General features: G+C 46.4%; 57 protein-coding genes (2 of these 57 running past the window's edge). 32 read left to right on the top strand and 25 right to left on the bottom strand.

Annotated features, from left to right (window positions below):
* Both QTP81_RS02480 and QTP81_RS02485 read right to left on the bottom strand, forming a co-directional pair.
* Window positions 1-234 carry the 5' portion of a YraN family protein gene (locus QTP81_RS02480; protein WP_289363486.1) on the bottom strand. It extends 129 nt beyond the left edge of the window, so the window shows 234 of its 363 coding nt (coding positions 1-234); it begins with the start codon at window positions 232-234; its stop codon lies off the left edge, out of view.
* Entirely contained in the window at window positions 221-2,185 is a 1,965-nt protein-coding gene (locus QTP81_RS02485; protein WP_289363487.1) for a penicillin-binding protein activator, read from the bottom strand. Before QTP81_RS02485 ends, QTP81_RS02480 begins: the two co-directional genes overlap by 14 nt.
* Window positions 2,186-2,363: 178 nt before the next feature.
* Here QTP81_RS02485 and rsmI point away from each other — a divergent pair, with 178 nt between their 5' ends.
* Window positions 2,364-3,242: a 16S rRNA (cytidine(1402)-2'-O)-methyltransferase gene (gene rsmI / locus QTP81_RS02490; protein WP_289363488.1), complete on the top strand. Its 879-nt coding sequence runs from the start codon at window positions 2,364-2,366 to the stop codon at window positions 3,240-3,242.
* Between the two features lie 202 nt (window positions 3,243-3,444).
* The gene (locus QTP81_RS02495; RefSeq protein ID WP_289363489.1) at window positions 3,445-5,517 is read left to right on the top strand and encodes a TonB-dependent receptor; all 2,073 of its coding nucleotides are present in this window, start codon (window positions 3,445-3,447) and stop codon (window positions 5,515-5,517) included.
* A 10-nt stretch (window positions 5,518-5,527) separates the two neighbouring features.
* Here QTP81_RS02495 and nspC read toward each other — a convergent pair whose 3' ends face one another.
* The 5 genes from nspC to QTP81_RS02520 all read right to left on the bottom strand — a co-directional run bounded on the left by nspC (window position 5,528) and on the right by QTP81_RS02520 (window position 10,041).
* Entirely contained in the window at window positions 5,528-6,664 is a 1,137-nt protein-coding gene (gene nspC / locus QTP81_RS02500; RefSeq protein ID WP_289363490.1) for a carboxynorspermidine decarboxylase, read from the bottom strand.
* 12 nt (window positions 6,665-6,676) lie between these two features.
* Window positions 6,677-7,876 (bottom strand): saccharopine dehydrogenase family protein, encoded by a 1,200-nt coding sequence (locus tag QTP81_RS02505; protein WP_289363491.1) that lies wholly within the window; start codon window positions 7,874-7,876, stop codon window positions 6,677-6,679.
* Between the two features lie 105 nt (window positions 7,877-7,981).
* Window positions 7,982-8,383 carry a hypothetical protein gene (locus tag QTP81_RS02510; protein ID WP_289363492.1) on the bottom strand — a complete coding sequence of 134 codons (402 nt, stop codon included), beginning with the start codon at window positions 8,381-8,383 and terminating at the stop codon, window positions 7,982-7,984.
* Between the two features lie 89 nt (window positions 8,384-8,472).
* A complete protein-coding gene (locus QTP81_RS02515; RefSeq protein ID WP_289363493.1) occupies window positions 8,473-9,351 on the bottom strand; it encodes a 1-aminocyclopropane-1-carboxylate deaminase/D-cysteine desulfhydrase in 879 nt (292 codons plus the stop codon).
* Window positions 9,352-9,360: 9 nt separating this feature from the next.
* Window positions 9,361-10,041, bottom strand: a complete 681-nt coding sequence (locus QTP81_RS02520; protein WP_289363494.1) for an outer membrane beta-barrel protein — start codon at window positions 10,039-10,041, stop codon at window positions 9,361-9,363.
* A gap of 222 nt (window positions 10,042-10,263) precedes the next feature.
* Here QTP81_RS02520 and QTP81_RS02525 point away from each other — a divergent pair, with 222 nt between their 5' ends.
* Window positions 10,264-10,779, top strand: a complete 516-nt coding sequence (locus QTP81_RS02525) for a chalcone isomerase family protein (RefSeq protein WP_289363495.1) — start codon at window positions 10,264-10,266, stop codon at window positions 10,777-10,779.
* Window positions 10,780-10,789: 10 nt separating this feature from the next.
* A complete protein-coding gene (locus QTP81_RS02530) occupies window positions 10,790-11,344 on the top strand; it encodes a DUF3833 domain-containing protein (RefSeq protein ID WP_289363496.1) in 555 nt (184 codons plus the stop codon).
* Window positions 11,345-11,351: 7 nt separating this feature from the next.
* On the opposite strand, the gene QTP81_RS02535 is transcribed toward QTP81_RS02530, so the two are convergent.
* Together QTP81_RS02535 and QTP81_RS02540 are read right to left on the bottom strand one after the other, a co-directional pair.
* Window positions 11,352-12,743: a sensor histidine kinase gene (locus QTP81_RS02535; protein WP_289363498.1), complete on the bottom strand. Its 1,392-nt coding sequence runs from the start codon at window positions 12,741-12,743 to the stop codon at window positions 11,352-11,354.
* Window positions 12,740-13,447, bottom strand: coding sequence for a response regulator transcription factor (locus tag QTP81_RS02540; protein WP_289363499.1), 708 nt, complete (start codon window positions 13,445-13,447; stop codon window positions 12,740-12,742). The genes QTP81_RS02535 and QTP81_RS02540 overlap by 4 nt, the downstream gene beginning before the upstream one ends.
* A gap of 155 nt (window positions 13,448-13,602) precedes the next feature.
* Between QTP81_RS02540 and QTP81_RS02545 the strand changes: the two genes are divergently transcribed.
* The gene (locus QTP81_RS02545; RefSeq protein WP_289363500.1) at window positions 13,603-13,986 is read left to right on the top strand and encodes an MAPEG family protein; all 384 of its coding nucleotides are present in this window, start codon (window positions 13,603-13,605) and stop codon (window positions 13,984-13,986) included.
* A gap of 16 nt (window positions 13,987-14,002) precedes the next feature.
* On the opposite strand, the gene aceK is transcribed toward QTP81_RS02545, so the two are convergent.
* Complete coding sequence (gene aceK / locus QTP81_RS02550) at window positions 14,003-15,715, bottom strand: bifunctional isocitrate dehydrogenase kinase/phosphatase (RefSeq protein WP_289363501.1); 1,713 nt, start codon at window positions 15,713-15,715, stop codon at window positions 14,003-14,005.
* 203 nt (window positions 15,716-15,918) lie between these two features.
* Between aceK and QTP81_RS02555 the strand changes: the two genes are divergently transcribed.
* From QTP81_RS02555 to ung, 5 genes are all read left to right on the top strand, one after another.
* On the top strand, window positions 15,919-16,284 hold the full coding sequence (locus QTP81_RS02555) for a response regulator (protein WP_289363503.1): 366 nt from the start codon (window positions 15,919-15,921) through the stop codon (window positions 16,282-16,284).
* Window positions 16,285-16,522: 238 nt separating this feature from the next.
* Window positions 16,523-18,985: a bifunctional aspartate kinase/homoserine dehydrogenase I gene (gene thrA / locus QTP81_RS02560; RefSeq protein ID WP_289363504.1), complete on the top strand. Its 2,463-nt coding sequence runs from the start codon at window positions 16,523-16,525 to the stop codon at window positions 18,983-18,985.
* 1 nt (window position 18,986) lies between these two features.
* Window positions 18,987-19,946 (top strand): homoserine kinase, encoded by a 960-nt coding sequence (gene thrB / locus QTP81_RS02565; RefSeq protein WP_289363915.1) that lies wholly within the window; start codon window positions 18,987-18,989, stop codon window positions 19,944-19,946.
* Window positions 19,947-19,951: 5 nt separating this feature from the next.
* Complete coding sequence (gene thrC, locus QTP81_RS02570; protein ID WP_289363505.1) at window positions 19,952-21,238, top strand: threonine synthase; 1,287 nt, start codon at window positions 19,952-19,954, stop codon at window positions 21,236-21,238.
* Window positions 21,238-21,897 (top strand): uracil-DNA glycosylase, encoded by a 660-nt coding sequence (gene ung / locus QTP81_RS02575; protein WP_289363506.1) that lies wholly within the window; start codon window positions 21,238-21,240, stop codon window positions 21,895-21,897. The genes thrC and ung overlap by 1 nt, the downstream gene beginning before the upstream one ends.
* A 51-nt stretch (window positions 21,898-21,948) precedes the next feature.
* Here ung and QTP81_RS02580 read toward each other — a convergent pair whose 3' ends face one another.
* Window positions 21,949-22,119: a DUF3545 family protein gene (locus QTP81_RS02580; RefSeq protein WP_289363507.1), complete on the bottom strand. Its 171-nt coding sequence runs from the start codon at window positions 22,117-22,119 to the stop codon at window positions 21,949-21,951.
* A gap of 258 nt (window positions 22,120-22,377) precedes the next feature.
* On the opposite strand from QTP81_RS02580, the gene QTP81_RS02585 reads away from it, so the two are divergent.
* Complete coding sequence (locus tag QTP81_RS02585; RefSeq protein WP_289363508.1) at window positions 22,378-23,157, top strand: hypothetical protein; 780 nt, start codon at window positions 22,378-22,380, stop codon at window positions 23,155-23,157.
* A 32-nt stretch (window positions 23,158-23,189) separates the two neighbouring features.
* Here QTP81_RS02585 and pgi read toward each other — a convergent pair whose 3' ends face one another.
* Window positions 23,190-24,845 carry a glucose-6-phosphate isomerase gene (pgi, locus tag QTP81_RS02590; protein ID WP_289363509.1) on the bottom strand — a complete coding sequence of 552 codons (1,656 nt, stop codon included), beginning with the start codon at window positions 24,843-24,845 and terminating at the stop codon, window positions 23,190-23,192.
* Between the two features lie 29 nt (window positions 24,846-24,874).
* On the bottom strand, window positions 24,875-25,828 hold the full coding sequence (gene tal / locus QTP81_RS02595; RefSeq protein ID WP_289363511.1) for a transaldolase: 954 nt from the start codon (window positions 25,826-25,828) through the stop codon (window positions 24,875-24,877).
* A gap of 171 nt (window positions 25,829-25,999) precedes the next feature.
* Between tal and yaaA the strand changes: the two genes are divergently transcribed.
* On the top strand, window positions 26,000-26,761 hold the full coding sequence (gene yaaA, locus QTP81_RS02600; protein WP_289363513.1) for a peroxide stress protein YaaA: 762 nt from the start codon (window positions 26,000-26,002) through the stop codon (window positions 26,759-26,761).
* A gap of 72 nt (window positions 26,762-26,833) precedes the next feature.
* Window positions 26,834-27,169, top strand: coding sequence for a VOC family protein (locus QTP81_RS02605; protein ID WP_289363514.1), 336 nt, complete (start codon window positions 26,834-26,836; stop codon window positions 27,167-27,169).
* Window positions 27,170-27,172: 3 nt separating this feature from the next.
* Here the strand turns inward: QTP81_RS02605 and QTP81_RS02610 are convergent, their stop codons facing one another.
* Genes QTP81_RS02610 through QTP81_RS02625 form a run of 4 tightly spaced genes read right to left on the bottom strand, consistent with a single transcriptional unit; the run spans window position 27,173 to window position 29,705 of the window.
* Window positions 27,173-27,601, bottom strand: a complete 429-nt coding sequence (locus QTP81_RS02610; RefSeq protein ID WP_289363515.1) for a DUF4426 domain-containing protein — start codon at window positions 27,599-27,601, stop codon at window positions 27,173-27,175.
* Between the two features lie 20 nt (window positions 27,602-27,621).
* Window positions 27,622-28,161, bottom strand: a complete 540-nt coding sequence (locus tag QTP81_RS02615; protein ID WP_289363516.1) for a YggT family protein — start codon at window positions 28,159-28,161, stop codon at window positions 27,622-27,624.
* 14 nt (window positions 28,162-28,175) lie between these two features.
* A complete protein-coding gene (gene proC / locus QTP81_RS02620; protein ID WP_289363517.1) occupies window positions 28,176-28,997 on the bottom strand; it encodes a pyrroline-5-carboxylate reductase in 822 nt (273 codons plus the stop codon).
* Window positions 28,998-29,018: 21 nt separating this feature from the next.
* Window positions 29,019-29,705: a YggS family pyridoxal phosphate-dependent enzyme gene (locus QTP81_RS02625; protein ID WP_289363518.1), complete on the bottom strand. Its 687-nt coding sequence runs from the start codon at window positions 29,703-29,705 to the stop codon at window positions 29,019-29,021.
* Between the two features lie 31 nt (window positions 29,706-29,736).
* Between QTP81_RS02625 and QTP81_RS02630 the strand changes: the two genes are divergently transcribed.
* The 3 genes from QTP81_RS02630 to QTP81_RS02640 are packed head-to-tail and all read left to right on the top strand — an operon-like array spanning window position 29,737 to window position 32,227.
* Complete coding sequence (locus QTP81_RS02630) at window positions 29,737-30,780, top strand: type IV pilus twitching motility protein PilT (protein WP_289363519.1); 1,044 nt, start codon at window positions 29,737-29,739, stop codon at window positions 30,778-30,780.
* Between the two features lie 12 nt (window positions 30,781-30,792).
* Window positions 30,793-31,902, top strand: a complete 1,110-nt coding sequence (locus QTP81_RS02635; RefSeq protein ID WP_289363916.1) for a PilT/PilU family type 4a pilus ATPase — start codon at window positions 30,793-30,795, stop codon at window positions 31,900-31,902.
* A gap of 4 nt (window positions 31,903-31,906) precedes the next feature.
* A complete protein-coding gene (locus QTP81_RS02640) occupies window positions 31,907-32,227 on the top strand; it encodes a putative signal transducing protein (protein ID WP_289363521.1) in 321 nt (106 codons plus the stop codon).
* Here the strand turns inward: QTP81_RS02640 and ruvX are convergent.
* From ruvX to QTP81_RS02670, 6 genes are all read right to left on the bottom strand, one after another.
* The gene (gene ruvX, locus QTP81_RS02645; RefSeq protein ID WP_289363522.1) at window positions 32,224-32,640 is read right to left on the bottom strand and encodes a Holliday junction resolvase RuvX; all 417 of its coding nucleotides are present in this window, start codon (window positions 32,638-32,640) and stop codon (window positions 32,224-32,226) included. The two genes, QTP81_RS02640 and ruvX, sit on opposite strands and share 4 nt — an antisense overlap.
* Window positions 32,641-32,642: 2 nt before the next feature.
* Entirely contained in the window at window positions 32,643-33,209 is a 567-nt protein-coding gene (locus tag QTP81_RS02650) for a YqgE/AlgH family protein (protein ID WP_289363525.1), read from the bottom strand.
* Complete coding sequence (gshB, locus tag QTP81_RS02655; protein WP_289363528.1) at window positions 33,206-34,162, bottom strand: glutathione synthase; 957 nt, start codon at window positions 34,160-34,162, stop codon at window positions 33,206-33,208. The genes QTP81_RS02650 and gshB overlap by 4 nt, the downstream gene beginning before the upstream one ends.
* 146 nt (window positions 34,163-34,308) lie before the next feature.
* Window positions 34,309-35,748: a GAF domain-containing sensor histidine kinase gene (locus tag QTP81_RS02660; RefSeq protein ID WP_289363529.1), complete on the bottom strand. Its 1,440-nt coding sequence runs from the start codon at window positions 35,746-35,748 to the stop codon at window positions 34,309-34,311.
* 103 nt (window positions 35,749-35,851) lie between these two features.
* Complete coding sequence (locus QTP81_RS02665; RefSeq protein ID WP_289363531.1) at window positions 35,852-36,580, bottom strand: 16S rRNA (uracil(1498)-N(3))-methyltransferase; 729 nt, start codon at window positions 36,578-36,580, stop codon at window positions 35,852-35,854.
* A gap of 104 nt (window positions 36,581-36,684) precedes the next feature.
* Window positions 36,685-36,867 carry a hypothetical protein gene (locus QTP81_RS02670; protein WP_289363533.1) on the bottom strand — a complete coding sequence of 61 codons (183 nt, stop codon included), beginning with the start codon at window positions 36,865-36,867 and terminating at the stop codon, window positions 36,685-36,687.
* Between the two features lie 346 nt (window positions 36,868-37,213).
* Between QTP81_RS02670 and QTP81_RS02675 the strand changes: the two genes are divergently transcribed.
* Window positions 37,214-38,032: a mechanosensitive ion channel family protein gene (locus tag QTP81_RS02675; RefSeq protein ID WP_289363535.1), complete on the top strand. Its 819-nt coding sequence runs from the start codon at window positions 37,214-37,216 to the stop codon at window positions 38,030-38,032.
* Between the two features lie 40 nt (window positions 38,033-38,072).
* Here QTP81_RS02675 and QTP81_RS02680 read toward each other — a convergent pair whose 3' ends face one another.
* Window positions 38,073-38,864 (bottom strand): M48 family metallopeptidase, encoded by a 792-nt coding sequence (locus QTP81_RS02680; RefSeq protein ID WP_289363538.1) that lies wholly within the window; start codon window positions 38,862-38,864, stop codon window positions 38,073-38,075.
* A 137-nt stretch (window positions 38,865-39,001) separates the two neighbouring features.
* On the opposite strand from QTP81_RS02680, the gene QTP81_RS02685 reads away from it, so the two are divergent.
* The 5 genes from QTP81_RS02685 to prsR all read left to right on the top strand — a co-directional run bounded on the left by QTP81_RS02685 (window position 39,002) and on the right by prsR (window position 46,072).
* Entirely contained in the window at window positions 39,002-39,463 is a 462-nt protein-coding gene (locus QTP81_RS02685) for a hypothetical protein (RefSeq protein ID WP_289363539.1), read from the top strand.
* 130 nt (window positions 39,464-39,593) lie between these two features.
* Window positions 39,594-41,423 carry a choice-of-anchor I family protein gene (locus QTP81_RS02690; protein ID WP_289363542.1) on the top strand — a complete coding sequence of 610 codons (1,830 nt, stop codon included), beginning with the start codon at window positions 39,594-39,596 and terminating at the stop codon, window positions 41,421-41,423.
* Between the two features lie 128 nt (window positions 41,424-41,551).
* Window positions 41,552-42,676 carry a beta-ketoacyl-ACP synthase III gene (locus QTP81_RS02695; protein WP_289363543.1) on the top strand — a complete coding sequence of 375 codons (1,125 nt, stop codon included), beginning with the start codon at window positions 41,552-41,554 and terminating at the stop codon, window positions 42,674-42,676.
* On the top strand, window positions 42,673-44,694 hold the full coding sequence (gene prsK, locus QTP81_RS02700) for an XrtA/PEP-CTERM system histidine kinase PrsK (protein ID WP_289363545.1): 2,022 nt from the start codon (window positions 42,673-42,675) through the stop codon (window positions 44,692-44,694). Before QTP81_RS02695 ends, prsK begins: the two co-directional genes overlap by 4 nt.
* A gap of 19 nt (window positions 44,695-44,713) precedes the next feature.
* Window positions 44,714-46,072 (top strand): PEP-CTERM-box response regulator transcription factor, encoded by a 1,359-nt coding sequence (gene prsR / locus QTP81_RS02705; protein WP_289363547.1) that lies wholly within the window; start codon window positions 44,714-44,716, stop codon window positions 46,070-46,072.
* A gap of 17 nt (window positions 46,073-46,089) precedes the next feature.
* On the opposite strand, the gene QTP81_RS02710 is transcribed toward prsR, so the two are convergent.
* The gene (locus QTP81_RS02710; RefSeq protein WP_289363548.1) at window positions 46,090-48,267 is read right to left on the bottom strand and encodes a tetratricopeptide repeat-containing diguanylate cyclase; all 2,178 of its coding nucleotides are present in this window, start codon (window positions 48,265-48,267) and stop codon (window positions 46,090-46,092) included.
* Between the two features lie 285 nt (window positions 48,268-48,552).
* On the opposite strand from QTP81_RS02710, the gene QTP81_RS02715 reads away from it, so the two are divergent.
* From QTP81_RS02715 to murF, 10 genes are all read left to right on the top strand, one after another.
* A complete protein-coding gene (locus QTP81_RS02715) occupies window positions 48,553-49,293 on the top strand; it encodes a glutathione peroxidase (protein ID WP_289363550.1) in 741 nt (246 codons plus the stop codon).
* A complete protein-coding gene (locus tag QTP81_RS02720) occupies window positions 49,290-50,345 on the top strand; it encodes an alpha/beta hydrolase (protein WP_289363552.1) in 1,056 nt (351 codons plus the stop codon). Before QTP81_RS02715 ends, QTP81_RS02720 begins: the two co-directional genes overlap by 4 nt.
* A 5-nt stretch (window positions 50,346-50,350) precedes the next feature.
* On the top strand, window positions 50,351-50,644 hold the full coding sequence (locus tag QTP81_RS02725) for a hypothetical protein (RefSeq protein ID WP_289363554.1): 294 nt from the start codon (window positions 50,351-50,353) through the stop codon (window positions 50,642-50,644).
* A 204-nt stretch (window positions 50,645-50,848) separates the two neighbouring features.
* Entirely contained in the window at window positions 50,849-51,607 is a 759-nt protein-coding gene (locus QTP81_RS02730; RefSeq protein ID WP_289363555.1) for a SapC family protein, read from the top strand.
* Window positions 51,608-51,903: 296 nt separating this feature from the next.
* A complete protein-coding gene (mraZ, locus tag QTP81_RS02735) occupies window positions 51,904-52,362 on the top strand; it encodes a division/cell wall cluster transcriptional repressor MraZ (RefSeq protein WP_289363557.1) in 459 nt (152 codons plus the stop codon).
* Complete coding sequence (gene rsmH, locus QTP81_RS02740; RefSeq protein ID WP_289363558.1) at window positions 52,359-53,297, top strand: 16S rRNA (cytosine(1402)-N(4))-methyltransferase RsmH; 939 nt, start codon at window positions 52,359-52,361, stop codon at window positions 53,295-53,297. The genes mraZ and rsmH overlap by 4 nt, the downstream gene beginning before the upstream one ends.
* Window positions 53,294-53,614: a cell division protein FtsL gene (ftsL, locus tag QTP81_RS02745; protein WP_289363560.1), complete on the top strand. Its 321-nt coding sequence runs from the start codon at window positions 53,294-53,296 to the stop codon at window positions 53,612-53,614. The genes rsmH and ftsL overlap by 4 nt, the downstream gene beginning before the upstream one ends.
* A complete protein-coding gene (locus QTP81_RS02750) occupies window positions 53,611-55,422 on the top strand; it encodes a peptidoglycan D,D-transpeptidase FtsI family protein (RefSeq protein ID WP_289363561.1) in 1,812 nt (603 codons plus the stop codon). Before ftsL ends, QTP81_RS02750 begins: the two co-directional genes overlap by 4 nt.
* Complete coding sequence (locus tag QTP81_RS02755; protein ID WP_353059712.1) at window positions 55,385-56,944, top strand: UDP-N-acetylmuramoyl-L-alanyl-D-glutamate--2,6-diaminopimelate ligase; 1,560 nt, start codon at window positions 55,385-55,387, stop codon at window positions 56,942-56,944. The genes QTP81_RS02750 and QTP81_RS02755 overlap by 38 nt, the downstream gene beginning before the upstream one ends.
* A protein-coding gene (gene murF / locus QTP81_RS02760; RefSeq protein WP_289363563.1) for a UDP-N-acetylmuramoyl-tripeptide--D-alanyl-D-alanine ligase crosses the window boundary here: on the top strand, window positions 56,941-57,671 show its 5' portion. Its footprint extends 673 nt past the window's final position; the window shows 731 of its 1,404 coding nt (coding positions 1-731); it begins with the start codon at window positions 56,941-56,943; the stop codon falls past the right edge of the window. Before QTP81_RS02755 ends, murF begins: the two co-directional genes overlap by 4 nt.

The raw sequence follows: 57,671 nt of genomic DNA on the forward strand, positions 1-57,671 counted from the left end.
ACGTTGTTTGTGATATGAGAGTTGTTCAACTGCATTACCAAACATTTGTTTGGAACGATATTTGACTTCAACAAATACCCAAGTGTTTAGTTGCTTAAAAATCATATCTATTTCACCGCACTTACAGCGATAGTTACGGCTAATAAACGTTAGCCCTTGTTCCTCCAAATAGCGTTGTGCTCGCGTTTCGGCAGCTGCACCAATTCTGCTAGAAGTCGGTTTAGGGTTGTGCAATCACGCGTACCTGCTCAGCATCAATTACAGCCAGCGGCAATTGTCGCTCAACTTCATTGTTCGAGTTAATACTCAGTTGACCGCTCATTGCTGATACTGATAATTGCGGTATTGCGGCCATGTGGGGAAATTGCTCGAACTGTGAAAAAGCATCATATCCCAACGCAAACAAACGAAGGAGAGAATCGCGTTGATTCGGATAAAGAGTTTTGAGTTCTAGTGCTAGGTTTTGCCATTGGTGCTCTGGCATCATCCACGGTAAATCAATGAAATGCACATTCTGTAAGTCGCGCAATTGGTTTTTACTGACATCAAAACGAATACTGCGCGACGTTACATAGACTGGCACATCCTTGTTGTTAAACGGGCTTAAACTGGCTTCAATAACCGGATTGAGAAGCTCTGTTTGTTCTGGGCTAGCAAAAGCAACAATAGCATCAATATCCCGACGATTGCGCGGAACATTGTACAACTCAGGTACTAACATACGCTCTAGCTGGCGAATGCGATCGCGACTTTGGGCTACATCCAAAGCTTCGCCAACACCTTCACGCATACTGTCTGTGCTATCAAAGCTTACAACCGTAATGCCTTGATTATCCGTTTGACCATTTAACGCTCGCCACTGGGCTAAAAAGGCGGCGGCCAATCGCTGGTTAATGGCATCATTGCCATGCACCATGATCGGTGCGCGATAACCCGAGTTATAGACATGCCTTGCTAGCTGTTTAGCTTCGTCTTCGGGCGCGAGGGCAAAATATAAGCGCGGACCAATGGTTGCGACATATTCAGTTGTACTGGTTGTTTCGACCTGCTCGGTATCGAGGGCAGGAATCACTGCTACGTTTTGTGAATCTCGCGCTGCAATCGGTTGGTCTATGCGGTTTAACGCTAGCATAACGGTACTTGGGTTTACCATTGCGCTAACGCGTTCAATATTTTCTTTTAATAACGGACCCACAACCAAATCCACTGTTTGTAAATCCGCTTGAATAACCTCGTCAGTTAGGGTTTCTGTATCGTAAAACGCAAGTTCGATTGGCTCAGTTGATATAAGACTGGATTGGTCAAAGTAAGCAGTCAGAATGCCTTGTTTTATGGCGTTACCTTGTGCGGCTAAGCGACCGCTCAGCGGCAACAGCACCGCAACTTTTTGTGGGGGGGCAACCCTAACCTCAAGACCCGCGAGCAATTCCGCCGGCGGGGTGACTGCTAGTGGATGAGCAGGATACTGAGTAACAAAATTACGGTACGCCTGCTGAAGTGCTGCAGGGGAGGCACCGTATTGATTTAACATAGCAATTACTGCTGTCCATGGTCGCAACTGTGCACTAGTGCGCGCCGCTTGGCGCAGGGTATTTTGGTCGAGCTGGTTTAGCCATTGCCATACATCACTGACCTGACTTTCATTAAGCTCCGGTAGGCGTGTTACCGATTTGGCTGCTTCTAACCATTGGCGTTTATCTACGAATAATTGCGTTTGTAAGTTAATCCGGCGCTCTTCTAGCTCGGCATCAGCAAACGATTGTGCAAGTAATTCAATGCGATGCTCGGGAGAAATGGCGTGAGCGGGGGCACACTCGGCTAATAACAGATCACTCAATTGTTGATTTTGTCGATTAGCTAGCGTGTCTTTAACCGCGTTAAGGACCACGAGCGCTTGGTAACATTGTTGTTCTTGACGGTAGGTATTTGCGGCCTCTAGTAAGTAGCGGTTGCGTAACGCTAGATTTTGTTCCTCTGCTCCAAGGCTTTGTGCATCGCTTAGCCATTCTTCTGCGGTTTTTACCGTTGTTACTTGCTCTACCTGTTCGCTGGGAATGCGATCGGTTGGACTAGATTGCACTACCGGTTGCGGCGTCGAACCACAGCCTGATAACACCGCTGTACCTAGCAAAACAGTGGCAGCTAAAGTGCGTCGAGGCGACAAATTACGTGCAAATCCGACCATGAAAACGAAAAACTCTATTAATCTAAACGCGATGTTGTCAGTTTAACACTAGGCAGAAGCGATACTCTAGCGTAAGAGCAATAAAACCGCCAAATGTTCAGGTTGGGTTCATGTGTACAGTCAACTCCATGCTACACTTGCCGCGAAGTAGTTAATTGGGCGCATAGGCTATACAACCATGACTGATATGGATCTACAATCTTCAAACTATGAATCACACGCTGTAGAGAGCGGAACTTTATATATTGTACCCACGCCTATTGGTAATTTGGGGGATATAAGTCAACGTGCGATTGATGTGCTAGCTAACGTTGATTGGGTAGCGGCTGAAGATACGCGCCATAGCAAGCGTTTGTTTGACCATTTGGGCCTGCGTGTGCGCAGCCTATCGTTGCATCAACACAATGAATCTCAACGCAGTGAATTATTGTGTAATCATTTGCGCAATGGGCAGAGTGTGGCCTTGGTTAGCGATGCTGGGACACCGCTCATCAGTGACCCAGGCTATGTGTTAGTCCAGCATTGTCGTGAACAGGGGGTTCCTGTGACTGCACTACCCGGGCCTTGCGCCGCAATTACTGCGCTGAGTGCCTCAGGGCTACCCACCGATAAATTCCAATTTGTTGGCTTTTTGCCAGTCAAACAACAAGCGCTGAATGAAGCAGTTAAAGCGCTCGCGGCAGCACCTTTAACCTCGGTATGTTACGAATCTCCACGACGCGTAACAGCGACTTTAAATGCGTTGGCCGAGCACTGTGCCAAAGGGCAACAGATTGTATTGGCTAAGGAGCTAACCAAAGCGTTTGAGTCCTATGTAAGCGGCGATGCTGAAACGATACTGACATGGTTTGAAGAAGACGAACGCCGGCTGAAAGGGGAATTTGTTTTAATGATTGCGCCTGCGCCTGATACCGACCAAGCAATCTCGCCAGAGGCTCTTGCTTTATTACAGGCACTTGGCGGCCTACTTCCCCCGAAAAAAGCAGCTGCGGTTGTTGCTCAGCACTATGGATTAAAGAAAAATAGCTTGTATAAGCTACTCATTACAGACAACTAGTATCTTAACTCTGACTACCTAAGGCATCCGGCAAGAGAAACAGCACTGATAGCTGTAACCCATAATGGTCGAATCTGCGTATAGGTTGTTCTTCTAGTAAAAGCGATGAGTATGAGTAGCTTCGCGGTAAATACAGCAAAGCATGTTTACAGCTCTGGTACACTCAGTCGCTTTGTTACATTAGCGATTTACAAGGTACTTGGTGTTGAACAAAACAATTATTGGCGCAGCAGCGCTGGCAGTTCAGTCAATGGCTGCGGAGCAAACCACTGAACTCGACAATATAGAACGCATAACCACAACGACTTCGCGGTTTGAAACAGTAGCGTTGAGTTATCCGCGCGCGCTAAATTGGGTATCAGCAGAAACCTTGGCGACAGTCGAGCCACAACATATTCAACAAGTACTTAACCGCATCGCTGGCGTTAACTTACAGCGTGGTAATGGTCAAGAATATCTTCCCGCTATCCGCTCGCCGGTTTTTACTGGTGCTGGCGCGTGCGGTGAACTATTAACTACTGAAGATGGGATTGCGCTGCGCTCTGCTGGTTTTTGTAATATCAATGAGCTCTTTGAGGCCGGTACTGAGTACGCGCAATCTATCGAAGTACTCAAAGGCCCAGGTACGGTTATTTATGGCTCAAATGCCATGCATGGTGTGGTCAATGTGGTCACGCGCAATCCGATTGATGCGCCAGAGTTTGTCGGTTTGGAGTTGGGCTCTTATGGGTTTAAACGCCTCACAACCAGTGCTGGCAATAATGCCGATGAGCATGGTTTGGGGATTAACCTAGCAATCACCGACGATACCGGCTATCGCGATGAAGAAGGGTTTGAACAAGCTAAAGTACATGTACGGTATCGCACCCGACTCGATAATGTCGATGTTAGCGCGGGGTTGAGCCTAAGTAGCCTAGATCAGGAAACCGCAACATTTATTACTGGCCTTGATAGTTATCGCGATGCCGAAATCGCTCAGTCTAACGTTAATCCGGAAGCCTACCGCAAGGCGGATTCTGCCCGTTTGTGGATCCGCTTTTCCGGTATCCAGCAATCGGCTGACAACGCTTATGAGTGGCAAGTAACCCCTTATGTTCGCTATCAAGATATGGACTTTTTGATGCATTTTTTGCCAGGTCAGCCGAATGAACTTAACGATCAAACCAGTCTTGGTGTGTTATCAAGTGCACAGTGGCAGTTAGCGCCAGATGTAAGTGTAACGGTAGGTGCTGATGCAGAAATTACCGATGCGAGCTTGCAGCAAATCCAAGCTAATCCAACCCAAGGCTCCCCATTTTTACAAGCGACAATCCCCGCTGGTCGCCAGTATGACTATGCGGTAGATGCGACTATGGTGGCCGCTTACGGTGAACTCAATTGGGATTTGACCGATGCGTGGCAGCTGTCAGCCGGTGCCCGCTGGGAACGGATTGAATACGACTACGATAACCTGATGGTCAGTGGTCGTGTGGATGAAAATGGCAATACCTGTGGTTTTGGTGGGTGTCGTTATTCGCGCCCGGACGATCGCACCGATAGCTTCAGTGAGTTTTCGCCGCAAGTGTCGATGTCCTATCAACTCGACCCACAACAAATGCTATTTGTGGTGCTAGCCCAAGGCTATCGTGCTCCGCAAGCAACTGAACTCTACCGTTTGCAGCGCGCACAAACGGTCGCTGAGCTAGATAGCGTTAAAGCGCAAAACCTGGAAGTAGGTTACAAGTGGATAAGTTCGGCACTGGAGGTACAAGTTGCGCTTTATCACATGGATAAAGACAATGTGATATTCCGCGATTCGGATTTCTTTAACCGTTCAGATGCTGAAACGCGTCACCAAGGTGTTGAATTAACAATTGGCTTCCAAATCAACGAGCAATGGCGTTTATCAACGGCTATGACGTATGGCCGTCATCAGTATCGCAATGATTTGGGCAATCTATTGCTGGCGGGCAACGATATGGATACCGCACCGCGCCGTTTGGCGACTGCACAATTGCAGTGGACCCCTACGGATAGCTTAACCGGTGAGATTGATTGGCGTTATACCAGCGAGTATTTCTTGGAGCCAGAAAATGAGCGCCTGTACAACGGTCACAATATTGTGGATTTACGTATGCGCTGGCAGCTCAATGACAACTGGCAGCTCACAGGACAGGTTTTGAATGCGTTAGACAGAGCCTATGCAGAGCGCGCTGACTATACAGTATTCTCTGGGCCTCGCTATTTCCCGGGACGCCCTCGCTCGGTGCAAATGGGCGTCGAATACCAGTTTTAATGTTTTAGTCTTATGACAAACGGCTACGGAAATCTTCGTAGCCGAATTGACGCACGATGTCTAACGCCCCGTCTTTACGCAAAATAGCGATAGCAGGATGCTCGACGCCATTGAAGAAGGTGGTTTTCACCATGGTGTAATGCATCATATCCTCGAACTGGATACGGTCACCGGTCTGTAGCGGCTGGTCAAAACTAAATACATCAATCACATCGCCAGCCAAACAAGAGTTGCCACCAATGCGATATTCGTGTGGTTTATCACCCGGCATGCCAGCACCTAAAATACGCGGTCGGTAAGGCATCTCAAGCACATCTGGCATATGCGCAGTGACTGAGATATCCAATATTGCAATTTTGCCTTCATTCTCGACGATATCGACGACTTCGGCAATCAATGGTCCGGTATCCCACGCGACTGCTGAGCCCGGCTCCATAATGATTTCTAAGTGTGGATATTTCGCTTTGAATTCACGTAGGGCAGCAATAAGGTGTTCAACGTTATATCCCTCGCGGGTCATTAAGTGACCACCACCGAGATTGAGCCATTTTAACTGTGGTAACCATGCGGCAAACTTGGCGTCTATTGCTTTCAACGTCCGTTCGGTCGCAAACGAATCACACTCACACAAGTTGTGCACATGAAAACCGTCAATCCCAGTAAGGTCGACATGACGCAGCTCGTCTGCTCGGATCCCTAAACGCGAACCTGGCGCGCACGGATCGTACAGCGGCGTCTCCGCTTCTTGATTCTCTGGGTTAACCCGCAGGCCAAGCGACACACCTGCGCTGGTAAGTACATCGCGGTGCTGATGCCACTGAGCGATACTGTTAAACGACAGGTGGTCAACTAAGGTACTGAGCACTTTAATATCTGCGGTTTTATACGCCGGAGAATAAGCGTGTACCTCACCGCCCATTTCACCACGCGCCAATTGCGCTTCCCATACCGAACTAGCGGTAGCGCCATGCAAATATTGTTTGACTAAATCAAAGGTTGACCACATGGAAAAACCTTTGAGCGCGAGAATGATTTTAACCCCGGCGGCTTTTTGAACATGTGCCATTAGCTTGAGGTTTTGCTCTAAGCGCTCTTCGATCATCACATAACAGGGTGATGGAATATCTTTGCGGTCAACCAGATTCATTGTAGTTCGGCCTTATCGTTTAAATGGGCTATCACACTCAATCACATGCCAAGGTAGGCCGTGTTCGTTGAGCATTGCCATAAACGGATCAGGATCGAATTGTTCCATATTCCATACACCAGGCTTTTTCCACGTACCGTTGAGCATCAAAGCAGAGCCAATCATAGCTGGCACACCTGTAGTGTAAGAAACGGCTTGTGCTCCCACCTCTTCGTAACATGCAGCGTGATCACAGTTGTTGTAGATGAAGATGGTTTTTTCTTGGCCATCTTTAACACCCGTTATGTAGGTACCGATACAGGTTTTTCCGGTGTAACCTTCCGCCAGAGAGCCTGGGTTAGGTAATACGGCTTTGAGGAATTCAAGCGGCACGATTTGCTGACCTTGGTACTCAATCGGTTCGATGCTCGTCATGCCAATTCCCTCGAGCACGCGCAGGTGAGTAAGATAGGCTTCACCAAATGTCATCCAAAAACGCGCGCGTTTCAACGTTGGAAAGTGCTTCACTAATGACTCTAGTTCTTCATGGAACATCAAGTATGAAGCGCGTACACCAATGTTTTGGTAATCGAGATCTTCGCGTACGCTTAGTGGGTCCGTTTCTTTCCACTCACCGTCTTCCCAGAAGCGACCGCGCTGGGTAATTTCACGGATGTTGATTTCTGGGTTGAAGTTGGTCGCAAAGGCTTGACCGTGATCACCGCCATTACAATCAACGATGTCAAGGTAGTGAATTTCATCAAAATAATGCTTGGCAGCATATGCGGTGTAAACATTTGTTACGCCCGGGTCAAAACCTGAGCCCAATAACGCCATGATGCCAGCATCTTGGAATTTTTGTTGATACGCCCATTGCCAAGAATACTCAAATTTGGCCTCGTCTTTCGGCTCGTAATTAGCAGTATCAAGATAATCGGTTTTAGTCGCTAAACACGCATCCATGATCGGCAGATCTTGGTAGGGCAGAGCTAAGTTAATCACCAAATCGGGTTGCACTTCATTGATGACAGCCTCAACTTCTGCAGCAATATCGGCGTTTAACGCATAAACACCCTTAACGCGGTCTTTACCGACTTCTTCTTGCAACGCCACACATTTCGATACGGTGCGGCTAGCCAAATAAATCTCGTCAAAATGCTCGGTTAAACGTGCACATTTTTTCACAGTTACCGCTGCGACACCGCCAGCGCCGATGATTAATACTCTTGCCATAATAGGTTCCAAAAGAGAGTTTTTGATTTGCGCTGAATGCTAGCAGTTAATTCCAATCTTGCAAGTGTTGGACAAACATAAACATCAGCGAGTTTTTAGTGCAGGCTAAAACGTACTGGGGGCACCAATGGCAACCCCTTGTGATGTTACTGCATATGGATAAAGTCGAGTGATTTCGGCGCCGCTGGCATCATTAATTTGTACTACGATAACGTCGCTTTCGCCGTGTTTAGGATCAACCACATTGGCTAAGTACGCCACAACGCTATTAGTACGTTGAGTTTGAAAACTGCGCTCAACAATCAACCATTCGAGCATTTCAATCATATTGCCATTTTCCGCTTGCTCTTCGTCGCAGCATACGCACTGTACGTCACCGTCTATGGACAATACCGCAAAGGGGTAGATTGAGTCAGTGTACTTCAGCAATGCAGCCGCGAATTGCACCGCGCGGTCGATCAGCGGTTCGCATTCGGTTAAGGCATGAAGTGCTGTGGAATGTCGCATGCAGTCCTCGCCAGTTTTAGGTAGCAGAAAAAGAGTAAGGTTACTGCCTTAAACGTATGGTTCAACCATTCGGTTCAATTGCTGGCGCGTCAACGAGCGCCTTGTAAACCACCAGTATGTAGAAAAACGAGCGTTGCCCCCGTTGCAAATTGACCGCGACTAACCAATTGCTGCATGGCATGTAAGGCTTTACCTGAATAAACTGGCTCTAGTGGGAGATTGAGTTGCGCGCTATGCCGTTGGCAAAAGTGAGCTAATTCATCTGTGACTTTTGCATAACCACCGTGATGAAAATCGTGCCAGATAGTGTAATCGCTGTGCTTGCGCTTATCGATAAGGTCTGCGACGAGCTTATCTACGTAATCCGCACCCTTTAACATGGCAATACCGTGCAGTTGGTCAATAGTAGAGTGTTTGGCGACACTTAACCCTGCGAGAGTACCACCACTGGCCACCGGCAGAATCAGTGCATCTATAGGCCTGTTAAATTCGTCTGCTAGTGATTGCATTCCTGCAAAGCACTGTTGTTGGCTGCCACCTTCAGGGATCACAACGTCAATGTCGTACTGTGCGGAGAGCTGGTTGATAAACTCCGTTTCGGTGCGCCGCTGATAATCTACTTTGTTGAGGTAAACAATCTCAGCCTGCCACGTAACAATGTCCTTCAGCATAGGTGTTTCGTTGCCGGTGTAATCGCCGCGTATAAATACCGTTAGGGGTATTTGTAGTTGCCAGCAACAGTATGCAAGGGCGTGGATGTGATTGGAGTAACCACCCCCAAAACTCGCCACGCGTGAAGGTCTGTGTTGCGCAAATTGCAGTATAGGTGCTGCCAGTTTGCGCCACTTGTTACCGGAGATCACTGGGTGGATCAAGTCATCCCGTTTGACATAAAGCTGATAGCGCTCAGCATTGGGCCAATCGGGATAAAACCGCTGTAGTGGCGATGGTACTTGAATAGAAAACAACCGGATCCTTTAAAAGCGATAGCTTAAGTTAACGCCCAATGATACCGGATTGTAATCTAGATTATCCAAAGCACCTACGGCATTTTCTTCAGCGTCAAGACTTACTCTGCTTAGGTCTTGCCAGCGAGCTTCAGTCGCTAGTGACCAATTTTGATTTAGCCTGTAGTCGGCCTGAAACATTAACTGCCATGTAATGTCGCCATCACCTGAATAGGAGCGCTCGACACTGCCTTGTTCTAAATCCAAGTCAATTTCTTGTACCCAGCCAAGGCCAGCGCCCAAGCTGACGTGCCATGGGCCGTTGGTGTACGCATGGTAATAGCCATTCAGATAAAAAATACTGGAAGCAAAATTGCCAGAAAAGCTATCGCCATTGGCATTCACTTGGGTATCAGAATCATTGGTGCGGTATTCCCAGTAAAGCTCAGTTGAGAAATCTTCAGAAATCTGTTTGCCTAACCCCGCACCAGCATAAAAGCCACTATCGATATTTGCATCCCAGCGATTGTTATCTGTGGCCGTTATTGCAGTGTTTGTTGCATCGGAGGACGTATCGGAGAGCTGGCTCAATCCAACGCTCGCCTTGGTGTACCAGGTTGAGTCGCTGGCAAGTGCGCTCGAGCTAAAAGTGATGGCGATTAACGCTGCGGTTAGCATGGGTTTATTAAGGTTGTTGTGAAAGTTGTACATTGCTATTCCTCGTGGTTTTAATGGTTGCGTTTAAGTCTACGAAAATGCGCATTACCACAAGGTTACGAGGGTATTAAATAACTGTAATTAAGCACCGTTATGCAGTTAAGTGTATGTTTTTAAATATTATTGTCTGTTTGTGAATGAGTTTTAATACTGGGGGAATTGATCAGGATCACAGGCTTTGCGTACTAATTATCAATTTAACAATGGAGTCTGGATATGAAACGCAGGTTTGCGACTCTGTACTTAATTCTCTCAATGGCAGGACCGGTAATGGCAGATCGAGCAACGATCGAACAATATATTGATGACCCACAAATTGTCGGTGAGGCCAAGTTTGAATATATCTTTTGGGATGTGTATACAGCGAAGCTATATGCGAGCGCCGGCGATTATGTCAGTGATAAGCCCTTCGCCTTGTCATTGACATACTTGCGCAACTTCGATGGCGACGACATTGCTAAGCGGTCGGTGAAAGAAATGAAATCACAAGGATTTAATGACGAGGAACAATTAGACCAGTGGCTAACGACAATGAATGAATTATTCCCGGATGTGAAAAAGGGCGAGACCATTACCGGCATTGCTGATGCACAAGGCGTTGCACATTTCTATCTCGATCAAAACAAGTTAGGCGAAGTAGATGATCCTGCTTTTACCCAATGGTTCTTTGCGATTTGGCTCAGTGACAAAACGTCTGAGCCAGGTCTGCGCAAAAAATTACTGAATTTATAAGGAGTTAGCAATGAGTAAACTTTCACAATGGGCGCCGCGCTTACTGGTAGTGCTGGGCGCTACATTTGGGCTAGCGGCGTGTAGTGTATCTATTGACGGCAATGACTATAAGTCAATTGAGCCGACGTTTGATATTAACCAATTTTTCAATGGTCAAGTGCGCGCCTGGGGGATAGTGCAAAATCGCAGCGGTGAAGTGGTTCAGCGCTTTATTGTTGATATTGATGGTCGTATTGAAACTGGTGAACTGATCCTCGATGAAACCTTTACCTACGGTGTTGGCGATGGCCCCAAAACCCGTATTTGGCGAATTGAGCAGCAAGCGCCTGGCAGTTTTATTGGCAACGCTGGCGATATTGCCGGCCCCGCAACTGGCACCGCATTCGGCAATGCGTTTAATTTTCGCTATGAGATGGATTTACCCGTCGACGATACTGAGTATCGCGTTGCATTTGACGACTGGTTTTGGGCATTCGATGAGCAAACCATGATGAACCGCAGTTATATTAAAAAGTTTGGCTTAGTCATGGCGGAAGTCACTATCTTTATGCAACGTCAAGAGTAACTCTAGATTACAACCCGGTGGGGAAGTAAAGGCTTACGCCAAGTCCGCTGCCAGTATGCAAGGGATTACTGGCAAAACGCAATTTGCCGCGATGTAACTTAACAATTGCGGCGACCATTGCCATTCCCAAGCCATTGCCTTTCGTCGTACGACTGCTTTCATCGCGGAAGAAGCGCTGGGTAATTTCATTGTGTTTATCCGCATCGATACCAATGCCACTGTCATTAATGCGAATAATCACTTCCCCGTTAGCGTAGCCGCAATACAATTGAATAAGGCCGTCTTCAGGCGTGAATTTAATCGCATTATCGAGAATATTGGCAACGCTCTGGAAAATGAGATCTTTGTCGCAAGTGGCAGAGGTAGGCTTTATCTCAGCGGCAATTCTAATGTTTTTGTCATCCGCTAAGGGTTGATACATCTCGACTACGTCGTGCACGATGTCATCAACGGCGTTAGTTTTGAATGCACAGCGCTTTTTGTCAGCTTCAATGTCGGCAATGCGCAATAAGCCGTTAAACATATCGAGGAGGTTGTCGGCTTCGTTTAACAGCGGCCTGGCGGTTTCTTCGTCAAATTGATTTTCAATGCGTTGACGCAGTCGGGTTAATGGCGTGCGTAAGTCATGCGCGATATTGTCTGATACTGACTTTATATTGTTTACCGAGTATTCGATTTCGCTGAGCATGCGATTTAGCGAAACAGCTAGCGAGCTCAAGTCATCCCAAGTACTCTCAACGGGCAAGCGCGCCGATAAATCGCCGGTGTTCATGATCCGGTCTGCGGTTTCAGAGATGTCGTTGATCCGTGAAACCACGTAGTAACCCACCCATAAACTGATACCCGCGATAAGACAAAGAACGAAAACGATTAACCAGCCAAAGGTGCGCCCAACCCATTGGGCGATCTCTAAATCATCAATTTTGCGGCCGATAAACAATTGATATTGCCCATCGAACACCATTGTGCGGCCCAACACATTGTAACTTTGTGCATCTTTTTCAATAGCACTTGGGATGTTGGCAACAAAGGAGCGGTCGATATTAAACACAGCAAGTCGATCGGTACGAAGTTCTTTGATATCCGTAGGCCAATCACTTAAGTTGCCCACGAGCATTTGCCCATCTTGATCTTGGATTGCATAGAACGAGCTATTGGTGGAGTCTTGCACCCGCATGCGCAATGTTTGAGTAACACCATCGATGCCTGCGAGATAATAGATTTCCTGGATCCCTTTGGCGTCAACATCGATGGCGGCTTCTGATTCGCGGATCAGTGTTTGATCAGAGCTTATTACAATAAAGTAGGCGATAAAAAACACACCGAGCATTAATAATGCGGTGAACAAAGCGCTCAGTGAAAAACTTGAGCTGCGCGAGAAATCGCGGATCGCCTTCACGAGAGCATTCGATCCTCAATATTGTCGCGCATGCGATAACCCGCACCGCGGACTGTCTCAATTAAGGGGACAGCAAAACCTTTGTCTATTTTTTGACGTAAGCGACTGATGTGTACATCGATGATGTTGGTTTGCGGGTCAAAGTTATAATCCCATACTTTTTCCAACAACATCGTACGTGTGATAACCCGCTCTTTATTGCGCATCAGGTATTCAAGTAGACGGAACTCACGACCTTGAAGCTCAATGCTCTGGTTAGCGCGATGTACTTTTCGGGTAAGCAGGTTGAGGGTCAGGTCAGCCGCGGTCAGAGTAACCTCAACATTTGACTGCTCGGGTGTCGCAGCTGAACGCTGTACCATGAGCTCTAAACGCGCCATTAATTCTTCGAATGCGAAAGGTTTGGTGAGGTAATCATCAGCACCCGAGCGCAAGCCGACAACTTTATCTTCAACTTTGCTTTTGGCGCTTAGGATTAGGACTGGGGTTTCCGAACGTTTGCTCCGCAAGTGTTGTAATACTTGCATGCCGTCCATTTCAGGCAGCATTCGATCAAGCACGATTGCGTCGTATTGACCGCTTTCTGCCATTTGTAGTCCGCGTTTACCATCTGCCGCTACGTCGCATGTAAGTGAAGCCTCGGTTAGCCCTTTGCGAATAAAGTGACTCACTGTAGGGTCGTCTTCAATGATTAGTACTTTCATAACCGTATTCCTATCGTTTGTATTGACTTATACGCCATGATGACTAAATAGTTTGCTCGACTATCGTTAATAAATTTTAATGATCAAACTGATAAATAAAGCGGTACCATCGATATCCGGTGTGACCACACCAGGTCCGCCGTTGGAGGAAAACTATGACAATTATGCTTTGGTGTTTGTTGGCGATTATCGTTATGCCCATTTTGGCGAAAGCGCCTTTGGCGTATGCGATGCATCAAATTAACGGCTATGACAACGCTCATCCACGTGACCAACAGGCGAAACTAACCGGGTTTGGCGCGCGAGCGCTTGCGGCCCATAAAAACAGTTTTGAAGCGATTGCCTACTTCGCACCAGCGGTACTCGCTGTAATCGCTGTAGATGCTATTGACTCTTTGGCACAAACCTTGGCACTCATTTTTGTGGCGACCCGGAGTTTCTATGTGGTGAGCTATTGGCTCAATTATGACAAACTGCGCAGCACGTTTTGGATGATTGGGTTTGGCTGTGCGCTGGCACTGATCATCCGCCTGTTGTAAAAAACAGCTATCGCCGTTAGCGTTGCATAAAACGGCGGCACGCTGGATAGGGTGTGAAGTTCTGGATCGCCCCTGTGGCAGTTATGGCTTGCACTGAGCGCCAATATTCGGGGGTCATCAAATCGCCATGCAGTTCTTTGAGAATATCCTTAAATACTTTTTTACCAATTATGAAGTGCTCGAACTGTTCTGGGAATACATCATTGGGCGCTACTGAAAGTGTGTCGAGTACATAGGGGTCATCGCTTTTGGGGAGCGCTCTGAAATTGCGTTCGTGCATAAAGCAAATCTCATCATAGTCATAAAACACTACGCGACCATGCTTCGTGATACCAAAATTTTTGTGCAACATATCGCCTGGGAAAATATTTGCCAACGCAATTTGCTTGATACACAAGCCCAGCTCATCAATCGCATTTCGTATCTTAACTGGATCAGTTTCCTGTTGCAGATATAAATTGAGCGGTGTCATTTTGCGCTCAATATAAAGATGTTTGATGATTACTTCATTGTCAGTCAGCTCAATACTAGAGGCACATGTTGCGAGCAACTCATCGAGAAGGCTGTCTTCGACGCGCTCGCGTGGCAGACGAAAGTTTACATACTCATGGGTGTCCGCCATACGGCCGATGCGATCGGATGTTTTCACTAATCGGTAGCAATCTTTGACGTGCTCACGCGTGATCTTTTTACTCTCAGCAAACTCATCCTTAATAATTTTAAAAACCACACCGTAGGAGGGGAGGTGGAATACCGCCATAACCAATCCGCGGATCCCGGGCGCAATGCAAAACTGGTCGTCGCTATTTTGTAAGTGCTGGAGAAAGTTGCGGTAAAACACTGTTTTCCCGTGTTTGTAAAAGCCCAAGCTCATATACAGCTCGAAGTGCTTTTTATTCGGCAAGAGTTCTTGCAAGAATGCGACAATTTCAGCCGGGTGTTGAGTGTCTGCCATGAAGTAAGAGCGGGCGAAACCAAAAATAACACTGAGATCTTTTTGTTCAGTCAACAACGCATCAACAAACAGTTCGTGTTGTTCGTTGGTTTGTAAGGCGATAACGAAAGGTACGGTTTCATCTGGCATACAGATACGGCCAATTAGATAAGCCGCTTTACCGCGGTAAAAAACCGGCTTTAACAGTTCTACAGCGTGCACGCTAGCCAGTTGTTCGCGATTGAGTTTACGTCGCAGTGCGACATCCATAAACTCTAAGTCGCGCTCCTTATCTTCAAAACCGATGTTGAAGCGATAGGTTTTTAAAATCGACTCGTGCATGGCGCGCACCGTGCCTGTGGTATCAAAGCTATTGACGACTTTGTCGCGGTCAGGGCCCGCTATAAAGCAACGCGAAGGCAACACAAACATTAAGCGGTCATCGATTTTGCGATGGCGGAAAATTTTACCAATGACTGAGTTGTAAAATGTTTCTGCGAGTTCGTATTGCGGATGGCTGTCGAGCAATAAGGTGAAATGTTCTTTTAACGCGATCCAAAATTCGAGATCTTGATGGTGCACGTGGACTTGCTGGTATATTTCGCTGACAATATCGGACAGGCTCTGCTCGTATATAGTGATGCGCTCTTTGACTGCATTTTGGGTGGCTTGCCACTGACCATTTTCAAAGCGATCTTGCGCGCCGCGCGTGATCCGCGAATACCATCGGTAACTTTTATCAAACCCGTTTAATATCTGATAGGCCACCTTGGCGCATAACTTCGGATCGTTCATACCTGTCCTTTTTAACCTGAGCGCGCTTAGATTAACAGGTACCGCCGGCAATACCAGCCGTGTAACGGTACTTTGCTACCAAAGGCTGAGTTTTTGAACGACGCGTAAACGATACGCATGAGTCTTCCTTTTTCGATTCATATCGGGTATTTTGGAATAATTATTGCTGCCGTTGACTACAAAAATAATAAAAAGGTGACAAGATGTCATTTCCGGTACTAATTTGCGATGACTCATCGCTAGCGCGAAAAATGGTCAAGCGAAGTCTGCCTGACGAGCTCAGCCAGGCTATATTTACTGCTGAAAATGGTCAGCAAGCGTTAGATATTCTTGAACAGCATCCTATCTCGCTGTTGTTTTTAGACCTGACAATGCCTTTTATGGACGGTGTTGAGGTATTAAAGATGATTAAGCAGAAATCGATTGAAGTCTTTGTTATTGTTATCTCGGGTGATATTCAGCCGCAAATGCAAGATCGTGTGCTGTCCCTTGGGGCGTTAGACTTTATCGAAAAACCCGTTGATTCAGCGCGTTTGCACGGCACGTTGCAACGCTTTGGTTTGTATTAAGCGATTGGTCAACTGGTACGAGTAGTGATTTATTCTCGATATCGGCATTTTCAGTATTGACATCTAGACGTCTATACGTCACATTGAGCGCATGAAAACAATTATTAGCACTACCGGCATGATGACAACCACCTTTTTCAGGGCGGTCGTTGGCTAGTGCATAATGCCAAATCAACGAAAGCCCGCTTCCAAAGAGCGGGTTTTTTTTTGGCATAAGAGAAATTTGGGAGACTCTGTCATGAAAGTTATGAAATTTGGCGGCTCGTCGCTTGCAGATGCTGAACGTTATCTGGGGGTCGCCGAAATCAGCCAACAAGCACACCAATCCGGCGGTGCAGCGGTTGTACTATCGGCCCCTAAAGGCGTGACAAACGCATTGTCATTGTTGTGCGATGAAGCTGCTGCCAATAAAGATTTCGGTGAACTGTTTGCCAAACTTGAAATGACATTACACAGCATTGCCACTGAGTTACATCAAGTCCATGAAAACTTTGCAGTCGAGCAGGTAAAAGCCTTCATTGACCAACGGTTAAGCGGTTTGGCTGCTCAGCTTGAAGGCGTAAGGTTACTCAAAATGGCGCCGCCGGCTGTCACAGCAGGAATTCTCAGTACCGGTGAATACGTCAGTGTGACGATTTTCAGCCATTTGCTAAGCGCATTAGGGATCCAAAATCGCATCTTAGACCCGGTAGAATACGTGCTGGCTGAGGGCGATTATCTCGATAGCATAGCGGACTTACAAGCGAGTAAGTCACGCTTTACCAACGTGCCAACCGATGGCAGTGAATGCTTAATAATGCCGGGATTTGTTGCCGCAAATAACGAGGGTGAGAAAGTCACGTTGGGTCGCAACGGCTCTGATTACTCAGCGGCCATATTAGCCGCGTGTATAGATGCCCAGTGCTGCGAAATTTGGACTGACGTTGACGGTGTTTATAATGCCGACCCGAATCAAGTTGAAGGCGCAGTATTACTCGACAAGCTAACCTATCAAGAAGCGATGGAGTTAAGCTATTTTGGCGCCAAGGTTCTGCACCCCAAGACCATTGGGCCAATCGCCCAGTTCCATATTCCGTGTTGGATTAAAAATACGCTAAATCCCGCTGCTCAGGGGACGTTGATCAGTGCCGAAGCCAGCACTGTTTGGACTAGCGTGAAAGGCATATCACAACTGGATGATATGGCCATGTTCAACGTTGCAGGACCCGGTATGAAAGGCATGGTTGGTATGGCCAGCCGTGTGTTCGAAGTGTTAGCACATGCCAACATTTCAATTTGCTTGATCACTCAGTCTTCAAGTGAGTACAGCATCAGTTTCTGTATTCACGAAAAAGATGCAGACCGTGCTTTAGAAGTTTTACAAGAGGCGTTTGCATTAGAATTATCGAATCAATTACTCGACCCAATTGAAGTGCGTAAGGGACTTGCCATTGTAACCCTAGTCGGTGATGGAATGCGTCATCAAAAAGGCCTTGCAGCCAAGTTCTTCAGTGCGCTTGCACAAGCGCGTGTCAATAACGTAGCCATTGCACAGGGCTCTTCTGAGCGCTCTATCTCTACTGTGATAGAAGGCCGAAAGGGTAAAAAGGCGGTCAAAGTGATCCACCAGAATTTTTTCTCAAACTCACACACTATTGATGTGTTTCTGATTGGTTGTGGAACCGTAGGTTCAGCACTGTTAAAGCAAATTGAAAAGCAGCAACCTTTATTACTCGACCGCAATGTTCGGTTGAACGTGTTTGGCATTGCCAACAGCCGTCAATTGTTACTCGAAAATGGCGGGATTACGCTTTCTACTGATTGGCAATCACGCTTAAAGGCCGCCACTGAAGCTTTTTCAGTGGCTAAATTGAAGTCCTTTGTCAGTGAGAACTCTTTGGTTAATCCGGTGATTGTCGACTGTACTAGCAGTGAATCTATCGCCGACATGTATCACGAATTTCTCGAACAGGGTTTCCACGTCGTTACGCCGAACAAAAAGGCCAACACAAAAGCATTAGACTATTATCATTCGCTGCACAAAACGGCGCTTGATACTAGCCGGCAGTATCTTTACGAGACCACTGTTGGTGCTGGCTTGCCGGTCATTGACAACTTACAAAAATTGCTCAGCGCTGGTGATAGTTTAGAGCGATTTGAAGGCATTTTATCAGGTTCATTGTCATACGTATTTGGTGAGCTAGAAGCTGGGCGAACACTGTCTGAAGCAACCAAAATAGCACGAGAGAAGGGTTATACTGAACCGGACCCACGCGATGATCTCAGTGGTATGGACGTTGCCCGAAAACTGTTAATTATGGCGCGCGAAGCAAACATGTCATTGGAGCTCAGCGATATTCAGATTGATCCGGTTTTACCCAAAGATTTTGATGCATCTGGCAGCGTAGATGAATTCCTAACAAATTTAGAGAAACTTGACGCTAGATTCGCCGAAAAAGTTAAAAATGTAGAGAAAAATGGTGAAGTTCTTCGATATGTTGGTCAGATAGTCGATGGTCAGTGCAAAGTGAGTATCGAATCTGTACCGCTTTCCCACCCTTTGGCAGCGGTCAAAGATGGTGAAAATGCGTTGGCAATCCACAGTGCGTATTACAATCCGATTCCTTATGTTATAAGAGGGTATGGTGCAGGCGCTACGGTCACTGCCGCAGGCGTTTTTGCCGATGTACTTAGAACAATGCCATGGAAACAAGATGTCTAAAATGCCTTTGCGCACTACTACTGCCTTTGCGCCAGCTTCAATAGGAAACCTTAGTTTAGGGTTTGACGTTTTAGGTGCGGCGTTACGTCCGATTGATGGGCACCCCTTAGGTGATTCGGTACAAATAGCGGGTGCTGAACACACCACGTTGACCGTCAGTGGTCGATTTGCCGATAGGCTCCCCGGCGAGCCTCGCGATAATATAGTACTGCAGTGCTACGACTATTTTGTCGAGCAGTTAGCAAAACGAGGAATTGGCGCACACGCGGTTGCTATTCACTTAGAAAAGTGCTTGCCGATCGGCAGTGGTCTGGGCAGCAGTGCAGCTTCTATCGTGGCTGCTTTGCACGCATTTAACGCCTTCTATCAAGCGCCTTTTAACCAAGATCAACTGTTACATATGATGGGTGAGTTGGAGGGGCGTATTAGTGGCAGCGTACATTATGACAATGTCGCGCCAGCCTATTTAGGGGGTATCACCCTAATGACCGGTGATGATCAACAACCGGCAACTATTCTGCCCGCAATACAGCACTGGTATTGGGTGGTGTGTTATTCCGGGTTGAGTGTATCAACGTCGGCAGCGCGCAAAATCTTACCCTCGCAATACAGTCGCGAAGACTTGTTGACCTTTGGTCGACAGCTGGGCGTTTTTGTTGATGCGTTGTATCGTGGCGATGCGTTGAGTGCTGGGCGCGTGATGCACGATGTGGTCGCCGAGCCATGGCGCAAAAGCTTACTCCCCGGTTTTGACGACGCACGCGAGCAGTGCTTGGCATTGAACGGTAAAGCCTTTGGTATTTCAGGCTCTGGGCCCACGGTGTTTTGTGTGGCTGAGGATCTTGACGATGCGCGCAATATACAAGAATACTTAGATAAACAATATGTCCAGAATGACGACGGTTTCAGTCATATCTGTACAATCCCTGATGTTGGGGCAACAGCAGAATACAGCGAGTAAGAGTAGTGGATTTAGTTAACTTAAAAGTTGCGCAGCAACGCGTCGATTTTCCTACAGCCGTAAAGACTGGGTTGGGCCAGCAACAAGGCTTGTTTTTTCCCGAGCAATTTACGCCTCTGGATAATATAGATGCCCTGTTAGACTTACCTTTAGTTGAACGTAGCACAGCAATTCTAAAGCACCTTATCGGTAGCGATTTAGCTGATGCGACGATTGAACAGATTGTCGCTACTGCATTTAACTTTCCTGCAAAAGTAGAAAGTATCAGTAATGAAGTTCATTGTTTAGAGCTCTTTCACGGTCCAACCTTGGCGTTTAAAGATTTTGGTGGCCGCTTTATGGCGCAGTGTTTAGCCAACATCAGCGATGGTGAGAAAATAACCATTCTAACTGCTACTTCGGGTGATACCGGAGCCGCAGTGGCTCATGCTTTTCATGGGTTGGATAACATCAATGTTGTGATCTTATTTCCGAAAGGCAAAATCAGTCCTTTACAGGAAAAGCTATTTACAACCTTAGGTGACAATATTCACACCGTGGCGATTGAAAGTGACTTTGACGCCTGCCAAGCATTAGTCAAACAGGCATTTGACGATCCCGAAGTTCGCGACGGTTTGCACTTAAATTCTGCAAATTCAATCAATATCAGTCGCTTATTGGCACAAGTTTGCTACTACTTCGAAGCTGTTTCACAGTTGCCAAAAGAGGCGCGAGGTAAGCTTGTGGTTTCGGTGCCAAGCGGTAATTTTGGTAATTTAACTGCGGGTATCATTGCTAAAGTATTGGGATTACCGATTAAGCGTTTTATTGCTGCAACAAACGTGAACGACACTGTGCCGCGCTATTTGCGCACCGGCAAGTGGCAACCAAAACCCACTCAAGCAACCTTGTCAAATGCGATGGATGTGAGCCAGCCGAACAACTGGCCACGCATAGAGGCCATGCTTGAACGCGGTGAGATCAAGCCTGCCGAAATCAAGGGTGAGATGATTGATGAGGAGTATACTCAGCTGGCGATGAAGCAATTAGCCAAGCAAGGTTATATCAGTGAGCCTCATGCTGCCGTAGCATACAGAGCGCTGACTCAGCACCTTGAAGAAGGAGAGGTGGGTTTATTCTTGGGTACAGCCCATCCTGCTAAGTTTCGTGAATCGGTAGAAAATGTCTTAGGTCAGCCGATCAACTTACCCGGCCCATTGGCTGATGTAGCCGGTAAAGAGAGTTTGGCACTGGACGTGGATAACGATTATGAGGCTCTCAAGGCCCACATGTTTAAGGTTTTAGGTGCTTGATGACCACCTGGACGGATGTGCTTGGTAGCGAAAAGCAGCAGCCGTATTTTGTCGAGTTAATGAACGAAGTGGCGCGCCGCCGTGCCGCGGGTGTCACTATTTATCCGCCTAAAGATGCGGTGTTTAATGCCTTTGCGACAACGCCGTTTGAAGACATTAAGGTTGTGATTATCGGTCAGGATCCCTATCACGGGCCACTGCAGGCGCATGGCTTGAGCTTTTCTGTTCCCGACGGGGTAAAACCGCCGCCTTCGTTAGCGAATATCTACAAAGAGCTCGATCGCGACTATTCTGACTTTACCATCCCCAAACACGGAAATTTAACTGCCTGGGCGGAGCAGGGGGTATTACTGCTTAATACGGTGTTAACCGTTGAAGCAGGCAATGCTCATTCGCATGCGAAGTTAGGTTGGGAGCAGTTCACCGATGCGGTTATCGCTACCATTAATCAACACAAAGAGCAGGTGGTGTTCATGTTGTGGGGCGGGCACGCACAGAAAAAGGCTCGTCAAGTAGACGCAGCGCGTCATTGCGTGTTGACCGCGCCACACCCTTCGCCACTGTCTGCACATCGCGGCTTTATCGGTTGTGGACACTTTTCCAAGGCCAATAACTATCTATTGGAGACTAATCGCAGTCCCATCAATTGGCAGGTTTAAAAACCTTAGTACCTAGATCAGAAACGGCCGCATATGTGCGGCCGTTATCATTTAATTGATTGCTGAATCCAGGTCAAAATCCATGTCGAATTCGGCGAGTTCTTTTTCTAGTCTGAAACGGTCTTGAATCGCTTCGATTTCTCTCCATTTGCGTTTTTTGTTTCGTTGTTTGCTCGTTTTAGTTTCACTATCTGCCATCGCGAATACATCTTTTTTATTCACGGCGATCTCCTTATAGTTATTTTGCGCACACTACGATTACCGGAGTAGTAATATCGAAAAATACGGCTCCGACGACTCATTAATATCACAACGTGGCTAAATATAAAACTGAAATGTTAATTTATGGTTAACATTTGATGGCTTTTATTTGACGAACAGTAAAGTGACTAAGTGTCTGGTTTAGGGGACGAACTGAGTTGTTATCTATGAACTCTAATTTTAGCCTAGTTTATAGTGGTAAATTAAACAGAGGGTATTGTGCGGTCTCTTTTAATCGGTCTTATCTGTATTGGCACAATAGGTTGTGGCAGTGGCGCGCCTCAGGACACTTCGTCGCCGTCAGAAGTGACCCTCCCCGCGCCTAGTGAGCCAGTGCCAGAAGATGCTCAAATACAAGTCTTGTTCATTGGCAATAGCCATAGCGCATCCAATAACTTGTCTGGAATGGTCAAATATCTGATTAACCAAAACGTTTCAGGAAAAAAAGCGCTTACAGAACGCGTTCAACGCTATGGCTTTTTGATTGACCATGCCGTTTCAGAATCCACTCTAGCGCACTTGGAATCGCGAGACTGGACACATGTGGTGTTGCAAGCGCAAAAATATTCACAAAGCTTTCAAGTTGATTACCCGATAACTGGCGCACTGAGCTTGATTGCGAAAATTGAACAAACTAACGGTCAGGCAATTATGTTTCCAGAGTGGGCACAGCGTAACAGGCCAAGTGAAACAGAATATATCCATAATATCCATGTCAATATTGCTACTCAGACGAATGCCTGTATTGCGCCAATAGGGTATGCATGGGAGCGCGCGTTAGAAATTAGGCCTGACGTTCGTTTACATGCCGCTGACGGCAACCATGCTTCATTGTTGGGAAGTTTCTTAACCGCTCTCGTGCTTTTCGAAACAATTACAGGCGAGCCTGCGGACCTTATTTCACCGTCACAGGAATTTGCTATTGATGCCGAAACGCAGTTGTTTTTAGCGCAAATGGCGACGTACGCTCACGCCCATCATCCAGCATGTGACTATTAAACATCATCCCGGCGTAAGACGGGACCTCATTACTACTTTTGCGCTGCTCTAAACGCTTCGATTTGTGCCGCTGTAGACGCGTCAAACTGGTTTAACTCGCGTTTGCCCAAAATGCCGTCTAACACTTGGTTGCCCAGCACTTTACCTAATTCCACCCCCCATTGGTCAAATGAATTAAGGCCCCAAATCGCACCTTGCACAAACACTTTATGTTCATACAATGCGACTAAAGCTCCTAATGTAAATGGATCTAATTTAAGGCAGGTAATGGTATTGCTTGGTTTGTTGCCCGGCATGGTTTTGTGCGCGGCAATACGGGCTTTCTCTTGATCATCCATTTCTTTGCCTTCCAAATCACTTAGGCACTCGGCGTAACTTTTGCCCTGCATCAGCGCTTGGGTTTGGCCAAAGCAGTTAGAGGCCAGCATCGCGTGATGGGTGGCAGCGTCTTCACTGTCACCGTCATACACCGTGAGTGGTAAAATAAAGTCTGCTGGGATCAAGGTATTACTTTGATGGATTAATTGATGGAAAGAATGCTGACCGTTAGTGCCTTCACTACCCCAAATAATTGGCCCAGTAGCGCAATTCACTGAATTGCCTTGTTGAGCAACCTGTTTGCCGTTACTTTCCATATCAAGCTGTTGTACATAGGCCGGGAAACCGCGTAAATAATGGTAATATGGCAATAGTACATGGCTTTGAGCACCTTGGAAGTTGCGGTACCAAACACCCAACAATGCTAAAATTACCGGCATGTTTTGCTGCATTGGAGCAGTTTTAAAATGCTCATCCATGGCGTACGCGCCTTTTAGCAACTGCTCAAAATTGTCGTAACCAATACACAGTGCAATCGGCAACCCGATTGCTGACCATAGGCTGTAGCGGCCACCGACCCAGTCCCACATGGGAAAAATATTGTCAGGATCAATCCCAAACTCAACTGCTTTAGGTACATTCGAAGAGACACAGGCAAAATGCTTCGCGATGTCCTTTTGGCTGCCACCTTGTTCGATAAACCAAGCTTTAGCCGTTAGGGTATTTTGCAATGTCTCTTGGGTCGTGAATGATTTAGATGACATTAAGACTAGGGTTTCTGTGTGGTCAAGACCACCGAGGACATCACGGATATGGCAGCCGTCTACGTTAGCCACGAAATGCACTTTACACGCATCGGTGTGCAACGGCTTGAGGGCTTCGCTCATGATTTTAGGGCCCAAGAAAGAGCCACCGATACCGATAGCGACCACGTGTTTGATGGCTTTACCCGTATAGCCTTTGTGTTCACCCGAATGAATGGCTTGAGTAAATGCGGCCATTTTCGCCAATGTTGCTGCTACTTCAGGTGCGACATCCTCGCCATCCAGCATTATGGGGTCACCTGAAAAGTTACGCAGTGCGGTGTGCAATGCGGCGCGCCCTTCAGTTGAATTGATTTTCTCACCCGCAAACATCGCATCTCGTTGAGCCTCGACGTTTGCGTAGCTGGCTAGTTCAAACAAAGCATCTAACACACTCGTATTGATTCGATTTTTCGAGTAATCGAGGTTTAAACCGCAGGCACTCAACGCATAATCAGATGCTCGGCTTGGCTCGGCAACAAACCAATCGCGCATGTGTTGCCCATCTAATTCTGCGGCTAAATGATTCAGCGTTTGCCAAGGTGTTGATGCCGTAATGTTTGTCATGCTGTGTCCTTAGAGTGAGAATGTAATTCTTAGAATTGCGCTAACAAGAGTTTTTCAAGTTTAACTTGGTCGGCAGCAAAGTTGCGAATACCTTCAGCAAGTTTTTCCGTTGCCATCGCATCTTCATTGTGCGCCCATCTAAAATCTGCTTCTGTTAGCGGTGCTGGTGCCGGTTGTGTATCTGTGGTTGGAGTAAGTTTCTGCACAACGTCACCCGCAGTATTGGCTAGTTCTTCAAGTAGTTGTGGACTAATCGTCAAGCGATCGCACCCCGCTAACTCGGTAATTTCATCAGTGTTACGGAAACTCGCGCCCATAACCACAGTATTGTAGCCGTGTTGCTTGTAGTAGTTGTAAATCTTAGTCACTGAAACAACGCCGGGATCTTCTGCTGGCGCGTAGCTTTCTTTGCCAGTTTGCTTTTTGTACCAGTCTAAAATACGACCGACAAATGGCGAGATGAGGAATACCCCAGCTTCTGCACAGGCACGCGCTTGGGCAAAGCTAAACAGCAAGGTTAGGTTGCAGTTAATACCTTGTTGCTCAAGGTATTCTGCCGCTTTTATGCCTTCCCATGTCGAGGCAATTTTAATCAGAATACGCGATTTATCGACGCCAGCGTCGCGGTATAGGTCAATTAATTTCTGCGCTTTGGCAATTGTCGCTTGCGTATCAAACGACAAGCGAGCGTCTACTTCGGTTGAAATACGGCCGGGAATGATCTCTTGAATTTGTTTACCGATTAATACCGCGAGTTTATCGCCAGCATTTTCGACCTGCTGTTGCTCACTGCCACCTAATGCCTTTGCATAATCGATAGCTTCAGTGATCAGCTGTGCATACTGCGGAAGCTCAGCAGCTTTAAGTAGTAACGACGGATTAGTGGTAGCATCAACCGGTTGATATTTGCGAATGGCGTCAATATCGCCAGTATCGGCTACAACGGTTGTCATTGAACGTAAAGAAGACAGTTGATTGCTCATGTTTTTATCCATAAATTTCGATGCCTATAGAGTACAAGTGTGGGCTTTTGAGTGCTAGTGAAACTGCAAATTTTGTAAGCTAAGTAATAAGTTTTCGTAATAACTTGGTTTTTTCGATCTCGCCGCAATCTTAGACGTACAATATTGCGATTATAGAAGTTAGGAGCAGTTATGTTAGTCGTGCTATCACCGGCCAAGAATCTTGATGTCGAGCCGGTAAGCTTGTCGTTACCAGCGACTCAACCAGAACTAATGTCAGAAACCAGAGAATTGGTCGACACGTGTAAGCAGCTATCGCCTGCTAATCTAGCATCGCTGATGCGCATTAGTGATAAGCTTGCGCTTCTAAACGCCGAGCGTTTTAACAGTTTTGAGTTTCCCTTCACCGTAGAAAATGCCAAGCCGGCAGTGCTTACATTCAATGGTGACGTATACACCGGACTAGATGCTGGTAGTTTGAGCGAAGATGATCTTGCTTTTGCCCAACAGCATGTGCGAATTTTATCGGGGCTGTATGGGGTATTGCGACCGCTTGACCTGATGCAAGCCTACCGCTTAGAAATGGGCACTAAGCTAGACAACCCGAAAGGTAAAAACCTGTATGAGTTTTGGGGTGATAAAGTCACTGAGCAACTCAACGCTGAGCAACAACCGGTATTGATTAATCTCGCGTCGAATGAGTATTTTAAGGTTGTCAGTAAAAAGACACTGAACGCGCGTGTAATAACTCCTGTGTTTAAAGATACTAAAAACGGTAAGCTCAAAGTGATTAGCTTTTTTGCCAAAAAAGCACGCGGCTTGATGGCGCGATACATCATTGAAAATCGCGTAACTGACGCAGAGCAGCTGAAGCAATTTAACGCTGCAGGTTACACCTTTGATGCGACCTTAAGTTCGGATAAAGAATTAGTCTTCACTCGTCCTGAACAGTAATCATTGTAACTACCTTGAGATCCCAGCTGATGCTGTCTATACCTGAAGTAGTTCAACTACGGGAATACGCATATGGAGCTGGGGCAATTTTCAGTCAGTCTAACGGTTAAAGATATGAGCAAAGCCAAAGCGTTCTATGAAGCTTTAGGTTTTGCTGCCATTGAAGGGTGTGGATCAATTAAGGACAATTGGTTGATATTGCAAAATGGCACGACCGTTATCGGTATTTTTAAAGATATGTTCGACAAGAACATACTTACATTTAACCCTGCCGATGCGCGCGGTATTGAGCGCGCAATGCAAGCACAAGGCTACACTCCAGTGAAAGCGACAGAAGGTGAGTCAGGTCCTTGCCATTGTGTATTTCTCGACCCTGATGGCAACCAAGTGATGTTCGACCAACACTAGCGGTTAGTCGACATAAAGTTTCTGTGAAAAGGTTAGCGTACGCTTGGTATTGCCTTGTTGGATATCGATATTGAAAGTGTAATTTTCCATATCGCGATAGGACAGAACTGCCAGGTAATATACTGCATCTCCTTCTACAACTCGCTTAAACTGAAGCTGCTTGGTGGTACCAATAAGGTTTCGCGCAGAGCCAGATACAGCAGGTTTGAGTGCTGCCTTGGTATCACTGTCCAATACCGAAATATTGACCAACGCGTTAAAACGACTGCGGACAATACCGTTGGCCTTGGCAACTTCAGGCGTTAAAAACGTAGTGCTGACAACCATGTAATGAACGTCCCAATCGCCCAGCGTTTGCTTTTGTTCAGCGAAAACAGAGGGAGTGATTAACAGCCCGCTAAGAAATACTGCTAGAAGAGTTCGCCAACGCATAATCATTCTCCACATGCTGATTAGAAACCGCCAAACACATCGCCCAGCAGAATTCGAATAAACTGAATTGCAATAATCGCAATAAGTACTGAAAGGTCTAAACCTCCCATCGGTGGTATGACGCTACGAATGGGACGCAAAAACGGCTCAGTTAATTGCATCGTGACGTATTCAATCGGGTTTGAACCTTGACTTACCCAACTGAGAATAGCGCGCAGAATAAGGATCCAAAATACCAGTGATAATCCCTCGCGCAAAACGTCTATCGGGGCATTGATCAGTATGCCTATTGGGTTCCAGTTTAAATTGAAAACTAGTGATACAACCAACAGCTTGACAAAAGACACTGCGATCGCCAACAGCAGAGTCGCCGTATCTAAACGACCGATGCTTGGAATAACACGGCGCAGTGGACCAACGATAGGCTGCGTCGCTTTGACGACAACTTGACTTAAAGGGTTGTAGAAATCAGCACGAACCCATTGCAACCACAAGCGCAATAACACCACCATAAGGTAGAGATTAAAAAGGGTCGTAATTAAAAAGTAGGTGGCATTCATAAATAGCTCTTCAGTTAAAACTCGTTCGACATTTGTTCAGCGCGCTGAACCGCAGCTTGCATTGCTTTACTGACCAGTGCAGGTAGCTCTCCTGCAGTAAAAGTAGCTAACGCTTGCGCTGTTGTGCCACCTTTTGACGTCACATTCTCGCGCAGCGTTGACAGTTCGGTGTCTGGATTTGCAACTACCATGTGCGCCGCGCCGAGCATTGCTTGTTGCACAAGTAGCCGCGCATCTTCGTGACTGAAGCCCATGTTTTCGGCTTCACTTTGCATCGCTTCTAAAAACAGGAAGAAGTACGCCGGTGCACTGCCGGCAGCGGCAATTACACCATCGATTTTAGTTTCTTCACGCACCCACAAAATCTCGCCAACGGCAGCCATCAATTCGCCACAGGCGTTTTGGTCTTCTGCACTCACGTTGTCAGTGGCGATAAGGCCTGTCATGCCTTTACCCACAGAGCTAGGGGTATTTGGCATTGCTCTTACCCAGCGTTTAGCTGCAGGTAACATTGTGCCTAAACGTGCGAGCTTGATGCCCGCCGCAATTGACATAAATACTTTACTGTCATCGACGAGCGTGTCGTCTAACTGCGCTAAAACATCAGCCATTATTTGTGGCTTAACCGCTAATACAATTATGTCGGAAAAGGCTAGAACCGCGTCGTTGTCTGTGGTGATATTGACCCCTAGCTCTTCTTGTAACGCCATTAGTTTATCAATAGAGCGATTACTGACTACAATATCAGCGGCGGAGTATCCAGATTCGACCAAGCCTGAAATAATACTGCGGGCCATATTCCCAGCGCCTATAAAGCCGACTTTTTTGCCTTGCATAATTTTCCTTTCACGTTTTATTTATTTGCGTGCACCAAAAATAGCGGTACCGATGCGAACCATCGTTGAGCCATTCTCAATGGCTAACGTCATGTCGTTCGACATACCGATAGATAATGTATCTATGGTTGAATAGCGTGCTTTCAAGTCAGTGAAGATGCTTTGCATCGCCGCCAAGGCATTTTTTTGTGCCTCTTTATCAGCATCTGCACGAGGAATTGCCATTATGCCCCGCAAACAAAGATTTGGCAGGGTAGCTATGTGTGCTGCTAGTGTATCAATCTCCGCGACGGCGACACCTGACTTACTTGCTTCGTCATCAATGTTGATTTGAATACATACTTGTAAGGGCGGTAAATTTACGGGTCGCTGATCATTTAAGCGCTGGGCTATTTTGGCGCGGTCAACGCTTTGCATCCAATCAAAGTGCTCGGCAACTAAACGGGTTTTATTTGACTGCAAAGGCCCGATGAAATGCCACTCAATATCTCTAAGTGATTGCATCTTTTTAATTTTTTCGACACCCTCTTGCACATAGTTTTCACCAAATAATCGTTGTCCTGCCGCATACGCAAGTTCCAAATCGGATACCGGTTTAGTTTTACTTACGGCTAGTAATTTGACCGAATTTGCAGGACGATGCGCATTCTTTGTTGCTTGCGCTATCAAGTTTTGGGTGTATAGCAACCTATCTGCTATTGTTTGCATAGCGTGTTATTTTTGATCGGAGACACAAGCCTTGGATATTACCGAACTTTTAGCCTTTAGTGTAAAAAACAACGCATCAGACCTGCACTTGACCGCAGGACTACCTCCGATAATTCGCGTGGACGGCGAGATGCGTCGCCTGAATGTGCCGGCGCTGGAGCACAAAGAAGTTCATGCGCTGATCTATGAAATCATGAATGACATGCAGCGCAAAGAATACGAAGAGAATCTAGAAACAGACTTCTCATTCGAAGTAAAAGACTTGTCGCGTTTCCGGGTTAATGCCTTCGTCCAAAATCGTGGTGCCGCTGCCGTACTGAGAACCATTCCATCGAAAGTGCTGACGCTTGATGACTTAGGTGCACCGCCGATTTTTAAAGAGATTATTAATCAGCCAACGGGTATTGTTTTGGTTACTGGCGCTACCGGCTCGGGCAAAAGTACTACGCTTGCAGCTATGGTCGATCACATTAATACCCACAAGCGCGAACACATTTTGACGATTGAAGATCCAATTGAATTCGTGCATGACAATAAATTGTGTGTAGTCAACCAACGGGAAGTACATCGCGATACACACAGCTTTTCCAACGCGTTGCGCAGTGCTCTGCGGGAAGACCCCGATGTTATTTTGGTTGGCGAATTACGGGACTTAGAAACCATTCGACTCGCGATTTCAGCCGCTGAAACCGGTCACTTAGTCTTTGGTACGTTGCACACCAACTCAGCACCGAAGACGATTGACCGGATCATTGACGTTTTTCCCGCCGAAGAGAAGGCTATGGTACGGTCTATGCTCTCAGAATCTTTACGCGCTGTAATTTCACAAACATTGTTGAAAAAAGTAGGCGGCGGACGAATCGCCGCACATGAAATTATGGTCGGCATACCCGCGATCAGAAACTTGATCCGCGAAGACAAAGTACCGCAAATGTATTCGGTTATTCAAACAGGTCAGGCACATGGTATGCAGACTATGGATCAGTGTTTACAGAAATTGGTTGGCATGGGGGTTATTTCGCCACAAGACGCGGCCGCGAAGTCAATTGATAAGCAACCAAAACCGGGGTTCTAGATCACTATGTTTATGCTCGACTCTTATTTGGAACAGATGGTATCGAATTCCGCATCGGATGTGTTTATTACGGTCGATTATCCCGTTAGCGCCAAGATCAATGGCCAATTAACGCCACTTGATGATCAGCGGTTATCAGCCGAAGACGCATTGGATTTAGTCCATCAAGCAATGACACCCGCGCAGCAACAAGAGTTTGCTGACAACAAAGAGTGTAATTTCGCAATCGCGCGCGAGGGCATTGGCCGCTTCCGTTGCAGTGCTTTCTGGCAACGCGATTTGGCGGGGATGGTCATCCGTCGGATCGTTACGCAAATTCCTCAGGCCGATGACTTGGGACTACCGCCGGTGCTTAAAGACATTATCATGTCGAAGCGCGGCTTGGTGTTGTTTGTGGGGGGGACAGGGACCGGTAAGTCTACATCACTAGCAGCGCTTATTGGCCATCGTAATGCTAATTCGAAGGGGCACATTCTTACTATTGAAGACCCAATCGAATTTGTTCACGAACATCAAAATTGCGTCGTTACTCAACGCGAAGTGGGCATTGATACAATGTCGTTTGATGACGCATTAAAGTCGTCGTTGCGACAAGCGCCCGATGTGATATTGATCGGTGAAATCCGGTCTATGGAAACGATGGAATACGCCATGTCGTTTGCTGATACTGGCCATTTGTGTGTTGCCACATTGCACGCCAATAATGCTAACCAGGCGATTGAGCGGATCATGCATTTAGCACCCAAAGACATGCACGACAAGTTGCGCTTTGATTTGAGCTTAAATATTCGAGCAATCGTTGCCCAGCAGTTAGTGCCGACGATAGACGGCAAAGGGCGCGTAGCAGCGATAGAGATACTGTTAAACTCTCCGCTAGTTACAGACCTTATTCAGCGCAATGAAATTGGTAGCCTCAAAGAGGCCATGAAAAAAGGCAAGGAAATGGGGATGCAGAGTTTTGATATGGCGCTGTATGACCATTACAAGGCAGGTAAAATCAGTCTCGATCAAGCTCTGCATCACGCTGATTCGCCTAATGATTTGCGTTTGATGATTAAGCTGGATACCAATGAAGGTTCGACCTTGGGTTCGTTGTCTAACGTCTCGATTGATATGGACTAAACGGGTGCTAATTTACAGCGATTTTGAGCGTTTTCGCGTTTACCAGATTAAACAGCTACTCGATGATCACGGCATTCCGTGTTATGTCAAAAATGAATTTGCAAGTGGCGCCGTTGGTGAACTTGCGCCACAAGATGTGCAGCCTGAAATATGGCTGCAAGACGCGCAGTGGCAGGTTAAAGCAAAACGCGTTATAGACGATTACATAGCGCAAAATCAGGCCAGTCAAAATGCGCAGGATTGGCGGTGTAATAATTGCCAAGAAGAAAATGAAGGCAGTTTTGTTATTTGTTGGAACTGCCAAACCTCGCGGCCCGAAAGTTAGTATTGGTTGTCAAACCAGCTTTGTAAAATTAGGCAGGCGGATACACTGTCTATCTTACCTTTTTCCAACTTTTTATAACCCCCCAGCTCAAACAACTCAGCTTTTGCGTCCACCGTCGATAATCGTTCGTCCCAGAGCTCGACAGGTTTGCGAAAGCGGCCGTGAAGACGGTCACCAAACTTCTTTGCGCGCGCTGAAATTGGCTGCTCTGTGCCATCCATATTAAGGGGCATACCGACTATAATTTTGGTTGGGAGCCACTCCGCATAGAGGTTGGCGATCAATTGCCAGTCTGGGATCCCATCATTTGCCTTTAACGCGGCCAAGGGCGAAGCTGTACGGGTAATAGATTGCCCTACTGCGACACCAATACTCTTCTCGCCAAAATCAAAACACAACAACGTATCAGACATGGTCAAGCATGTCCTGCTGAAGGTGCTAATTGCCAAATATCGACACCAAGTTTATTGACCGCGGCTTGCCATCGTTTGTGGATTGGCGTGTTGAAAATAATATCAGTATCAGCTTCTACTGTTAGCCAGCTGTTTTCTTGAATTTCTTGCTCCAGCTGCCCAGCTTGCCAGCCAGCATACCCCAGCGTTAGCAACGATTGAGAGGGACCGCCTTCAGTGGCAAGGGCAGGCAATATATCTTTCGATGTAGTCACCATTATTTCGGGTGTTAAAGCCAAGCTCGAAGACCAACCACTTTGGCTTGAATGTAATACAAAACCGCGATCTTGCGCGACTGGGCCGCCAGCCAGAACGATTTGCTTGCCGCGCTCTTCGTCGACTACCAACGATTCATCTATTTGCCCCATCAATGCTTTTAAATCCATATTGGTAGGCTGGTTTATCACCAGGCCCATTGCGCCGTCGGCATTGTGCTCGCATATATAGGTCAATGACCGCGAAAAATACGGATCATCTAACGATGGCATCGCAATTAGGAAATGATTTTCAAAGGTTACGGCTTGGGTCATTCCGCTGTTTTCACTCGTTTTTCTATGGCGTCAAAAAGTTTGCCGCAAATATTAATATCGTAAGCTGCCTCTAGTTCCCGCACACAGGTAGGGCTAGTAACATTGATTTCCGTTATCTTGTCACCGATCACATCGAGACCTACAAATAACAGGCCTTTTTCTACCAGAGTCGGTGCGATCGCTTCCGCGAGCATACGATCGCTATCACTGATTGGCTGTGGTCGACCTGTACCACCCGCCGCGAGGTTGCCTCGCGTTTCTCCATCACTGGGTAAGCGAGCTAAGCAATATGGCATCACCTCTCCGTCGACAATTAACACACGTTTATCGCCGTCTTTGATAGCGGGCAAGTAGCGCTGAAACATCGCATACGATTTGCCATTTTGGGTCAAGGTCTCTGCTACTACCCCTAAGTTGTTGCCATCGTCTTTAACGCGAAAAATCGATGTGCCGCCCATGCCGTCTAAAGGCTTACAAATAATATCTCGATGCTCGGCGTGAAATGCTTTGACTTGTTGCTTACTACTCGTCACTAAAGTCGGCGGCGTGTGCTCAGCAAACCATGTAGCGAATAGTTTTTCATTGAAGTCACGCAGACTTTGCGGCTTATTTACTACTAATGTTCCTCGCCGCTCGGCGAGTTCAAACATATGTGTCGCATAGATAAATTCGGCGTCGACCGGGGGATCTTTGCGCATTAACAATACGTCGAAGTCGGCTAATGACCACTGGGTTGGCTTTTCCAGTTCATACCAATGTTCAGGATCTTCCATGACACGAAGTTTGCGCGCCATTGCGCAAGGTTCGCCACTATTAATGAATAATTCTGGCATTTCGATATAGTACAACTCATAGTCGCGTGCTTGTGCCTCAAGCAGCATCGCGAAACTGGTGTCTTTGACTATATTAATATTGGCAATGGGGTCCATTACCATAGCTAACTTGATGGTCATTGTTGGCCTTATTTCGTTTTTATAAGAAGTGGTGACGCACCACTAAAAATCAAGTTCGATGTTTGTTTCATCACCACTTAGTGGTTAGTGTAGTTGATAACCGTGAGAATTGGATGGCGACGCGACCAAACGGGCACTATCAAGGGCTAATTTAAGGGGATACGCAACGTAAAGGTTGTGCCTTTCCCTAACTTAGACTCGCAATCAATTGAACCGCGTAACACATCAACTGCCAGATTGTAACAGATATGCATGCCTAACCCTGTGCCGCCCGTTGCGCGTGCGCTGGTAAAAAAAGGTTTATAGATATTGGCCACCGTATGGTCGGTCATGCCTTTGCCATTATCTCGGTAGACCATGACTAGCTGTTCATTCAAATGTCGGTCGACTTCGATTTTGGCTTTTATCGTGATATGGCCTCTCTCGTGTGGCTCAAACGCGTGCTGTGCTGAATTCATAATCAGGTTGATCAAAATCTGGCTAATCGCGCCTGGATTGCTTTGTATTTCCAAGTCAGTGTTGACGTCTATACAAAAGATGTGTCCAAATCGTTTAAGACGAGGCTTAAGCGAAAGTAACACTTCATCAATATAGCCGCAAAGGTTAATAGGGCGAGGTTCTTGCGAGTGTTGATCAGTCGACAATTGTTTGAAGGTTCTGATGAGGTGACTCGTGCGCGTTAAGTTGCGCTCGATGATCTCACTAGCCTCTCCGCACTCCTGATAAAAAGACGCGAGATCAGAACGCTTGAGATTACGCGAATCAAACAACTCCTTAGACTTCACTTGCATCGCTTTTAAATAGGTTGCCGCAGTAATCGCCACCCCGATTGGGGTATTTATTTCATGCGTCAAACTCGACATCATTGTGCCTAGCGCAGCCATATTTTCCATCTCGAGTAACTGAGAGCGCACTTCGTTACGCTGGTCTAATGCTTTGCTGAGCATTAGGTTAGCTTCAGTGAATTCTTTGGTACGCTCTTCGACTCTGTGTTCAAGCTCCTCTCGTGATAGCTTCAACGCTTCAATATTGCGGCTGCGAGCAATGATGAGACTTAACAGCTCCGCCTCGTAACACAACAATTCGCTATCTTCTTCTGTGGGAGCCGAAGATTCATCCGCAAATGCAGCGAGAGAGCCATAGACTTGATTGTCGGGGCCAATTAGCGGTTGCGACCAACAGGCAACTATGTTGGCATCGCGTGCATGGCTAACAAAACTCTGCCAATTGGGGTGCTCGAAAACGTTATCTACATAGACAGGTTGACGCGTGAATACAGCGGCTCCACAACAACCACTGGTAGCACTAATCGGAAAGTGTTGTAGCGCATTAATAAAGGTTTCTGACAAGCTTGGCGCTACAAGAGGTGAGAGGGTCATATTACCCGGGTCAACTAACATGATTGAAAAGCGCGCACTGGGATGGATAGCCTCTAGACGCTTGACCAAAATTTCCATCACCTCTTTTAAAGAGGCACCACAAATTAACTGGTCAAGTGCATTTGCACGACCTTGTTCAATAACGCTCCTGCTTTTTATTTGTGCTAATCGATCCGTGTCAGCATTGTCAATCAGCTTAAGACGCATTCAAATACTTTGTTATAATCTGATGAAGTTTCTCGCCTACTTTCTCTGCAAACCTTACTCGCTTTATTGACGTCGGTCAAAAACTTGGCGCTTTTTTGCAATCTTATAAATCGCCATGCATGGCTTGTAATGCAGATATTGTCGCCAGAGCTGCTGTTTCGGTACGCAATATACGAGGCCCTAGGGATAAACCCAAATAACCAATCTGTTTAGCACTGTAGACCTCCTGTTCTGTAAGGCCACCTTCGGGCCCAACAAACACGCGTACTTCACTATTGGGTAATGTTAAATTTGCCATGCGTAACTCTTCGCTAGGATCAAATATGATCCGAGTTGCTGATGTTTGTGCTTTAAGCCACTCGGCTGTTGATACGGGGGCGTGTAATGTAGGTAATGTATTGCGCCCGCACTGCTCGCAGGCTGACTGAATAATTTTTTGCCATTGCTCAGATTTTTTTTGCCAACGTTCGGGCGAGAGTTTAACGGCACAACGTTGGGTGATGACTGGCGTGATCTCGCTTACTCCCAACTCTGTGGCCTTTTGCAATACCCAATCCATTCGTTCCCCTTTACTCACAGCTTGGCCCAAATGGATGCGCAAATTGGATTGCACATCAATTGATAACTTAGCGTCAATGTAGGCCTGAGCTTGACGTTTCGAGACAGATGTTAACGTCGCACTGTATTCATTCCCATCGCCGTTAAACAAAACAATTGGCGCTTCGGCGCTTAAGCGTAAAACATTAGCAATGTAGTGCGCGACTTCTTTAGGCAATTCAATCTCGCAATCGGCAGCAAGTGTGATAGCAATATAAAAACGCGGGATACGCATAGTATTAAAGACGATTAATAATTTGCGCAGAAGATATCACATGTGCGTTGACTAACACGAGCGGAAAAAAAAAGGCGCTTGATGCGCCTTCCTGATATTTGTCGTTAACTCAGTCCAACGATACTCGACGGTTCGGTGTTGTCTTGTTGTTGGCTGTTGTTGGTTTTAATGCCGTCTGACTTCAGTCCCGGTTGACGCGCATGCGGTGTGTTACGCCCAGTGTCACGCATAAGCGAGTAAATAAGCAATAAACTAACCGAAGTAAATAAAATAGAGAGTATTAACATTTTCAATTCCTTTAAAAATATTATTTAAGCTGCCAAAACCTGAACTTTAGCTCAGGAAATCGGTGTGAAAGGAATATAGACAATTTTGCCAGAATTGCCAGTCAAAATGCGGTGAAAAGACTAATTATTTTTAACCTGTTGCCGATAGGTAACAGGTTTCTACATCTTAATCCTATAAGTCAAAAAAGTTCAAAAATGCTGGAAAAAGTCAAGTTACAGTTTTGTTTTCTTTTCGGTGCACGCGTTAACTGTTTCGCATCTGCCACTGAATGAATTGACTCCTCTTGGTTTTTCCGTCATTTTGTAACTAGGTCAAAAAATGGTCTAACACACAAGGAAAATAACCATGTACTCCGCAGAAGAAATAGAAAACTTAGTTAATACTTATGTGATCCCATGGGGCATTAATATCGTGATGGCGATATTGATTTATGTCATCGGTAAGATCGTGGTGAAAGTGCTGTTATCACTATTCACAAAGATCATGTCGAAGTCCAAATACGATCAGATGTTAGTCGAGTTCTTAGAATCGATACTTGGTGCAATCTTGATGTTGTTTGTCATCGTTGCATCATTGGATCAACTCGGTGTTGACACAACATCACTGGTTGCTATTTTGGGTGCGGCCGGTCTAGCCATCGGTTTGTCGCTTCAAGGTTCGCTGCAAAATTTTGCTGCAGGCGTAATGCTACTTGTCTTTAAACCTTTTCAACAAGGTAACTTTGTAGAAGCGGGCGGTACTATGGGTGTGGTGCAGTCGATCGGTATTTTCACTACCACGATGACTACACCGGATAACAAAGAAATTATCGTTCCTAATGGCGCTATTTACAGCAACAATATTACCAACTTCTCAGCCAAAGATACGCGTCGAGTCGATATGGTATTTGGTATCGGTTACGGTGATGATCTATTAAAGGCGAAGCAAATTCTCGAAGAAATGGTCAAAGAGGATGAACGCATTTTGGCCGAGCCTGCACCGCAAGTAGCGGTTTCTGAACTCGGTGACAGTAGTGTAAATTTTGTTGTTCGTCCATGGGTCGCAAGTGGCGATTTCTGGGGCGTGAAATTTGACTTCACTGAAGCGGTTAAGTTGCGTTTCGACAAAGAAGGTATTTCGATTCCATTCCCACAAATGGATGTGCATGTACACAAAGAAGACTAGTCTGTCTTTATACTAAAAAAAGCGCCCAAGGGCGCTTTTTTTATTGTTTGCAATCGGGTCTGGAACGACTCGCTTGATAAAGCGGTGTCGCCGCCGGCAGCAATGCGGTCAAATCGTCAATGCGCGTTTGAGGCGCGGGATGAGTCGACAAGAATTCAGGTTGCCGTTGGCCCCCAGCGGCTGCTTCCATATTTTTCCACAATTCAACCGCTTCAGAGGGTTTGAATCCGGCTCTTGCCATCAGTTCCAATCCAATTTCGTCGGCTTCTGATTCATGAGTGCGACTAAATGGCAATTGAACGCCAACCTGCAGTCCCAACCCTATGGCCGCCATGATAGGACCCGAATTGGCCACTTCATTAGCGGCCATTGTTTGTGCAACAACTTGGGAACCTACGTTAATCAGGGTACCCTGTGACATTCGCTCGTTGCCGTGATGGGCAATTACATGGCCCACTTCATGCCCCATCACCGCAGCCAGTTGGTGCTGATTTTCAGCGACTTCTAGAAGACCCGTATAAACGCCAATTTTGCCCCCCGGTAGTGCAAAAGCATTCACTTGTGGATCGTCAAATACTACCACTTCCCATTCGCCATCAAATACCTCTGGGCCGACTTGTGCGGTGATAAAATCGGCAATACATTGCACGTATTGATTCTCTACCGGGCGGTTAGAAATCTTGATTGACTCTTTCATGCCAGCAAAGGCTTGTGCCCCCATTTGCGAGAGCTGATCATCTGAATAAAGCAATATTTGATTGCGACCGGTGGGAGATGTAGCACAACTGCTCACTAGTAGCAGCGTAGCGATTGTCATAGCTATTTTACGCATTTCGAGCCCTTAATTATGCGAATAAACAATACTTCATGAATATTAGCACGCGCTGAACAAACATCGTTAAGGTTATATTCAGTCTTAAACATTCATGCTGTAGATAATAACGCTCAACAGTCTAAGAGTCTTACGAAATGCAAAACAACACTCTTCAGTTAGCCTCCATAATTTCAATTCTGATGTTGTTAAGTGGATGCGCGCACAGTGGTTATTATGCCAGACAAGAAGCCAATCAGTTCGTCACTGAATTTTATGCTTGGGTTGATGACATCGAAACTGTGCGCTTTGATTCAAATGTCGAAGAAAACATGCTGATTGGCGCCACTCATGGTGCAGTTTCCTGGGGCTACTACGATTCACATGATGCCTTGCAGGGAGCAATATGGGGTGGCCTGCTAGCAGGTTTAATTACTGCGGCTATTGAGGGAGACAACGAGGGGTACGAATATCAACTGTCCGCTGTCGATGGTGATTACGTCACCGTATTGACCGATAGTCGTGATGCAGTACTAGGTGATTGTGTGAGAGTGCGAGTAGCTGAACAAGTACGGATATATCCCGTGGCTGCCGAATATTGCGTGTCTGACGTCATGTAATTGTCATAAAAAGTCATTATTTTCTTTCGCCGCAAGACTTAATTTGCTTTAACTGTGGACTTAGTCAGCAGTATTTAGCATGATTACTTTTAACTCTGTTGGTATGGTAAAACAATTAAAAGGAAGGCAGATGGCGGCTCGACAAGTATTTAAATACGGATTACTCGCTTTATTTATCTCGGCAACCCTTACCGGTTGTGGTTTAGATGGTGATGATGGTGCTCAAGGTGAACAAGGTCTGCAAGGACCTCAAGGCGATCCTGGGCAAGATGGTGCACCAGGTCAAGACGGTCAAGATGGTCAAGATGGCCAAAATGGTCAAGACGCGTCAATTGGCATTAGCATGGAAATTGTGGCTCGAGCTAGCTTAGGCGCCAGCGGCTCGGCGGAAATCGTTGATTTCCATACCGCTACCCAAACGATTTATGCAACAAATAGCGCAAACGGCACCATCGCAATTATTGATGCGAGTGGGGTGACGTCTACTGCGTTATCTGACCCAATCAACCTAACGAATTTAGCCGTTGCTACAATCACGCTTCCAACTGAGTTTGAAGGTGTGACACTTGGGGGCGTTAACAGTCTAGCTGTTTCAGGCGATTTAATGGCTGTCGCGGTCGCCGGAGCGACTCAAGCGGATAACGGATACGTACTGTTTTACAACGGTTTAGATGATTCTGCTCCAGCGTTATTGGATGGGGTAGAAGTCGGTAATTTGCCGGACATGGTCAAGTTTACGCCTGACGGCGGTAAAGTTGTTGTTGCCAACGAAGGTGAGCCTAACGGTGATTACAGTAATGACCCTGAAGGGAGTATTTCAGTCATCGATATTTTGGCCAATAATGAGCCAGAAGAGGTGGCGGACCAGGTGACGTTAGAATCACTTAATGGCACTCAGGCTGACCTTGAAGCGCAAGGTATGCACTTTCCTAATCCTACTGGCCGGACAATCAACGGTAATGCTATCACTATTACGGTAGCACAGGATCTGGAGCCAGAAGCAGTCACACTAACGAATGACACGGCCTATGTGACGTTGCAAGAAAACAACGGCGTGTTGGTATTGGATCTCGAAGACCTGTCATTTGAAGTTGTTGGATTAGGCTTTAAAGATTGGGATGGCCTAAATATCGATGCCAATGAAGATGGTGCAGTAAGCTTCGGTCAGTATGAAGGTCTTTACGGTGTGTATATGCCGGATACCATTTCACATTATGAGTGGAAAGGCGCAACATTCCTAGTCACAGCCAATGAAGGTGACGCTCGTGAGTATTTCTTTGACGCGGCCGATGAAGCGGCGTGTCTTGCTGCGGGTGGTTTAGAGTTTGATGCCGATGACGGATGTCTGGCATATACCGATGAAGTCAAAGTTGAAGACTTAACCGCTGAAGCGGGTTCATTGCTTGAATCATTGCAAATGGGTGGCGAAATCAACGGTTTACGCGTTACCAGTGTGTTGGGCGATAGCGATGATGATGGAGAGTACGATGCTGCATACGCATACGGCTCGCGTTCCTTCACCATCTGGGATCAGAATGGTCTAGTAGTGTATGACTCAGGTGATGACTTTGAACGCATTACGGCATCTGTTCACGGTGACCAGTTTAATAATAACGATGACGAAAATGAAAGTGACTCACGTTCGGAAAACAAAGGCCCAGAGCCAGAAGCATTAACAGTTGGCACTATCGGCAATCGCACTTACGCGTTTATCGGTTTAGAGCGTATGGGGGGCATTATGGTTTATGATGTAACTAACCCTTATGACGTGCAGTTTGCCGATTACGTGATTAATCGCGATTTAACTGAAGGCCTTACGCCAGCAGATGTGATTGGTGATTTGGCTCCTGAGAGTTTGGTCTTTGTGTCTAGTGCTGATAGTCCTACGGGGCAGCCATTGCTTATCACAGGTAATGAGGTCAGCGGAACGGTAAGCGTTTGGGAAATTACGCCCAACTAAATCTGTTGTAATTATAAAAAAACGGCGCAGTTAGCGCCGTTTTTTTGTTTCATGACATTAGCTGGCAAGCAATGTATTCTTGACATCATATAGTCGCCGCGAGCGACATTCTGATTTTGAGAGAGTTTATGAATCAATCTGTTGTCATAAGTGGTGTGGGTGTATGGACCCCGCCCAATAAAATTAGCAATGAAGAACTCGTCGAGTGCTACAATGCCTATGCCGACTTGTTTAACGAGCAAAATGCAGCCCAAATTGAGGCTGGGCAAATAGCGGCGAAGCCGCACAGTAGTGCAGAGTTCATCGAAAAGGCCTCAGGTATTAAGAGTCGCTACATCTACTGCAAAGATGGAGTGCTCGATATCCATCGTATGCGTCCCAATATTCCCGAGCGCAGTGATGAAGAGTTAAGCCAACAGGCTGAGATAGCCGTTAAGGCTGCCAAGCTAGCAATCTCATCTGCAAATATTAGCGCCTCTGAAATCGATGCTGTGATTGTAAGTTGTGCTTACACACAACGCGCTTATCCAGCTATCGCTATTGAAGTTCAAGAAGCGCTGGGTATTAACGGCTTTGGCTTTGACATGTTAGTTGCCTGTTCGGCGGCAACATTTGGCTTGCATCGCGCTTATGAAATGATAAAAGCTGAAACTGCCAAGCGGGTCTTAGTGATCAATCCAGAATTGGTGTCACCACAGATTAATTATACTGATCGCGACAGCCATTTTATTTTTGGCGACGTAGCTACGGCAACGGTCATTGAGAGCGCGAACACTGCCTCTAGCGAACATCAATTTGAGGTGCTGGGTACTAAGGCGTTCACTGCGTACTCTAACAATATTCGCTCCAATTTTGGGTATATGTCGCACGCGACAGATGCCGATCCTTATGGCGCAGACAAGTTGTTTCACCAAGAAGGTAGAAAGGTATTTAAAGAGGTGTGTCCTTTGGCTGCTGCTCACCTTGCGGAGCATGTTGAGTCTTGTGGTATTGCTGTTGCGGATATTCGTCGTTGGTGGTTGCATCAAGCGAATATCAATATGAACACACTGATCAGTAAAAAGCTGTTAGGGCGTTTGCCGAATCAAGACGAGGCGCCCGTAGTACTAGACACATATGCGAATACTGCTTCAGCTGGCTCCGTTATCGCGTTTGCCCTTAATCACAAGGATCTCATGACAGGCGATGCTGGGGTGTTGTGCTCTTTCGGTGCGGGTTATTCAATCGGTAGTTTGGTGCTCAAAAAATTGTGATTTCAGATATCGGTTACGCGCTTGCAGGATTGTCCTATTTAATTCTGTTATTGCTTCTATTTACGGTTAAAAAAGCGGGGTTAGCCAAGTATTTACTGATTTTGGCTGCAATGGTTACTCTGTCTTGGTCAGCTGCACATGTGTCGGTCTTGTCTGGTGAGTTAACCCTCAATCGGCTGTTGTTTATCGATACCGGCAAGCAGGTGGTGTGGCTACTATTTTTAGCGGCTTTTTTGCGCAATGATTTCCGCAATATCTGGAACGTTCTGACGCGACCCGTTACATGGGCCATTTTAGCGTTGCCTTTGGCAGCATTATTACTACCTATGATGATGCCAATGTCGGCGACTTGGCGTTTTCTATTGCAAACAATTATTGCACTAGAAGTACTTGTGCTCTTAGAACAAGTATACCGACAGTCTGGCGAACAACGGTGGAACTTTAAACCTCTGGTTCTCTATCTTGGAGCGCTCAACTTGTTCGAATTTGTAACCTATGCAAACGCTACAATGGTTACCCAGGTTGAACCGCTTTACATAGCCGCTCGTGGCTATATTTATATGGCTCTTGTTCCCTTGCTGATTATTGCTACGCGACGGATAAAACACTGGGGCATCGATATTTTTATCTCCCGAGAGGTAGTACTACACAGCTCCTTGTTATTAGTAGCAGGTGCGTACCTGTTACTAATGGCGATGTTGGGATATGCGGTTAAATACTTCGGCGGTAGTTGGGGGGCGACAATTCAAGTCGTGCTAATAGCACTATCGGTCGCGTTGCTGGCAACGGTATTTTTATCTCACAGCTTCCGCAATCGCTTGAAAGTTTTTATTACCAAAAACTTTTTTGCCAATCAGTTTGATTACCGACTTGAGTGGGTCAAACTCACGAAAGCGTTAAGTGTTAATTGTCAATCATTGACCGATGTTTATCAGGCCGCGCTAAAAGGGTATCTGGGGGCGACAAATTATTCTAATGGCGCCTTGTTGAAGCGCAGTCAGCACTCGTTTAGTGTCGTTGCCCGGCAGCACTTACAGACAAATTTTTCGCCTTCACTACAAGCCAAGTTACTGCAATTTTTCAAACAAACACAATGGATTTTTGATGCTGAGGAGTATCGTGTTAAGCCCTATAACTACGAAGGTCTAAAATTAACTGACGAAGAGCTCAATCAAGTCGAGCAGATGATCATCGTCCCAATCGGCGAAGGTGAATCGCTATGGGGAGTTGTAGTGTTATATTGTCAAGGTGATGGCTTGTTGCGTTTAAACTGGGAATTACGCGATTATTTAAATGCCGTAACGGCACAAACAGGGGATTTTATTTTACATTATGAGGCGGCAACTCAAGTTGCTGAAAATGCCCAATTCGCCGCTTTTTCGCGCATGTCTGCATTTGTTGTACACGATTTAAAAAATGTCTTAGCTCAAATTGATTTGATCTTGTGTAATGCTCAACAGCACAAGAATAATCCTGAATTTATTGACGACACCTTTGAAACACTTGAACATACCAAGTCGAGGATGGATAAGATGTTGGCGCAATTAACTGAAAAACAGCATACTACGTCAAGGAACAAGGGGAGCCATCAGCTATCAGATATAATTGCCGATGTCATACGCAAACGTTGCGCAAATTTATTGCCTTCCCCTGTGCTCAAGGTCGAATCAGAGCAAGCCGTGGTGGTTGATTCAGATAAGTTTGCCAATGTTATGTACCACTTGATTAGCAATGCACAACAAGCGACTGCTGATGATGGTGTGATTGAATTGTGTCTGATCCACGATCAGGCGCAACAACTGCAAACATTGAGTATCCGAGACAATGGTGAAGGCATGACGGATGCTTTTATTCGCGAGCGCTTATTTAAGCCGTTTGAGACAACCAAAGGTAACGCTGGGATGGGCATCGGTGTTTATGATGCGCGCAATTACCTTGAATCAATTGGTGGCTCACTTACGGTAGAGAGCGAAGTAGGGCAAGGAACTGTGTTCACGTTAAGTGTACCCACTAACTAAGAAGAGAGATATCAGCAGCATGGGCAAGGTGTTAGTCGTAGATGATGATTTAGGAATTCAGAAGCAGTTAAAGTGGAGCTTAACTGATTTTGACGTCGTGTTTGCCGAAGACCGTCCTACCGCAATTGCACAGTTGCGCCGTTTTGAACCTGAGGTTGTCACATTGGACTTAGGGCTCCCACCAGATCCAGCCAATGCATCAGAAGGTTTACTTGCACTGTCTGAGATCCTCTCATTAGCACCACATACGAAGGTCATCGTGGTGACGGGTAATAATGACAAATCCAATGCACTTAAGGCAATAGAGTTGGGCGCGTATGATTTTTATCAAAAGCCGATTGACTCGGACACTATTAAAATCCTAATTAATCGGGCTTTAAATTTAGCTGCGTTAGAACATGAAAATCGCGTGCTATTGCGCAGTAGCCCGGCGATGGGCAAGATAATAGGCAATAGCTCATCAATTCAAATGGCCAGTCGTCGAGCCGAAAAAATCGCACAAACTGATATCAGTGCTTTATTGCTGGGCGAAAGTGGTACCGGCAAAGAAGTCTTTGCTCGCAGCATACATGAACACAGTCAGCGCAGTGACAAGAGCTTTGTCGCTATTAACTGTGCATCGATACCGGAAAACTTGCTAGAGAGCGAGTTATTTGGCTACGAAAAAGGCGCATTTACTGGCGCCAACAAGACTACCTTAGGAAAGATAGAGATGGCTCAAGGTGGGACCTTGTTCTTAGATGAGATAGGCGATATGCCGGTTGGCCTACAGGCAAAAATGCTGCGATTTTTGCAAGAGCGTGTGATTGAGCGTGTCGGGGGAAGAACTGAAATTCCCGTCGACATTCGCGTAGTCTGTGCGACTCATAGAGATTTACAAGCGATGGTAGCAGAAGAATCATTTCGCGAAGATTTGTTTTACCGCATCGGTGAAATCACTATCGAAATTCCTCCACTTAAAGACCGCGATCAAGATGTCATACTGCTAGCCAAAACCTTTTTGACGCAATATTGCACGGAATTTAACGCTAGGGTAAAGGGTTTCAGTGACAGTGCTGTCAATGCCATGTTGGCACACCCTTGGCCAGGTAATATCCGCGAACTACAAAATAAGCTCAAGTCTGCGGTAATCCTCGCGGAAGGCCAGTTGATTACCGCTGAAGATCTTGGCTTGCGAGCACCTGATGCTGAGCCAGAGAAAGAGATTTTGAATTTGCGCGAAGTCCGCGAATTTGCCGAGAGTCAAGCTATTCGAAAAGCTTATATTCGCGCGGATAAAAACATGTCAAAAACGGCTGAATTGCTTGGCGTGACACGCCCGACGCTTTACTCTTTAATCGATAAGTATCACCTTGAAGATCTGAAAACCGGCGTTTGAGCAGCAATATGCAGCGCTTAAATGTCGGTATGCCAGTTGATCGCTGAGAGATGGTTTAACGACGTAACTACGCTTAATCGACCAAGATCTATGTTGCGCTCATTTTCGCTGAGCGTATCAGTTTCGCTGAGCGTATCAGTTTCGTCGGTAGTTGTGGCAGACAATACGCCAATCCAACAATTTTTCCCCGATATTTTAGCCGAGTAAAGGCAGTGATCCGCTAATTGAAATGACTGCTCCCATGTAGTGCGAGCAGCGTCCGATTGGTCTAACGGAAATGCTGTAAAACCAATCGAACAAGTAGCTTTAAAGACTGCGCCAGTTTGTGTCTTAAAGTTCGCTTCGGCAACAGCTGAACGCAACCTTTCTGCCAAGTCTGGGGCATCCGAACGCAAGGTATTTCGGCATATTACTAAGAATTCTTCACCGCCCCAACGCACCTGTAAATCAGAGTGACGAAATACGTGAGCAATAATCTTAGCAAATTGGACGAGAACCTTGTCTCCAGTCACATGCCCATAGGTATCGTTGATAGTCTTAAAGTCATCAATATCGATTAAAAATCCCAACAGCGAGTTCTGTTCTGGAGGCTTGCGGCCCAACTCCTTGGCGGCGCGGTAACTATGTAAACTGCGATTGATTTCAGCGGGTAGATTTGCATCGAGATAATGACGGTTGTAGCAGCCAGTTAACGCGTCGCGTAAACTCATGTGTTCGAGGGTGCGATAGGCTTGCTGCAATTCTTCATTCTTGTCTTCGAGTTCTCGTGTTCGGCGCTTAACAATTCCTGCTAACTGCTGATTTCGCAACTTGTGTGAATGACGGCTAAACAATAAAAAGCACAACAACAGTAAAATAATCAAACTGGCCAACAATGTGACATTGCGAACATTGCGTTGCTCTGCCAAACTCAGCTCCATCGCTTTATTTTTGCGCAACAAAGCAATATTTTGTTCTTGACGCACATACTCAATATCAGATTGTAACTTTGTCAGTGCGGCTTCTCGTCGTTGCAGCAGAATTGTCTCTTCAATTGCTCGCTGATTTTTCAAGGCCTCGTAGGCGCGTTGGTACTGCTCGGTATTGGCAAAGATAGTGACGCGTAAATCTTCAAACTGTGACTGACGCTTTCCTTCTGCACGTTGAATAACTTCTTGCAGCCCCACTTCCGCTTGCTCGATTGCTGCCGACCAGTTTTGTTGGTCAATATAGACACGGGTTAGAGCCAGACGAGTCTCGGTGGTCAGTGACACATTTGCGCGCGCTTGCGCTCGTGTTAAAACATTTTGCAACATACTGACACCGCGCTCAATCTTTCCTAGGCCGACTAGGCTTTCGCCCAGTCCAGTTCGAGCCCAGTCCGCATCGCGCTGTAAATTGAGCTGCTCATATAACGCTATCGCATCCAGGAATGCTTGTTGGGCTTGTGCATAATTTTGCTGCGCTCGGTGGACCATACCAATACTGGTGTAGCAATCGGCAATAGTCGCAAGAATGTTCAATTGCTTTGCTTGGGCAAGGGCATCATTGAAGTACGTCAAGGCAAAGTCCAATTGGTCTAGCTCGCGATAAATTTCCGCCATATTGAACAATGTACCCATAATGCCGTGCTGGTCATTATGTTGCCGCTGTACCTCCAACGCTTCACTGTAGGCCTCCAGTGCCTCGTCAAATTGACCCATCTGTTCCAGCACTTGACCAATATTACTTTTTTGCGCAGCAATACCCTCGGAATCTTCAAAAGCGGTAAACATAGACAACGCATTATAAAAGCGCGATAGCGCAGTGGCGTGACGACCCTGAATACGCTTTAACGTGCCGAGGTCAGCATTTAATTGAGCAAGCAGTAAGTATTCATCTATCGATTGAAAATAGGCTTCAGCTTGAGTAAGGGCTTGCTCAGCCAGATCGTATTGATGGCGTTGAGTAGCGACTAAACCGATCAATCGTTGGGCCGCAGCTTCATCTGTGAAGTCGCCGTTTTCTCTAGCATTAGTGAGAAGCTCAGAGGCCATTGCCTGGGCAATATCGAGATTGCCGTTCCGTTGTAGTTGAACCACTTCGCGATAGGTTTGATACCCAGCTGGACTCATTAAGTCGACCAAGGAAGAGGCGTTTTGTGCCCAAGCGCTACCACTCAGTACATAATACAGCACCAAGATTTTAAAGATTGTCCACCAGTTGTGTAAACGCACGTGCTCAACCATCCTATGCTAAACAACCTGCAAATATACAATTACAGGGTTTGTGTCTCTGTTATCGTAACTTAGATATATTTATATCGCTTAAAATATCGACAGTTTACTTCAAATAAAGACATATAGGTCATTATATGTACAATTTATGTGCTGTTCGGTAATAAATTGAGGGGGTAGGTATAAAAATCAAGCGACAAACTTGTCTCCACAGCAGGCAGATTGCGTTTGTGAACAGCAACACTTGAGGCTATGCTTTTGTTCTCACGAAGCAAAGGAGCGATTATGAGCGATTTAAACCTAGTCAACAAAGAGGGGCAGGCGGTTCCCGATGTTACTTTTCCGCTACGCGAAGGTGATCAGTGGGTGAAAAAGAGTACCGGTGATTTATTCTCGGGAAAGACAGTCATAGTATTTTCATTGCCGGGGGCATTCACACCGACCTGTTCTTCAACACATTTGCCGCGGTACAACGAGCTCGCCAGTGTTTTTAAAGCACAAGGTATAGACGATATTATTTGTATGTCTGTTAATGACACATTCGTTATGAATGCGTGGGCGGCTGATCAAGAAGCGCAAAATGTAACTCTTATTGCCGACGGAAATGGCGACTTTACTGCAGGCATGGGCATGTTAGTAGATAAATCTGATCTGGGTTTCGGAAAGCGCAGTTGGCGTTATTCAATGCTCGTTAAAGACGGCATTGTAGAAAAAATGTTTATTGAACCCGATGTACCCGGCGACCCGTTCGAAGTGTCTGACGCCGACACCATGCTTGCCTATGTGGCACCGGATGCAAAAGCTCAGGAGCCTGTTTCAATTTTAACTAAGCCAGGGTGTCCTTACTGTGCTAAAGCAAAAGCATTGTTGACGGAAAAGGGCTTTGACTATGAAGAAATCGTTATGGGAAAAGATGCCACGTTTGCTTCTTTAAAGGCAATCTCTGGACGTGAAACCGTACCGCAGGTGTTTATCGGTGGTAAGCATATCGGTGGTAGCGATGATTTGGAGAATTACTTCGCTTGAACAACGTAATTAGGTGGTGGGGGGTTCTAATCGCAGTTCTGTGGTTTCCCCCTGTTGCAGCGGTCCAGTCAATCGCTTTTTTTGAACAACTACTAGCCTTCGAAAAATACTATGCTGAGAAACTTGGTGCACAACAACGCTGTAGTGAAAATGCGTTGGTTGAAGTGAAAGTGTGCTCTGCAAGACTGCGAAATGATGGCAATGCACCCTTTTTACTGCACCATGGTAAACCGACAGACGTGGTCGTAACGTTATTTCACGGCTTGAGTGATTCGCCCTTTTATCTGCGCTCTATTGCCAAGGGATTGCATGATGCAGGTTTTACTGTGGTTGTCGCTTTAGTGCCTGGTCATGGTTTAACCGATGCTGATCAAGATATGCAAGATCCCCAATTGAGTGAACGATGGATGCAACATGCCAGTGAGGTAATGACGTTAAGTGCTAACTACGGCACACATCACTATATTGGCGGAGCTTCGAGCGGCGGGGCGATTGCTGCGCTATACAGTTTGCAAAATGCCGATGATGTCGCGGGGTTGCTATTGTTTTCCGGTGCTTTGGCGTTGGCCAACAACGCTGAACAATTGAGTCGCATTTGGGGAATGCAAACTATTGCAAAATGGCTTGATGGTGATTATGTCAGTGATGGTGAGAATCCCTATCGATATCCAGAGATCAGTTTATTTGCGGTCTATGAGTTAATGGAAGTGATCCGTAACATTCGCAAAAAATTGCAGAGCAATAGCGTAAATATACCGACCTTTGCAGCGCATTCTGCCGCGGACCTGACAGCACCTTTTTCTGGTGTCGAGGATTTCTTAGCGCTGAACCGCGCTGAACACAATGTCGTACTTATCGATGAGCAATATACTCTGTGTCATTCGCATTTGACGTTAGACACCGAGCAAGTCAAGGCGATAGACTTTCCTGAACAGGGGGAGGCCATTGTCGATGCGTGCTTAGTTCCGCGCGCAAATCCATTGCATGGCTATATGATGGCGATGCTGGTGAACTTTATTCAACAAAATCAGAAATCAATAAAAGCTGAGTAAAAGCGATGAAAGAATTTTTTTGGGCCGTGGTTGCTGCCTATGTGTTTTTGTACTTCTACGCGGCATGGCTTTACGATGGATTCAGTGTTTATCTTGCCGTGTCTCTGTTTATTGCTTTGGTCGCCAATATTTATTGGCTGAAGCGACGCAAAGATAAGCACACGAAGCAAGTATCAGAGACCGCTGAATCGGCACCGCCGATCAAAGTTGATACTCAGCCAATTTCATTGTGGCGCTCTCCATTGCCGTATATGGGAATCCTCATAATCGCGGTGGTCTTAATTGTAATTAATCTTTGATGATTTAATCAGCGATAAATCCAGTGATCACTGTCGACATTACAGGCAAGATCGCAGATACTAGGCGACCGAATTTGGCGGCGTGTTTTTTTATGCAGAAAATCATACTGCCAAGGAGCTTAGTGGTTCATCATTATCAATCTTCATGCATAGTCAAATAGATGGTGTGGTCCACCTTTTTTACAACAGACTGAGAACAAATTCATGGCAGTTAATTACATTCCGCTGGACAAAAATAAACACAAAGAATTAAAAGTCAGCGCCAAAACTAATTTCGCATTTGCTCAAAACAGCCACTTGGCTGCGGCAACTATTAAAGAATTCGCTCAATTAGCCGGTTCTATTCCACTCGTATTTATCAAAGATCCACAAAGTGGCAATCACCACGTTGTTGCGATGCTAGGCACTGAGCAAAATAAAAATTTCTACGTTGTGGATGGTAAATGGCAAGGCCCATTTGTACCAATGAACATTCAACGTTATCCATTTGACGTTCGCCCTGACGGCGAGAAGCTAGGTGTGTTTATCGATGAAAACAGCGAACTTTTAGGTACAGAAGGTGAAGCTATTTTCAATGCCGAAGGTGAACCTACTGATTTCCTTAATAACACTCAGAAGTTTTTGTCTGATTTGGCAAACAGTGAATTACTGACTCAGCAATTTGTCAAAAAGATTGTTGAACTTGACTTGCTTGAATCGATTGAGATTGGTTTGACTTATACCGATGGTAAGCAACGCGCAGTTACGGGCTTGATGTCGATTAACGAGAAGAAGTTACGCGAGTTGAGTGATGAGATTGTTTTGGATATGCACAAAAGCGGTTTCTTAGGCGCAATTTACGCGACAATGATCTCACTAGGTCAACTCAATCGTCTAATCGAGTTGTCAAACAACACTGAGATGCCTATTGCGAGCTTACAAATTCGTCCAGCGGCTCCTCAAGAAGCTGCGCCAAGCGCATAAATTAAAATTAATTTCTTTTCTTTAATGGCCCGTTGAGCTCTGCTCAACGGGCTTTTTTATTAAGCGAATCAGCGACTTCAAAAGCACCGCTTAAAACGACCTCATTACAAGTCACCGAATATGGTGCATTTTCCCCAGAAATTTGCTTGACAGTGGGGCTATTGGGTACCTAAACTCACAAATGTGGGTAAAAGTGGCAAATTGTGGATCAACGAAGAAAGGTCGCTGAGTCAATTGTTTGCAAAACAGAGCTTCATTACACGAATAATAAAAAGACTACATAGAAGGCTAGGGGAATGTTCCGCGGCGCTAACGCAATCAATCTCGACAGTAAAGGCAGGGTGGCAATCCCCACCAAATACCGCCAAGCGCTGCTTGATGATTGCGGCGGAAATCTGGTTTGCACAGTCGATATACAACAAAGCTGTTTGCTACTTTACCCACTCACCGAATGGGAAGAAATTGAGCTAAAGCTCACTAAGCTTTCGACGATGATCCCGCAAGAGCGTCGGTTACAACGCTTATTGCTTGGCCATGCCACCGAAGGTGAAATGGACAAAAGCGGTCGTTTTCTGTTGCCGCCTCCCTTACGCGCTCATGCAAAACTCGATAAACAAATTATGTTAGTTGGGCAACTTAATCGCTTCGAAATTTGGGATGCCGACATTTGGACTCAGCAAGTCAACGAGGACATGGTCGCTGAGCAGGCCGGTGGTATTGAACTGTCAGAGCGATTGCAGGATTTCTCACTGTGACTCAGGCAGAATTTGAGCACCGCTCGGTGTTACTGAATGAATCCATCCAAGCATTAAACATTCAACCCGATGGTATTTATATTGACGCAACCTTTGGGCGCGGCGGCCATTCACAGGCGATTCTCGAACAATTGTCAAACGAGGGGCAGCTATTGGCCTTTGATCGCGATCCCATGGCGATTGAATCGGCTCAGCGTTTTGCCAACGATAAACGCTTTACCATAATTCACCGGCCTTTTTCAGATATGGCAGAGGTGGTCGCTGAGCGCGGGTTAACTGGGCGCGTCAATGGTGTGTTAATGGATTTGGGTGTTTCTTCTCCACAACTAGATGATGCTTCGCGCGGTTTCAGTTTTATGCGAGAGGGTCCGTTGGATATGCGTATGGATACTACGCGTGGCATTAGTGCTGCCGAGTGGTTAGCTGATGCTGATATTCAAGACATTACCCAAGTACTCAAAGAATTTGGAGAAGAAAAGTTTGGTAAGCGTATTGCGCATGCGATTGTCGAGTCTCGTGCGGAGACGCCTTTGACTACTACAAAGCAATTAGCTGAGCTGATCGATCGAGCGGTACCAGTGAAAGATAAATTCAAGCATCCGGCAACGCGAGCCTTCCAAGGGATCCGTATATACATCAATGCTGAACTTGAACAACTCAGAGAAGGGTTAAAAGGAGCGGTCGCGGCACTTGCTCAAGGTGGCAGGCTTGCAGTGATAAGTTTTCATTCGCTTGAAGATCGCATGGTCAAACGCTTTATGCGCGAACAGAGCAAAGGCAAAGATTTACCTCTAGGATTACCTGTCACTCAAGCTGAAATTGATGCGGATAAGGTACTTAAGTTGATGAGTAAAGCCATTAAGCCCTCCAAAGAGGAATTGGCTTACAATGTTAGGGCACGGAGTTCAGTGCTCAGGGTAGCGGAAAAGCTATGACGCAATCGGTCACTAACTTCAATCCAGTCACTATTATGTTGACCGATGCAGCCCGCCACCCATTGCGGGTTTTGTTGTTTTTATTGGTATTGCTCTCAGCACTTGCGGTTATTCTTAGTTCACACATGAATAGACAAGTATTAATCGCTAATGAACAGCTTATGCAAGAAAAGGATCGCCTTGATATTGAATGGCGCCATTTGTTGTTAGAGCAAGGGGCATTGACTGAGCACAATCGAATTGAAAGTCTGGTACAGCGCGATCTCAATATGCGTCGGCCAATGCCGGAAGACGAAGTGGTAGTGAGGCTAAAATGAGCACATCTATCTTTGCAAACAACCGGCAAACTACACATGCGGCAAAGAAACGTCGCAAAGGTTCAGGTGCGAAACAAAACAAAGCGCCTAATTTAATCAATTGGCGCTTCTTGGTGGTATTGTTTTCCGTTGTTGTCGTATTTGCTGTGCTGGCAATACGGGCTGCCTATATTCAAGTGATTTCACCAGATGCTCTCATTGAGCAAGGTGATAACCGCACGTTACGCACTCGCAACTCAATGGTTCATCGTGGCTTAATTACTGATCGCAACGGGGTTGAGTTAGCGGTTAGTGTGCCAGTGCGGGCTATCTGGGCAGACCCTAAAATGGTCCATCAAGAAAACGCGTTCGTCCAACGCCGCCGGTGGTTAGCTCTTGCTGAAGTTTTGGGCCAAGATATCAGCGATTTACTCGAAAAAGTTGACGACCCTTCACGTCGCTTCGTGTATTTACAGCGCCAAGTATCACCTGCCATGGCGCAGTATGTCGAACAACTGGATATCCCCGGTGTGGGTTTGCGCAATGAGTCTCGTCGATATTATCCGACCGGTGAAGTCAGTGCTCATTTGGTTGGCTTTACTGATGTTGATGACGAGGGTATTGAGGGCCTTGAGTTGTTGTTTAATGACTGGCTGACCGGCACGCCGGCTAGCCGTACAATTCGCCGAGACCGCCAAGGCCGTCAGGTCGAAATAATCGCTCAAACTGCCGGCGAAAATGCCAAAGACCTACAACTGACGATAGACCAACGCATTCAGGCTATGGCGTTTAAAGCCATAAAACAAGCAACGGAAACCTATGATGCCGCCTCTGCAACGGCAATCGTTGTCGATGTCGCTAGTGGCGACATTCTAGCTATGGTAAACAGCCCTTCGTATAACCCTAATAACCTAAAAACTGCCACTCCTCATCGCGTCCGCAATCGGGCTATCACAGATGCCGTTGAGCCTGGCTCCGCATTGAAGCCATTGGCGGTTTTGAGCGCGTTGGAATTTGGTATTGTATCCCCAGACTCTGTGATCGACACCTCGCCGGGGTGGATGCGTTTGGGAGGGAGTATTGTTCAAGACCCTCGTAATATGGGAGAAATGGATCTCACTACTATTATCCAGAAGTCGAGCAATATGGGGACTTCGAAACTGGCACTTTCAGTGCCCCGCGAATTTCTTATCGATACCTATTACAACATGGGGTTAATGGCCGATACGGGGACTTTGTTAACGGGCGAGATTAGTGGTTTATTCCATGAACGCAATCGTTGGTCAGACTTTGAGTTAGCTACCCTAAGTTTTGGCTATGGTATCTCCGTAACTCCCGCTCAGTTAGCGCGAATGTACGCGATCATCGCTAATGGCGGTACGCGTATCAATTTAAACATTATCAAAGATGGCCAAACAGAGCTGGTATCAGAAGAAGAATATCGCGTAGTATCCGCGGACAATGCTGCCGCTTTGATTGAGATGATGGAAAGCGTTACACAGCCAGGTGGCTCGGGCACAAAAGCTGCAGTTGATGGGTATCGTATAGCCGGCAAAACCGGTACGAGTCGAAAAGCCGCTCCCGGAGGATATGGCGAGCAATACGTCAATATTTTTGCGGGGCTAGCGCCAGCATCGAATCCACAGATAGTCACAGTCGTTCTGATCAATGAACCTGGGGGGGATTTGTATCACTCCAGCGATACGGCTGCACCGGTATTTAGTCAAATTATGGGCGGCGCATTGCGGCTGCTCAATATTGCGCCCGATGGTCTGAGTGAAGATGCTGCACATGTCGAATGGTTGGAGGCTACCAATCATGGTGATTAGTTATTTCGTCCAAAGTATTGAACCCTTGCTGGCAAAATTTGGCATACACGCGCCAGACGTTCGAGTCGAGCAGTTGGTGTTAGACAGTCGTGAAGTGTCAATAAAAACGGCTTTTCTGGCGGTAAAAGGTCACAATTTAGATGGACGAGAGTTTATCCCTCAAGCGATCAGTTTAGGTGCTCCGGTGATAATCGCCGAGACTGAAGATGAAGCCGCTCATGGTCAATGCACTATGCGCAACAACACCGTTATCGTTGAGTTTTACGACTTGTCACAAAGTCTATCGGCACTCGCAGCGGCTTTTTATGATTACCCGGCTACTAAAATGACCAGCATCGCAGTGACGGGAACTAATGGCAAAACGTCGGTCGTACAGTTACTCAGTCAATTGCGTCATGCATTAGGAGTTAAATGCGGCATGATCGGTACATTGGGCAGTGGTTTGTACACAGAGCCTTTTTCTTTGAATAATCTAAACCAAACCTTAAATACCACGCCAGACGCTGTGCGCATGCAATATATCTTGGCTGATTTAGCTCAGCAAGATGTTCATCAAGTTGCTTTTGAAGCGTCATCTCATGCATTGGTGCAAGGTCGATTAAATCAGGTTAAGACTGATGTTGCGATATTCACCAACCTCACTCGTGACCACCTTGACTATCATGGCACCATGGAAAATTATGCGGCTGCCAAAAGGCGTTTACTCAAGCAACCAGCGCTAAAACACGCTGTTCTAAATGCCGCAGACCCAGAAAGTCAAAACTGGGCTAAAAATATTAATGCGTCTACGGATATCATTTGGTACGGCGTTGATTGTGATCCTACCCAATGGTCTGGCGAACAACGCTTTTGTTGTGCGCGCAATCTAGAAACGACCACTTCTGGCACATCATTTGACCTTTATTCAAGTTGGGGTAACAGCAAAGTGAAGCTGGGCTTGGTAGGCAAGTTCAACGTGTATAACGCGTTAGCTGCGGCTGCTGCCGTAATGTCTATGGGAACTCGCTTCGCTGACGTACTGTCCGGCTTAAATGCATTGCGTCCAGTGCCGGGCAGAATGGAATTGTTTACAGCGCCCAATAGTGCCAGTGTCGTGGTTGATTATGCACATACTCCAGATGCTTTGGAGCACGCTTTGATGGCAGTACAAAACCATGTTGAAAAACACATATGGTGTGTCTTTGGCTGCGGTGGACAGCGAGATACGGGTAAGCGCCCTTTGATGGGAGCTGTAGCAGCCCAACTTGCTCATCACATCGTACTGACTGCCGACAATACCCGAAATGAAACGGTTGCCAACATCAATGCAGATATTCAGCGCGGTATTCAAAATAATGTCGACGTAACAATTATAGAAGATCGTAAGGCAGCCATTCGGCACGTCGTAGAAAAGGCTGTAGCTGGCGACATTATTTTGCTGGCAGGTAAGGGCCACGAAACGTATCAAGATATTAATGGGCAGCGTATCGATTATGACGAACGCGCATTTGTAGCCCAAGTTTTACAGGAGCTGAAAGCATGATTACAGTGTCCCTAGAATGGATCGCAGAGCAGGTTGGTGGTGAACTCATTGGCCCTAACAGGCAAGTGGATAGCGTCACTACGGATTCTAGAAATCTGCGACAAGGCGATGTTTTTCTCGCCTTAATCGGCGATAAGTTTGATGGTCACGTTTTTATAGAGCAAGTTGCAGATGCGGGAGCAAGCGCGCTAATCGTTGCACATCGTGTAGATAGTCAGTTGCCACAGATTGTCGTCGCAGATACACATGCAGCATTAGGCACATTGGCTGCGGCAGTTAAGCAAAAAGTGGCCCCAAAAACTGTCGCAATAACAGGTAGCAGCGGTAAAACCACAGTTAAAGAAATGGTTTCAGCTATTTTACAGCGTCGCGGTAATGTACTGGCGACAGCTGGCAACTTCAACAATGATATCGGCGTTCCTCTTACTCTATTGCGCCTTAAACCTGAACACGAATATGCGGTTTTGGAATTAGGTGCGAATCACTTGGGCGAGATTGCCTATACCACAGACTTGGTTAAACCTGATGTAGCGACTATCGTCAATGCGGCAGCTTCACATTTAGAAGGGTTTGGTAGTTTATTGGGCGTCGCTAGAGCAAAAAGTGAAATCTTCAAAGGACTAGGCGAACAGGGGACAGCAATTGTTAACGCTGACAGTCAATTCTTTCAATTCTGGCAAGGTAAACTCAAGCGCCAAAATATGCTTAGTTTTAGCCAATCGGGCAA

It is taken from the genome of Neoalteromonas arenosi (assembly GCF_030362855.1).
GTDB lineage: Bacteria > Pseudomonadota > Gammaproteobacteria > Enterobacterales > Alteromonadaceae > Alteromonas_E > Alteromonas_E arenosi.

Excerpts from the sequence above, each read along its gene's own strand:
- QTP81_RS02680 (WP_289363538.1), bottom strand. The coding sequence starts at position 38,864 with ATGCGTAAAATAGCTATGACAATCGCTACGCTGCTACTAGTGAGCAGT.
- QTP81_RS02510 (WP_289363492.1), bottom strand. The coding sequence starts at position 8,383 with ATGCGACATTCCACAGCACTTCATGCCTTAACCGAATGCGAACCGCTG.
- pgi (WP_289363509.1), bottom strand. The coding sequence starts at position 24,845 with ATGACAAACATTACGGCATCAACACCTTGGCAAACGCTGAATCATTTA.
- proC (WP_289363517.1), bottom strand. The coding sequence starts at position 28,997 with ATGCAAGGCAAAAAAGTCGGCTTTATAGGCGCTGGGAATATGGCCCGC.
- mraZ (WP_289363557.1), top strand. The coding sequence starts at position 51,904 with ATGTTCCGCGGCGCTAACGCAATCAATCTCGACAGTAAAGGCAGGGTG.
- ftsL (WP_289363560.1), top strand. The coding sequence starts at position 53,294 with ATGACGCAATCGGTCACTAACTTCAATCCAGTCACTATTATGTTGACC.
- QTP81_RS02665 (WP_289363531.1), bottom strand. The coding sequence starts at position 36,580 with ATGCGTATCCCGCGTTTTTATATTGCTATCACACTTGCTGCCGATTGC.
- QTP81_RS02715 (WP_289363550.1), top strand. The coding sequence starts at position 48,553 with ATGAGCGATTTAAACCTAGTCAACAAAGAGGGGCAGGCGGTTCCCGAT.
- yaaA (WP_289363513.1), top strand. The coding sequence starts at position 26,000 with ATGTTAGTCGTGCTATCACCGGCCAAGAATCTTGATGTCGAGCCGGTA.
- rsmI (WP_289363488.1), top strand. The coding sequence starts at position 2,364 with ATGACTGATATGGATCTACAATCTTCAAACTATGAATCACACGCTGTA.
- QTP81_RS02540 (WP_289363499.1), bottom strand. The coding sequence starts at position 13,447 with ATGAAAGTACTAATCATTGAAGACGACCCTACAGTGAGTCACTTTATT.
- aceK (WP_289363501.1), bottom strand. The coding sequence starts at position 15,715 with ATGAACGATCCGAAGTTATGCGCCAAGGTGGCCTATCAGATATTAAAC.
- QTP81_RS02530 (WP_289363496.1), top strand. The coding sequence starts at position 10,790 with ATGAGTAAACTTTCACAATGGGCGCCGCGCTTACTGGTAGTGCTGGGC.
- thrA (WP_289363504.1), top strand. The coding sequence starts at position 16,523 with ATGAAAGTTATGAAATTTGGCGGCTCGTCGCTTGCAGATGCTGAACGT.
- QTP81_RS02615 (WP_289363516.1), bottom strand. The coding sequence starts at position 28,161 with ATGAATGCCACCTACTTTTTAATTACGACCCTTTTTAATCTCTACCTT.
- thrB (WP_289363915.1), top strand. The coding sequence starts at position 18,987 with ATGCCTTTGCGCACTACTACTGCCTTTGCGCCAGCTTCAATAGGAAAC.
- QTP81_RS02610 (WP_289363515.1), bottom strand. The coding sequence starts at position 27,601 with ATGCGTTGGCGAACTCTTCTAGCAGTATTTCTTAGCGGGCTGTTAATC.
- QTP81_RS02650 (WP_289363525.1), bottom strand. The coding sequence starts at position 33,209 with ATGACCCAAGCCGTAACCTTTGAAAATCATTTCCTAATTGCGATGCCA.
- QTP81_RS02555 (WP_289363503.1), top strand. The coding sequence starts at position 15,919 with ATGTCATTTCCGGTACTAATTTGCGATGACTCATCGCTAGCGCGAAAA.
- QTP81_RS02725 (WP_289363554.1), top strand. The coding sequence starts at position 50,351 with ATGAAAGAATTTTTTTGGGCCGTGGTTGCTGCCTATGTGTTTTTGTAC.
- QTP81_RS02605 (WP_289363514.1), top strand. The coding sequence starts at position 26,834 with ATGGAGCTGGGGCAATTTTCAGTCAGTCTAACGGTTAAAGATATGAGC.
- QTP81_RS02625 (WP_289363518.1), bottom strand. The coding sequence starts at position 29,705 with ATGCAAACAATAGCAGATAGGTTGCTATACACCCAAAACTTGATAGCG.
- ung (WP_289363506.1), top strand. The coding sequence starts at position 21,238 with ATGACCACCTGGACGGATGTGCTTGGTAGCGAAAAGCAGCAGCCGTAT.
- QTP81_RS02690 (WP_289363542.1), top strand. The coding sequence starts at position 39,594 with ATGGCGGCTCGACAAGTATTTAAATACGGATTACTCGCTTTATTTATC.
- QTP81_RS02670 (WP_289363533.1), bottom strand. The coding sequence starts at position 36,867 with ATGTTAATACTCTCTATTTTATTTACTTCGGTTAGTTTATTGCTTATT.
- QTP81_RS02685 (WP_289363539.1), top strand. The coding sequence starts at position 39,002 with ATGCAAAACAACACTCTTCAGTTAGCCTCCATAATTTCAATTCTGATG.
- QTP81_RS02755 (WP_353059712.1), top strand. The coding sequence starts at position 55,385 with ATGTCGAATGGTTGGAGGCTACCAATCATGGTGATTAGTTATTTCGTC.
- QTP81_RS02525 (WP_289363495.1), top strand. The coding sequence starts at position 10,264 with ATGAAACGCAGGTTTGCGACTCTGTACTTAATTCTCTCAATGGCAGGA.
- QTP81_RS02505 (WP_289363491.1), bottom strand. The coding sequence starts at position 7,876 with ATGGCAAGAGTATTAATCATCGGCGCTGGCGGTGTCGCAGCGGTAACT.
- QTP81_RS02485 (WP_289363487.1), bottom strand. The coding sequence starts at position 2,185 with ATGGTCGGATTTGCACGTAATTTGTCGCCTCGACGCACTTTAGCTGCC.
- QTP81_RS02545 (WP_289363500.1), top strand. The coding sequence starts at position 13,603 with ATGACAATTATGCTTTGGTGTTTGTTGGCGATTATCGTTATGCCCATT.
- tal (WP_289363511.1), bottom strand. The coding sequence starts at position 25,828 with ATGAGCAATCAACTGTCTTCTTTACGTTCAATGACAACCGTTGTAGCC.
- QTP81_RS02520 (WP_289363494.1), bottom strand. The coding sequence starts at position 10,041 with ATGTACAACTTTCACAACAACCTTAATAAACCCATGCTAACCGCAGCG.
- QTP81_RS02660 (WP_289363529.1), bottom strand. The coding sequence starts at position 35,748 with ATGCGTCTTAAGCTGATTGACAATGCTGACACGGATCGATTAGCACAA.
- gshB (WP_289363528.1), bottom strand. The coding sequence starts at position 34,162 with ATGACCATCAAGTTAGCTATGGTAATGGACCCCATTGCCAATATTAAT.
- QTP81_RS02695 (WP_289363543.1), top strand. The coding sequence starts at position 41,552 with ATGAATCAATCTGTTGTCATAAGTGGTGTGGGTGTATGGACCCCGCCC.
- QTP81_RS02750 (WP_289363561.1), top strand. The coding sequence starts at position 53,611 with ATGAGCACATCTATCTTTGCAAACAACCGGCAAACTACACATGCGGCA.
- ruvX (WP_289363522.1), bottom strand. The coding sequence starts at position 32,640 with ATGTCTGATACGTTGTTGTGTTTTGATTTTGGCGAGAAGAGTATTGGT.
- QTP81_RS02635 (WP_289363916.1), top strand. The coding sequence starts at position 30,793 with ATGCTCGACTCTTATTTGGAACAGATGGTATCGAATTCCGCATCGGAT.
- nspC (WP_289363490.1), bottom strand. The coding sequence starts at position 6,664 with ATGAATCTGGTTGACCGCAAAGATATTCCATCACCCTGTTATGTGATG.
- QTP81_RS02730 (WP_289363555.1), top strand. The coding sequence starts at position 50,849 with ATGGCAGTTAATTACATTCCGCTGGACAAAAATAAACACAAAGAATTA.
- prsR (WP_289363547.1), top strand. The coding sequence starts at position 44,714 with ATGGGCAAGGTGTTAGTCGTAGATGATGATTTAGGAATTCAGAAGCAG.
- QTP81_RS02675 (WP_289363535.1), top strand. The coding sequence starts at position 37,214 with ATGTACTCCGCAGAAGAAATAGAAAACTTAGTTAATACTTATGTGATC.